This window comes from Synechococcus sp. 1G10, from assembly GCF_002252625.1.
In the GTDB taxonomy this organism is placed as follows: domain Bacteria; phylum Cyanobacteriota; class Cyanobacteriia; order PCC-6307; family Cyanobiaceae; genus Regnicoccus_A.
This window is the reverse complement of record NZ_NQKW01000020.1, coordinates 1-52,408: the sequence shown is the minus strand read 5'-3', so window position 1 is coordinate 52,408 and position 52,408 is coordinate 1. Positions and strand designations below refer to the sequence as shown.

The window sequence follows — 52,408 nt, the reverse complement described above, 5'->3', positions numbered from 1 at the left end:
AGGATAAAACAATCTAATCGCTCTACATCTAACCTCAGCGCTGCTGAGGCTAGATGTACTGAAAAGCCACCTCAGGGTGGCTTTTTTTGTGCGTAGCTTCCGGTCCTGCTGGGCTGCTGCTGCTCAAGATCGAGATCGAGCTGCTGCTGGTGTTGCTGTATCCGTTGGCGCTGGTGGTGGTGTAGTCGCGGGTGCTGAGGTTAAACTCTTAGGCGTTGGAGCAAGCGTCATTTCAATTGATGACTCTGCGATAAGGCCTTAGACTCATTAAGCGGTATTGTCTAACGCTGAGTTGAGCAAGTCGTTCGCTTCCGTAGTGATCAAGGGAATTGTGGCAAGCAGCAACGGCGACGCTTGGCTGCTGTCATGTTGCGTTCGTCTGCTCGGCTCATGACGCAGACAGGCAGGTTGAGTCCGCTTAAGCTCAAAATGGTGTCTACCTGCCCAGCCAGACTTGGATGCTTCTGAAGCCGATCAATGTGATGGTCGAGCTGGTAGGCGTATGAAGCTGTTCCTGCGTCGGATTTGGTGGTCATGTCGACTCTGGAACCATTTTGGCTGCGTTGATCTAAGTGCTGCTTTTGCTTATCACACTCTTCAATCCTTCTTCCCGGTCCTTCTGATTATTCTCTCGCTTGCAAGTTGGGTCTTGGGTCGGGACGATGGCCTCACTGGCCAGATTCTTGATTGGACATCCCAGCTCTTGCCGGATTCCGCTCAGCGGGTTGTCCAATCGACCTTGGTACAGCTTTACAGGCAACGTGGCGGGGCGGGCTTCCTGGGTGTGGCTGTGTTGTTGATCACCGCCAGCAATGCCTACCTCAGCCTGCAGCGCGGCACTGATCATCTCTGGTCCCTGAGATTTGAGAGGAATGCTCGTGCCGGGGCCACGGTGGCACCTATCCCCGTTGTTCAGAACGTTTTGGTCGTGGTCAGGCGCTTCCTGATGCTGAGGTTGAAGGCCACGATGTTCTTGCTGTCCGTCGGCACCTTGTTCGTGATGGATCAGTTGACCGTTAATCTTCGATTGATGGGCTTTGAAACCTGGCGTGGATTGACGGCAGCACCGCTTGCGTGGTTGTACCGCTACCTGTTCCCAGTGTCGGCGCTCGCTGATCTGCTGGTCTCTTTGCTGATAGCTTCTTTGGTGTCTCTTGGTCTCCTGCGGTTATTGCCTTCCCGGCGCATCAGTTGGCACTTGCTCCTGCCAGGCTCGATGCTTGTTGGATCTGCGTATACCTTGCTCAATATTGCCGTCGGGCGAAGTATCGTATCTCTAGGCACTCGGTTTCAGGCGTATGGATTGATTGGTGGGGTCTTGGTGCTGACTTTATGGGTGTGGCTGTTGGGGCTGATCTATTATTTTGGCGTGGCCTACAGCGTAGTGCTAGCAACCGAAGGGTCAATGACAGCTGAGAGCTTTGGCCTTCGCCTTGGTCTCATTCAGGAAATTCCTCCTGAGGAGAATCCCAAAGAGCTGACCACTTGATGCATCTACGGAGATCCGCACCCGCCGCTCGTTCAACAATGGGCGTGGATGAGCGACGATGATGGAGTGTGTTGGTTCTGCGGTGACCAAATCAAGCCTTGCCTTGCGTCCACTCCCCACGGCTCTCCTGCTTTTGTGCGCTGGTGTTGGTGCCTGTGTAGTGGGGACTTTTTTCACCTTGACTTTGGTTCCAGTGCTCATCGCGGCTGGTTTCATCGTCGCTTTACTAGTTGGTGCCCTTGCCTGTGCCTGGGCTGGAGTGGAGGCTCTTGCTGGTCTTGAGCGCTGGTTGGAACGTGATTCTCGCTTCCAGCGCTGATGAACCGGCAGTTGCCCTGGTTCTTGATTCTGATTGCTGGTCTGCTGCTGGTTGCTCCCACCCCGCTGGGTCGCCTATTGCTTGACCTGCTGGGCGGACTCACCCTGGCAGTCCTGCTTCTGCCGTTTCTGCTGGCTGGAGCTGGTGCCCTTGCCTTTCAGCTGCTGAGAAGAAGGGTGCGTACTTGTACGGTCTGTGGTCTCAGCAGCATGGCCACCACTACCTGCCCTGCCTGTGGTGCTCCACTTCCGAGTGCTGATGCCGATCCTCAAGCGGACAACTCCCAGCCTTCTCCGGTTGATCAACCCCTGCCAAAGGTCTTCGCGAATTGGTTACGGCAAGACGGTAGAGCACCCTTTGAAGGGGCATCCAGTGATGACAATCTCGATGTGAGCGATGTCACCATTGATGTTGAGTCGAAAGATGTAGACTCTCGCTGAGAGTTGGCAGGTGCCGCCGAAATCTGCCAACTTTAATTCGTTACACGCTGTTCTTCAGTCCGATTGACGTGTTGCTAGTGCCCTGTCGCTGACGACCTGTCGCTGAGGACCTGAAGCTCGGGCATTCGTAGATGTTGGTTTGATCAGCTCTTTGCAGAGATGCTCCGGCTGATCTCCAGAAGGCGCCGTTCCCTCAGAAACAAAAAGAATGGAGCCGCAAAGGCGAAGGCGATCGTTACACTGCTAAGCAGCACGAGCCAAAGTCCGCGCATTTTCAATCGGCGTGTTTCGCTGACGATCCAGATCGTTACGGCTGTCGCTCCAATCAGCAGATCTCGTGACAGGGATCGGGCTGCTGGGTTGGCATTGGCCAACTCGATGAACTGAGCAAGATTGAATGCCTCGCCGTAGTCGCGAATGAATTCGACGTTGGCCAGCCAGGGGAAGATGGCACCACACACTGCCAGGGCGAGGTAGATCCATTGCAACCAGGGTGAGGGCCTCGCGGACGTGTTGAGATCAGCAGTATCAGTGGTTTCGTCGCTGGACATGGAGCTGGCCTCATGGCTCGTTGGCGTCATGCTCAGGATTCCAGGGAATTCAGGTCTAGCTCCTCAACCTGCTGCTGCACTTGCTGCAGGACCTGTTCGCAGCGATCGGCGTAGGCCACGGCTTGTCTGTAGAGCCCGGCCATGGCTTCCACCTCCAGCTCTTCCGATTGCAGTGCCGCCAGGGTGAGATCAAGGGCCGTGCGGCTCTGGGCAAACGTCAACTGCTGTGTCTCCTTCAGCCAGTTGTCTTCGATCGGATCCTGGGACGGCGGCTGACGCTTGCGGTTGCTCATGGCTCTAGGTGCTCGTGACGACAGTCGGTGACGCGGGCGTCGGCGGTTCCATCCAACCACTGAACCCGCAGGCTCTGGCCTATTTCCACCTGCTCGATTGAGCGCAGCAGCTGGCCGGCTTCTCCGCGGACCAGACAGAATCCACGCTTGAGCAATTGTCTGGGTGAGAGAGCCTCCAGTAGCTGCAGGCGTTGCTGCAGATGTGCTTGCTGCAGCTGCACTACCGCCTGGGGGTGAAGTTGCTGCAGACGCAGGTTCTGTGCGGCCAGCTTTTGCTGTTCGCGCTCCACTCGCCAGCGCAGGGTCTGTCGCACCTGCTGCTGCCGTTGCCGCAGCTCCTGGCGCAGGGTGCGCTGGTCGGGGAGCAGTGCCACGATTGCCGCCGTGGGTGTAGCGGCCCGGTAATCGGCTACCAAATCGGCGATTGTGGTGTCGTCTTCGTGGCCAAGGCCGGTGACTATCGGCAGGTCCATGGCCGCCAGGGCCAGAGCCACCTCTTCGCTGTCGAATACGGCCAGGTCTTCGCGGCTGCCACCACCTCGAGCCAGTACTACCGCTTCGATACCGAGCCGCTTGGCGGCTTGGGCCACCAGCTCCAAGGCCGTGCAGATGCTGGCCTGAACGGCACCCTGTACGGGGATCGGTATCACCAGGACCTTCGTCGCTGGCCAGCGTTCGGCGGCGGTGCGCAGCATGTCGGCCAGGGCGGAGCTGGGGCTGCTTGTGAGAAGCGCGATCACCGCAGGGCAATCAGGCAGAGGCCGCTTGCGGGATGGATCAAAGAGGCCGCTGCTCTCAAGGCGCTCCCTGACACGCTCGAATTGCCGCAGGACGCTGCTCAGGCTGGGACGGATGTCGAGGGCCTGGACGCAGAGACTGGCGCGTGCTCCCCAGAAATTGAGCTTGCCGACGACGATCACCCCATCACCATCGGCTGGTGTGAAGGTCAGGCGAGGCAGCTGTGACGCCCAGACCACCGCCGAAATCGAGGCTGTCTCATCCAGCAGCGTCATCCAGAGATGGCCTTTCTTCAGCTGCGGGCGCGATACCGTCGCCTCCAGCAGAAAGCGGGGGGCGAAGCCGCGCTCCAGCAGGCTGCCGATCGAGCGGTTCAGGTCAGTGACGCTGTAACGAGGCAGGAGCTGGCCACTGGTGTCCGCCGCCAGCTCTGGGGCACCGGTGGAAGTCGAGCGGGTCAATGCTCCAGCCGTCCGTAGCAGTAGCCCCAGTAGAGGCTGATCGCCGAGGCCGTCAGAAAGAGCATGCGGCCGATCGGGTGGTCGAAACGAATCAACCCCGCCGTGGTGATCACCAGGGCCGTGCTTAAGAGGCGTGAGCCATCACGCCGGTTCTTGACGAAGAACGGAGCCAAAGGCACGAACCGTCGAGGGAATCGAGAAGTCTGGCTGACGGCTCAGACGATCCAAGGCATGGCGTCTGTGTCTTCAACAGCAACAGGAACGGAGATGGCCAGAGCCACTGAAAACCCCACCGCCTCCACTAGAAGGAGTCGATGGGGTTGTCGGAGTGAGTCTCGGCGACTGCCGAGTGGGACCTCGGGGGTCAACCCAGGCCGATCTGGGAGAGAATGCCTTGGCCGGTGAGCAGTTCGGTGGCCAGGCCGATCACGAAACCGAGCATGGCCAGGCGGCCATTCCAGGTTTCAGCGAAGTTGACAAAACCAAAACGGGGTTGGGTGGCGTCAGACATGCGTCGATGCTGTAGGCCTTCTTATCGTAACGAATCTTGGAGCTCTCTTGACGCCTGGTCGAAGTCAGTTGTCGTGTTCGGATTTCCCGCCTATCGATCGGCCTGCTCCCAGGCCGGCCCCTGTTCGTTCCTGAGCGCTTGCTTGGCGAAGGCCAGGCAGCGGCAGCCTTGTGAGAACGCTGATCCTGGTTGGCTGTGGAAACTCCAATGACCAGCGTTCCCGTCGGCACACGACGACGGCGCCTGCAACGGCAGTTGTCCGCTCCACTGCCCAGCAGCCCTGACCTGGTCCTTGTCACCGATCTCGATGGCACGCTGCTGGAGGGGTCCATTGCCGGTCGCCTGAAGCTCTACGGCTGGCTGCAATCGCGCCGGGAGCAGGTGCTGCATGTGTTCTGCACGGGCCGTGACCTTGGTTCGGTGGCGCGCTTGCTGAAGCAGGAACCGCGGCTGGGGCTTGGGGCTCCCCACCTGGTGATCAGTGATGTGGGCTGCACGGTGGCCTGCGGCGCCAGCCTCGAGCTCGTGCCACTGGCGGTCGATCCGATCGAGCGGCGCTGGCGGGGGCAGCAGCAGCGGCTCGAGCCCCTGCTGCGCGGGCAGCCAGGCCTGAGTCCCCAGCCCATCAGTGTCGATCGACGTCTCGCCTACGACTATGACCCTGAGAGTTTTGACCATGGTTTGGTGCCCCGTCTGGAGGCCGAGGGTGTCGACTGCCTGTTCTCCGGCGGTCGCTACTTCGATGTTCTGCCAGCCGGGGTCAACAAGGGCTCCACCCTGCTGGAGCTGCTGAACTGGCTGGAGCTTGACCCGCGGCGGGTGGTGACAGCCGGGGACAGCCTCAATGATCTGGCCATGTTCCAGACCGGCCTTGCGGGGATCATGGTGGGCAATGCCGAGCCAGCCCTGCGTCGCCATCTGCCCGCCTTGCCAGCCACCTTTGCCGCGGCTGGCCATGGCTGCGATGGCATCGTCGAGGGTCTCCACCACTTTGGTTTCGCCCATCTCTTCGACTGACTCATGACGCACCGACCGACCCCTGAGTGCCGCGGGCCTGGGCTCGGCTCGTGGCGGCGGTGGGCACGGCCTGAGCCGGATCTTCGGGCCAGGGATGTCTCGGGTAGCGCCCCCGCAGCTCCCGGCGCACCTGGGCGTAGCTTCCCCGCCAGAAACCGCCCAGATCCTTGGTGATCTGCACCGGCCGTCTGGCTGGGGAGAGCAGATGCAGGCTCACCGGCAGCTCACCCTCCAGAACCCTGGGCCCTTCGCTGAGACCGAACAGTTCCTGAAGTTTCACGGAGAGCACAGGCTCGCCACTGCCGTATTCCAGTCGGGCCCAGCGCCCGGTGGGAAGGATGATCTGACTTGGGAGCAGGCGCTCCAGCTCCTGGCGTTGTTCCCAGGCCAACCCGCTCCAGAGTCCCTCCTTCAGGTCGAGCTGGCGGAGCTCGTCCAGGGCACGCAGGCCGAGCAGTTGATCCCCCAGCCACTGCTCCAGATCTCCTTCCAGTGCGCGCTCGCTGCGATCGGGCCAGGGTTCACCCAGGCGAGCGTGGGCCAGGGTGAGCCGGTATTGCAGTTCACGGCTGTCCCTGCTCCAGGGGAGCACCTCCAGACCGAGCGAACGGATGCCTTCCAGCATTGCCGCCAGCACAGCCGCTTCGGGTGGGTCGTCCCAGGGGCGACGTTCCAGCACCAGGGCCCCAAGCCGCCGCTCGATCACGGCCCGCACCCGTCGCTCGGCCGGCTGCCAATTCACCAGCGGCAGCTGGCAGCCCTGCTCGGCCTGGAGTGCCTCCAGGATCCGGCGGTTCAGCGGCAAGGCCTGGAGGATGCGCACGTCGCTGCCGCTGTCGTCCACCGCGGCCACCGCCAGCACGCTCTGGCCCGCCAGGGGGTCGTGGGCCGGCAGTTGGGCGCCCCGGCCACTGCGCATGAGAAAGCGACCCTGTCCCTCCAGGCGTGCAAGAGCGATCCGCTCGGGGTAGGCGCAGCTCAACAGCAAGGCCGCCGTCTCAGCCTCTTCCTGACAGGAGACGATTGCGCTGGGCAGCGTGGTGGCTGACGCTTTTGCGCCGCCAGGTCCGCGATTGCTCTGCAACTGCTGCTGGAGCTGCCGGCAAAGCTGCCGGATCGTGCCGCGCCGGGGGTCTGGCCCGTCCTGGCGGAGCCAGTCGAGGCGGGCCATCAGATCGGTGCCCGCCCCCTTGCCCGCCAGCGGGTCGCGTTCATTCAGCAGCGTCGCCAGCTCACAAGCCAGCTGGGCCCTGCCCAGGCGCTGGCCCTCCAGCAGCATGTGAGCCAGGCGGGGATGGAGCCCCAGCTGGGCCATGGCCCGGCCATGAGCGGTGAGGATCCCCTGCCGGTCGACGGCACCCAGCTGCGTGAGCACCTCCAGACCCTGACGCAGGGCGGCCTGCGGTGGCGGGTCCAGCCACGGCAACGTTTCCCCGAGGCCGGCCCCCCAGCGGGCAAGCTGCAGCACCAGCGGCACGGGGTCGGCTTCCAGCAGCTCCGGCAGGTCGTAGGCCGGCCGCTGTCGCTGTTCCGCGGCTGACCAGAGCCTCACGCAGCGGCCGGGTCCCAGGCGACCGGCCCGACCCCGGCGCTGCTCGGCGCTGGCCAGGCTGGCGGGCAGGGTGACCAGCCCGTCCATGCCGGTGCGTGGATCGAAGCGGCTGCGCCGACTCAGGCCGCTGTCGACCACCAGGCGAACCCCCTCGATCGTGAGGGAGCTTTCGGCGATGGAGGTGGTGAGCACCACCTTGCCTCCCAGGCGCTGGCTGGCGCCGATGACGCGGCTCTGGGCCGCCAGGGACAGTCCACCGTGCAGGGCATGGAGCTCCGCCTGCTGGCCCCAACCGGTGGCTTGGATCGCCCGCAGCGCCTGCTGGATCTCCCGTTGACCCGGCAGAAACACCAGGGCCGTACCGGCATCGCCTTCGTCCTGCAGCCAGTGGCTCTCCAGGGCACGCACCACCTGGCGGTCCAGAGGCTCCCGCTCCCGCGGCGGTTGGTGGTGCAGCTCCACGGGATGGCTGCGACCCTCGCTGCTCAGCACCACCGCCTCCGGCAGCTGCTGACTGAGGGGTTCAAGGTTGAGCGTGGCCGACATCACCAGCAGGCGCAGCTGGGGATTCAGCAGGGCACGGGCCTCCCGCAGCAGGGCCAGGGCAAGGTCGGCGTCGGTGCGGCGCTCGTGGAACTCATCGAAGATCACCGCCACCACGCCGCTGAGGGCCGGGTCGTCCTGAAGGCGGCGCAGAAACAGTCCGTCTGTTAGGACCTCCAGGAGGGTGGTCCTGGAGCAGCGCTGCTCCAGCCGTACGCGATATCCCACCGTGGCGCCCACCGGCTCGTCGATGGCTTCAGCCAGGCGGGTTGCTGCAGCTTTGGCCGCAAGCCGACGCGGCTCGAGCATCAAAATGGTTTCAACCTCGCCGTTGTCTGAGGCCAGGTGCTGCAGCAGGGCCAGGGGGACGCGGGTGGTTTTGCCGGCCCCGGGCGGTACTTGAAGAAGAAGGGTGCCGCCGGGGGGAAGTTGGTGCAGGATCTCCGGCAGAAGCGGGTCGATCGGCAACGCTTCCCCGCGGCGACTGAAGGGGAAGCCCATGGAGTTCAGCGCGGTGGGATTGGTCCCGCCGGCGAAGGCATCTCAAGCTGATCCTGACGGCTCAACCGAGGAGCCGCAGAACGAGGGCCAGCAGGGCGGTGCTGAGCAATCCCAGGGAGGCCAGCAAGCGCACAAGCGGCCCGACGGACAGGCCCAGAGAGGACATGAAGAGAATCGGAAGAAGTGGATCCTGCAGTTTTAACGCCGCCCGGTGGGGTGGGTGGTGTTGATGGCCACGTTTCGTAGCCACACGTTGGAATGACCACAGATCTGAAGCGCCGTCGATCACCGCACGTGACGGGCCCCATCCACCGGGTGGTAGGCCTCTCCGGTGGTTTCTTCATAGACAATCGCCGGCAGACCCGTTTCGAACATGGTTTGCAGGGCCTCCTTGAGATATGGATTCCAGCCACCGGTGCTCACCTTGCCGTGTCGGACGGTCCAGTCCCAGGTGCCCTGCAGGTCGCGGGGAATTCGACCTTCCCGGTCGCGACGGGCCACCAGATCCTGCGACTCCACAAGCCCCACCAGGATCGGGTCTTTGCCGTAGGCAGGGGTCAGGCTGAGCTCCAGACGAATCGGATCGTCCTTGATCAGGTGTAGGCGGAAGCGGGGCGGCAGCTTCAGGCCGCGCAGCACAGCCGCCACGATGCGTGTTTTCTGATCCAATCCTCGGCCTCCGCCAGAACTCGGTTTCGCCTACCGGTTGTACCAGCCGGGCGGGTCGCTCCAAGATATTGATGGGGCTGGATCAGTCGGACTGGGCCGGAAGCCTGGTGGAGTCGTTGTCGCCACCGAAACGCACCGTGAGCAGATCCTCGGATGTGATCTGCCCATCGGCATCAAGCAGCTCGGGGTGGATGGTGAGCCTGCCGGTGCGGTCTCCCTTTGCTTCCTGATCGTCAGCCACACTTGTGCTCGTAGGCATGAATGAGGCTGTATCGCCCGGACGGGGCACGGCTGAGAAGCCCCTGGCCATCACCTTGAAGGCTTGCCAGAGCAGCAGCAGCACGCAGGCGCCGTAGAGGATCGGAAAGATCTGAGACAACAACTGTGCCATCGGCGGCTCGGCGGTGCTGGGGGATTCCCGTTCACTCCCTCATCATTGCCTGGATGTGGCTCCCTGGGCGACTCTCCAGGCCCAAAGGCTGCTGCAAGCGGCACCGAAGGCAAGAAAAATCAGCAAAAAAGTGCTGGTGTCCATGGTGATTTTGTGAATGTTTGTAAACTCTAGGTGGTTGCCGGGCGATTTGGGTGGCTTTGCCCGCCGTACTTCGTCACACCTTGGCGGCTGACCGGCCTTTCGTGCAGCCCGCTATTGCCGTTACGGTCCAAAAATCTGAGCTTTCCTGACGTGATGACGAAGAACGCCTTCTGGCATCGGTCCCTGCGTCCTGTTCTGCCCTTGGCCCTGCTGCTGGGAACCCCGCTGCTGCCGGTCGCTCCCCTCCTCGCTCAGGCCAGGCCTGCGGCGGCAGCGTCCCTCTCTCGCCAGTCGTTCGTGGCCGACGCCGTGCGCCGCTCAGGGCCCGCGGTGGTCACGATCGACACCGAGCGCACCGTGGTTCGCCCGGGCAGTGGTGGACTGCCGCCCGGAATGATGCTCGATCCCTTCTTCCGCCACTTCTTCCCCCAGGCCCAGCAGCCGAGTCAGCGCACGGAGCGGGGCCAGGGCAGCGGCGTGATCTTCCAGTCCGATGGGCTGATCCTCACCAACGCCCATGTGGTGGAGAAAACCGACAGGGTCTATGTGGGGCTCAAGGACGGACGGCGTACGGAGGGGAAGGTGATCGGGCTCGACAACGTCACCGATCTGGCCCTGGTGCGGTTGATGGAGCCAGGCCCGTGGCCGGTCGCCCCCCTGGGCAATTCCGATGCACTTCAGGTGGGTGACTGGGCGATTGCGGTGGGGAACCCCTTTGGCCTCGATAACACGGTGACGATGGGCATCATCAGCAACCTCAACCGCAACGTGGCCAAGCTGGGCATCACCGACAAGCGGCTGGATCTGATTCAGACGGATGCGGCGATCAATCCGGGCAATTCCGGTGGCCCCCTGCTGAATGCTGACGGCGAAGTGGTGGGGATCAACACGCTGGTGCGCTCGGGTCCCGGGGCTGGTCTGGGCTTTGCCATTCCGATCAACCGGGCTCGGGAAATCGCCACTCAGCTTCTGGCCACAGGCCGGGTCAGCCACCCGATGATCGGCGTGGGGCTCGACAACCTTCCCCCCGAATTGAAGCGCAGTCTCAATGGGGGCGCGCTGGTGCGTTCAGTGATGCCAGGAGGCCCGGCCTCAAGAGCCGGTCTGCGCAGTGGAGACGTGATCGTGGCGGCGGCAGGCAAGCCGGTGACCGGTCCGTCTCAGATGGTGGAGGCCGTGGAGGCCAATGGGGTGGGGCGGCCGATGGCGCTCAGAGTGATGCGTGGCGGGACCCCGGTTCAGCTGGAGGTGGTGCCTACGGGCATGCAGGGTGGAGGAGGCCCAGCCAGGTGAGCGTCAGGGTGAAGCTCACGCGCAAGAGGGGATGACCATGGCGAGCATGGACTCCCCTCATTGAACTGAAGCTGAACCAGAACCTGGATCCGGTTCAGAGGACATCCATGGAGCCGTTGACGTTCGTCTGGGAGGAACTGTCAATGGAGGGGCTGGCTGCAGATTTCGCCATGCCTCCGAAGTGGCCGGGAGTGCCCAGCTGCTGGCGCATGATCCATTCCGTTGCGGCTTTCTGTGTGTGCCAGGCCTGCAGTAACTGCTTGGCGAGACCCCGCAACGACTGAGGGTCCCCAGTGGAGTCGATCATGCGGGTCATGCGCTCCAACTCAAATTGTTGGCCCAGGCTGAGGGCGAGCGGTTCGGACATACGAGGCATCGCGACGGGGCGGTGAAGCCACGCCAATGCTACGAAGTGTTTCGGGTGCTCGCGTATCGACCGGCACAGAGTTACCGATTTCTTGTCAGGGTCTGCCCATGGGGCAGGCGCTGGCGCAAAGCCTCAGTGGTGCTCCCGAAGCAGCTCCACGCATTGGGTGATGCACTCGCCATCGTCAAGGGAGCAGGTGGTGATGCACTCGAAGTAGCTCTCCACCGAATCACCGGCTCCATCGTGGCCGAGGCTGGAGGTGGTGGCTGTCATCGCCAGGCCTGCAGCAGGTTGCAGGGAGCCTGCTCCGCCCTGGCTGGCAAAGGGATTGCCGAAGGAATGGGACATGCGCCGGACCTGGGTGTTGGGGATATGGTCAGGATATGGAGATCATTCCGGTGGGTCCAGACAATTGAGTCTTCTTACCTACTGAAGGATGAAGTTGTTTGTGCTTGCTTTAGAGATTCTGCTGATTCAGGGCTGAAGGGTGCTCCAGGCCATCCTTTCAGCTGCCGGTGCGGGCGCGGCGCCCCTGGCTCTTGGCTTTCTGCTTCTGCCGGTTGGCCTCCTGGCGGGCCTGTTTCACACGGTCCTGCTGGGCGAGGTTTTCGGCTTCGGCCTCTTCAGCTTTTTTCTCAAGGTAGTAGGCGTAATCGCCGCGGTACAGCACCAGTTCGCCGTCGCGCAATTCCACAATCCGGTTGGCCACCTGGGAGATGAAGTAGCGGTCGTGGGAGACGATCAGCGCGGCCCCTTCGAAGTCCTGCAGTGCTGACTCCAGCATCTGCTTGGCAGGAATATCGAGGTGGTTGGTGGGTTCATCCAGCACCAGCAGGTTGGAGGGGGTCAGCAGCATCAGCGCCAGGGCCAGACGGGCCTTTTCTCCACCGCTGAGCTGGCCCACGTCCTTGAACACGTCGTCGTTGCTGAAGCCAAAATTGCCCAGAAGCGAGCGCACCTGGGTCTGGGTCCAGTCGGGTACGGCCTCGAACAGGGTGTCGACGACACTGCGCTCAAGATTGAGGGCTTCGGCCTGGTTCTGCTCGAAGTACCCGGCCACCACGTTGTGCTCACCCAGGCCGGCCTGGCCCCCGTCAGGGGCTTCCAGCCCCATCACCAGGCGCAGAAGGGTGGATTTGCCCGCCCCGTTGGGACCGACGAAGGCGATGCGATCCCCCCGCTCCACTTCCAGATCGGCGCCCAGAAAGAGGATCTTCTCCCCGTAGCTGTGGGTGAGATCCTCGATCAGAGCTACCTGGCGCCCCGAGCGAGGTGCTGGCGGGAACTGAAAGCGGGGGCCTGAGAGTCCCTCGAGCGGAGCATCGATCCGCTCCACCTTCTCCAGCAGCTTCTCGCGGCTCTTGGCCTGGGTGCTGCGAGTGGCGCTGGCGCGGAAGCGGTCGATGTAGGCCTGCTGGCTGGCCAGTTCCTTCTGCTGGCGATCGAAGGCGGCCTGACTGGCTTCCCGCTCCAGGGCCTTCTGCTCCAGGTGCTGGCTGTAGTTGCCCAGGTAGGTGCGCGAGACGCCCCGCTCCGTTTCGACGATCAAATTGCAGACCCGATCGAGGAAGGCGCGGTCATGGCTGACCACCACCATGGGGACCTCCTGCTCGAGCAGATACCCTTCCAGCCACTGGATGGTCTCCACATCCAGGTGGTTGGTGGGCTCATCCAGCAGCAGCAGATCCGGATCCTGCAGCAGGATCTTGCCCAGGGCGATGCGCATCTGCCAGCCACCGGAATAAGCCCCCACCGCCTCTTCGGCCCCCTCGGGGGTGAATCCGAGGGTGGGCAGCAGTTTGTCGATGCGCGCATCGAGCTCATAGCCGTGCAGTGCTTCAAAGCGGCTGTGAAGCCGGCCCAGTTCATGGATCAACTCATCGAGGTGGTGAGGATCGGTCGCCGCCTGATCGCTTGCCATCTCGTGCTCCACCCGATGCTGGCGGATCAGCACGTCGGCGGCCTCGCCGAAAGCCTGGAACAGCTCCTCGCGAACACTGCGCCCTAGGTCCACGTCGAACTCCTGGCGGAGGTAAGCGATGCGGGGATTCCCCTGGCGCACCACCTGGCCTGTGGTGGGTTCCTCCAGGCCGGCGATCAGCCGCAGCTGGGTGGATTTACCGGCCCCATTGACCCCCACCAGACCGACCCGGTCCCCGGACTTGACCTCCCAGGTGACATCCCGCAGCACCTCGCCGTTGGGGTAGATCTTTGAGACACGTTCCAGACGGAGCACGGTTTGGGCGGATCAGCTGTGAAACGTCATCATCTCCGCTCGGCCCGATCGCGGTGGCTTGATCCATCCCCCATGGGCGGATCCGATCAGCTGCGGGGCAGACTGACCGATCCATCCCCCCACCTCACTTGATGGTGAAACGTCTGGAGCAGGTGGCGGCGCTTGTGGTGGCAGCTGGACTGGCGATCGTCAGCTACTGGCTGTTCTTCAGCTGGGCCCAGGGTGGCCGTGAGCTGCGCCAGACACCTCCTCAGAGGCCGGCCATCCAGACGGAGCCCGCCGCTCCCGGCGGCGGGCGGCTGCCCTGAGCAGAGCGAAAGACGACGCTCTTCGCTGCTTGGATCAGAGCCCGCCGCGGGCCTTGATCAGCCACTGTTTGCTCTCCAGATCGTCGAGGGAGGCCAGATGCTCCCGAACCGACGCCTCGGTGACGGGGAGATCGAAGTCGGCTCCCATGGCGATGATCCGCGCGATCGTGCCTTTGGGGTCCTGCAGCGCCTGGCGGAACAAGGACTGGGTGAGGGCTTCATCGGAGCGAATCCGCTCGTAGAGGGCGGCGGCATTGGCCGCGGCGGCCGGTTCGGGCGGGTGCTCGGTCATTGGTACGGGCCTGGCGGTGGCTGCCGGAGCTGTCTGATGGGCACCCTATGGCGGCTCTTCAGTGGTGGCCAGCATTTGTTGGCTGTTGTTGGATGTTGGATCTGTCACCACGACTGGCGCCGACTCAGGCTGCTGGCATAACCCCAGATGTGGCTGAGCAGGTTCAGGGGAATGTAGAAAAACGGTCTGAGACTCAACTCGATCAGTGCACCCGGCACAGAGACATCGCCACGGCCGAAAGCACGCCGGTAGAGCTGCAGCGAGAGCCCAGTGAGCAGCACTCCCACCAGGCCGGAAATCAGGGCCAGCAGACCAAGAGCTCGCAGTCGCGCAGGCGGTTCCCCCAGCAAGGCCAGACTGGCCAGAAACCAGGCCAGGGGGTAGAGAAAGCTGGCCACGGTGTAGGTGTTGTGGCTGAGGTAGAGCATCCCCAGCACGCCGTAGCGGCAATTCCCCACCATCGAGCGGTAGTGGATCAGGGTGTCCAAAAATCCACCGGCCCAGCGGCGCCGCTGGCGCAGGAACACTCCGATGCGGTCTGGGGCTTCGGTGCGTACAGCCAGGGCGGGCTCGACTCTCACCCTGCATCTATCGCCGTGGTCGCGGCGGTGGCGCTGCAGCCGGTAGATGATTTCGTAGTCCTCGACCCAGCTGGAGGGATCGAAGCCGCCGATATCCAGCAGGGTTTGGCGGCGGAAGGCTGAGCAGGCTCCGGAAATGATCAGGCTGGCGTCCAGCTGGCTCCAGGCCAGGCGCCAGAGATGGTTGCGCGCGTACTCATAGCGTTGGAAGCCCGCGAACAGGCGCCCCTGCGGGGTGGGGGGACAGCGGGGCAGCAGCGTGCCGCTCACCGCATCCAGGTCCGGCTCCCGGGCGAAGCTGTGTTCCAGGGCGGCGAGGGCGCCGGGCAGCAATTCTGTGTCGGCATCGATGATCAGCACCACCGCGGCCTCGCTGACGGCAACACCCTGGTTGATCGAATCCCCTTTGCCTCCGTGCTCCTTGGCCAGCAGCCGCAGGCTGGGATGGCTCCTGGATCGGCGCAACCGTCCCCCGTGCTCGAGACCGTAGGCCTCGGCCAGGCTCGCCAGGGTGTCGTCCCTGGAGCCGTCGTCGCAGATGATCACCTGCTGGGGCTGGGGAACCTGGGACAGCACACTCTCCAGGGTGGCAGGCAGGGAGGTGGCCTCGTTCCAGGCTGGAATGATCACATCGATCGTCGGTACCGCCCGTGGCCGCTGCTCCGCCACTGCCGCCGCCGAGGAGCTCAGCTGCCGTCGCCAGCCGTGGTGAGCTAGCAGGAGGATGCCAAGTGCCTGGAGGCTGTCGTAGATCACCACTATCAGCGACAACGCCAGGAACAGATCGACCCGATGGAACACGCCGGCAGCGATGATGCCCGCCGGGATCACCCAAGAAATGGTCAGCAGGAGCAGAAAGAATGCTGATGACCGCCCTGGTGGAATGCCCCCATGTCCTGGTCTTGGCATGCTGCCGCTGAACCGTGGGCCAGGAGGAAATTCAGATTAGAAGAGCGTTCAGGCAGCTTGCGGCGGCTTCACTGATTCGCTCGATTCGGGTCGGGCGGTGGGACTCTCCAGGCTGCGGGCCTCCAGGCAGAGCAGCTGGCGCAGCTGGGCGTAATTGGCGGCCAGGGGCTGACGGCCCTCCTGAAGAGCGTTGAACTCGGCGCGCTGCAGCACGTGATGCAGATGGGTGAGCAGGTAGGTGCTGATCACCGCCGAGACCTCGACGTTGCTGGAGCCGGCCGCGCGCGCGCTGGTGCTCCCTGGGGAGCCCTGACGCTCTTTTGTGCGACGCGGCTTCGGGGTCTGTCCCGCCGCCGACGTGAGCGCGCTGTTGGGCATGGCTCTGGCTCGGAGCGTCTCAATCTTAGTGCCGGATACTATCCGTTGAGATCTCTGTACACTGGTGTGTAACGCGTGGGATCTGTTCCGCTGTGGCCACTCGCCAGACCTCCACGAGCGGCCGCCCCAAGTCCCCGCGTATTCAGGTGGTGCTGCCTGAGGGGCTTTGCGAGCGCCTCACCGCAGCGGCCGAGGCGGAGTCGCGAACAGTGAGCAACATGGCCAAGGTGCTGATCCAGCGGGGGCTCGACAGCCTCGAGCAGGCAGTGGCTCCGCCCTCCCCGGGGATGGGCGAGCGCGCCAGCGCCGCCGGCCGGCCCACCGAACGGCCCACCGAACGCTTCCGCGAGGTGCTGGAGCGCCAGGAGAGCAGCCAGCCCCGCCGGCTGCGGGGGCTGCCGCGGCGCCTGCGGCTGCCCCGTTCCGGCTCCTGAATGGGCTGCTCCCGGCAGTTCAAAGGCTGGGATCGGCCCTGACCCCCATCACCACTGCTCGACTGGCCCCAGTCACCGAGGGCAGGGCCCCGGCATGTCGATGCTGGTGCCACCAGGCGAACAGGGCAAAGCCCAGTGCCTCACGGGCTGCCTCATCGAGGCCCAGCTCGGCTAGCGGGCGGACCCACAGTCCCCGGCAGCGCCGCCTCAGCTGATCCATCAGCATCCCGTTGCGGGCTCCGCCTCCGGCCACCACCAACTCCAGTGGCCGCGGCCCATGGCGCAGGTCGGCTGCCACCACCGCTGCGCTGAAGGCCGTAAGAGTGGCCAGGGCATCGGCGGGCTCAAGGGGAGCTCCAGCGGCCTCCGCCCGCAGCTCAAGCTCCAGGAGGCGCCGATCCAGATCCAGTACTCCGAAATCTTCCCGGCCGGTGGATTTCGGCGGCGCTAGCTGGAAGAAGGGTTCCCTCAACCACGACTGGATCAGTTCCTCCTGCACTGTGCCCCGACTGGCCCAGGATCCCCCCTTGTCGTAGCTGAGCTTGTCCTGGCTGAAGCGGCTCACCGCCAGATCAATCAGGCTGTTGGCCGGGCCACAGTCCCAGCCCCGTACCGGCTGGTGGCGCTCCGGTCCCTGGGCTGGCGGCAGCAGGGTGAGATTGGCGATCCCTCCGAGGTTGAGCACAGCGCGCCAACCTCCGATCGGTGGCAGCAGGGCGGCATCCGCCGCTGGCACCAGCGGGGCACCGTGCCCGCCCATGGCCAGGTCGGATGCGCGCAGATCGAACACCACCGGCCGCTCCAGCAGCTGGGCCAGCAGTGGCCCCTGCAGCAGCTGCCAGCTTGCGCCGCGCCGTCCCCCCTGGGGCGCCCGGTGCCAGATGGTCTGGCCATGGCAGCCCACCAGCGCGGCGCGGCCGTCTGGATCACAGCGGCGGGCACACTCGGCCTGCGCTTCGCTCACGGCTTCGGCCAGATCCAGCAGCGCGGACGCCGCAAATGGCTGACCCTGTCCCACTGCGATCAGCTGGGCCCGCAGATCGCTGGGGTAGGGATAGAAGCATTGGTGGAGCACACGCCAACGGGGGTGCGCCAGCGGGGGCTGGAAACTGGCCAGCACCGCGTCCACCCCATCGGCGCTGGTGCCGCTCATCAGCCCGAGCACCAGGCTGGGCCGCCCCGGGACCCTCACAGCTGGGGCAGCCCTTCGAGCGCCTGAACAGTTCCCATCACCACCAGCAGATCCCCTTTGCTGGCGCGCTGATCCCTGTTGATCGCCAGCACCTCGGCGCCGCAGTGCACCAGTTCCTTGCAGACGGCTGTGCCGAAACGCCCTACCCCGATCACCGCGAAACGGTCCGGTGCGGCCGTTACGGCTCCTTGCCAGCGCCACCAGTTGGTCATCAAGGCTCATCTGTGTGCGGCGCCATTCTGTGACCCGTGCCCACCGGCCGCCGCTCGGCCTGACATCCGCTGCGACTGGCCAAAAAAAATCCCGCCGCAGGCGGGAGAGAAGGGAGGGAAAGACAAGCCAGCTGGCAGGCCGCGGCCAACCAGGCTGGTTTGTTCTCACTTGTTCGGCTGGGGGGTCATGCGCAGGTAGGGCTTGATCTCGGTGACGCCCTTGGGGAACTTGACGCGGGCGTCCTCGGTGGCGATCGAGGGCACCACCACGCAGTCCTCGCCGTCTTTCCAATTCACCGGTGTGGCCACCTGGTGGTGGTCGGTGAGCTGCAGCGAATCGATCACCCGCAGAATTTCAGTGAAATTGCGGCCGGTGCTGGCCGGGTAGGTGATCTGCAGGCGCAGCTTCTTGTTGGGATCGATGATGAAAATCGAGCGCACCGTCAGATTGTTGAGGGCGTTCGGGTGGATCATGCCGTAGAGATCGCTGACCGTCTTGTCGGAATCGGCCAGGATCGGGTAATCAACGACGGTGCACTGGGTTTCGTTGATGTCGGCGATCCAGCCCTTGTGGCTTTCGGCCGAATCCACGCTCAGGGCGATCGTTTTGACATTGCGCTTCTCCCACTCGGGGCGCAGGCGTGACACCTCGCCAAGCTCGGTGGTGCACACCGGGGTGTAATCGGCCGGATGGGAGAAGAGCACGACCCAGCTGTCGCCGGCGAAGTCGTAGAGGTTGATCGGACCCAGTTGGGACTCCTGGGTGAAATCGGGAACTGTGTCGCCGAGTTGCAGCGTCATGGGGAAAAGCGTGTTGGGAGGGAGAGGGAAAGGATTGTGCGGGAAGGGGCGCGCTGCCGCGGCCGCATTCCAAGCCTGGTACAGGTTAGGCACCGGAGGGCCTAGATCCCGAACTGTCTGCAGACCAGCCAGGGGACCAGAAGGGTCATCACCACGGTGAGGGGGAATCCGTAGCGGGCCACATCGAGGAAGCGATAGCGGCCCGGTCCGAACACCATCAGGTTGGTCTGATAGCCCACCGGGCTGAGGAAGCTCTGGCTGGCGCCGAACAGCACCGTGAAGATGAAGGCCATCGGTGGCATGCCGAGGCCGACGGCAACCTGCGCCGCGATCGGAATCACCATCGCCACCGTGGCCGCATTGCTCATCACCTCGGTGAGCAGGGTGGTGAAGAGGAACACCGCGGCCAGGGCCCAGTAAATCGGCCAATGCTGCAGGCCATTGAGCAAGGATCTGGCCATCGCTTCGGCCAGCCCGGTTTTCTCCAGGGCGATGCTGAAACTTCCGAGCGATCCGAGCAGAAGAATCACATCCAGCCGGATCGAACGCAGTAGTTCACCGGTGCGAAGGCAACCGGTGGCCACCATCGCCACCGTGCCCAGCAGCACCGCTGCCACCAGCGGTAGCAACTTGAGGGTGGGCAGCAGTATCACCAGAACGGCGATGACCATGGCGATTCCCTTGCGGCTCACGGTGGGCAGATCGTCTTCGATCTGCTCGAGAACCACCAGGTCATTGTTGGCCTGGAGGCCGCGGATGGCGTCCTGGGGTCCTTGCAGCAGCAGCACGTCGCCCTCCCTGAGGGATGTCCTGCCAAGCCGCTCGCGCAGCACCGCATTGCCGCGGCGCAGGGCCAGAACGGTGACGTTGTAGCGCTGGCGGAAGCGCAGATCCCGCAGGCTCGCCCCGGCCAGGGTCGAGCCTGCCGGCAGCAGCACCTCCACCATCCGCAGGTTGGCAACCGTCTGGGAAGCCACTTCGGCGGCTCCTGATTCAGGGACTGGTGCAAGAACGATGGTGTGGTCCTGCTGCAGCCGGAGCAGGTCGTCACGGGTGCAACGCAGCACCAGGCGATCACCCTTCTGCAGGATGCGATCGGCCAGAGGTGGGGTGAAGCGCTCTTCGTCGCGGTGGAGTTCGAGCACGTCGACGTCGAAACGCCGTTGCAGGCGCGTGCCGTGCAGGGATTGGCCCACCAGCTCGGAGCCGGCCGGGATCATCACTTCGGTGAGGTATCCGCTGCTTTTGAAGCTGCGGGACAGGTCGCGGTCGTCGCTGCCGCGATCCGGCAGAAAGCGGTCGGAGAGCAGGATCATCACCAGGCTGCCCACCAGCCACACCCCGATTCCGATCGGCGTGAAGCTGAACAGGTCGAAGGCGCCGTAACCCAGCTTGCTGCTGACTTCACTGGCCAGCAGGTTCACCGAGCTGCCGATCAGCGTCAGCGTGCCGCCCAGAACCGTGGCGAACGACAACGGCAGCAGCACCTTCGAGGGCGAGATGCGGCGGCGGTGGCACCAGCCCTCGACCACGGGCAGCAAGGAGGCCACGATCGGGGTGTTCGGCACGAAGGCGGAGACCGGCGCCACCAGGGTGGTGAGCAGCACGATCATCCGCTTCGGGGATCGCACCGCGTCGGACCCGATCATCCCTCGCAGCCGATCGAGGCCACCGGAGCGAAACAGACCCGCCGAGAGCGCGAACAGGCCGAGCACGGTGATCAGAGCCGGACTTCCAAAGCCCTCCAGGGCTTCGGAGGGCTTGAGCACACCGGTGGCCATCAGTAGACCAGCCACCAGCAGGCCGGTGACTTCAGGGGCCAACCAACCTGTGATGAACAGAACGATCGAGCCAGCCAGCGTGACCAGGGTGATCAGGGCCTGGGGCTGGAGGGCGGCCTGGAGCAGATCGTCCATGGACGTAATCCCTACGTGGATTGCGGCCAATCTTGCAGCACGTCGCGCAAGTGCTGCAATCCCAATCCTTCCGTTGCGGAAATGAACACCACATCAGCGTCGAAAGATCGGGCCTGCTCCAGGGCGCCGGCAGGGCAGCGATCAATCTGGTTGGCCACCAGGCGGCGGGGGGCCTGGCTGCCGAGGGAATCGAGGATGGTGTGAACGGTCCTGAGCTGCACGGGCCAGGCCGGATCGGCCAGATCCACCACAATCAGCAACCCGTCGGCCTCAAGGGTTTCCTCCAGGGTGGAGCGGAAAGCCTCCACCAGGGGCGGCGGCAATTCGCGGATGAATCCCACCGTGTCTGTGAGCAGGAGGCGCCGCACCGCTCCACTCCCATCCGCCAGGTCCAGCCGGCGGGTGGTGGGATCCAGGGTGGCAAACAGCTTGTTCTCTGCCAGCACTTCCTCCCCTGCCGCTGGCTGGGTCAGGGCGTTGAGCAGCGAGCTCTTGCCCGCATTGGTGTACCCCACAAGCGCCAGCCGCTGCAGTCCACCCCGACCCTGGCGCAGGCGAGCACGGTGCTCCCCCAGCCGCTCCACGTCGCGTTGAAGACGCTCGATCCGGCGGGCAATGGTGCGGCGGTCCTTCTCCAGCTGGGTCTCACCCGGTCCGCGGGTGCCGATGCCGCCCCCCTGGCGCGAGAGGCTCAGGCCGCGTCCGCTCAGCCGGGGCAGCCGATAGCGCAGCTGGGCCAGCTCCACCTGCAGGCGCCCGGCGCTGCTGGCGGCCCGCTGGGCGAAAATGTCGAGGATCAGCTCACTGCGGTCACTGACGGGCAGGTCCAGCAGGCGCTCCAGGTTGCGGGCCTGCACCGGCGTCAGCTCCCGGTCAGTCACCACCAGGCTGGCCTCCAGCCGGCGAGCCTCCAGTGCCGCTTCCCTCAGCTTGCCTTCGCCCCAGAGTGTCTGGGGGGCAGCTTGCTGGCGCTTCTGACGCACCACCCCCACCGGCAGACCACCGGCGCTGCGCACCAGTCCTTCGAGCTCGGCGATGTCGCGCTGGCTCTCGCTCTCCTCGCCTTTCACCAGCGCCAGCAGCATCACCCGCTCCGGCCCCTGCTGCGTCTGCTTGATCGCCCCAGCCCCGTCCAGGTCGCTGGTTTCGGCGGGGTTGATGGCGGGATCACAGAGGTCGGGGAGCTCGCCTTCCAGCCGACAGCTCCAGGGCTGGGCTTCCTCGTGGCCGAGCCCGTAAACGGCAGCGGGCCAGCGTCCACCGGCGCGGGCACGGTCGCTGAAGCGCAACCAGAACAGGGGTTGCAGATCCATGCCCACCAGGGCTTCGCTGCCCAGTGGATCCAGCGACTGACCCCGGCCGATGCAGCTGAGCAGCCGTAGATCCTGGCCCTGACGCCGCTCGGAGCCTGGCAGGCGCTCGATCAGCCGGCCCGATTGCTCCAGGGGACCCACCCACAGCAAGCGGCAGAGGCCGCGGCCATCCACCACCAGGCTGAGGGGCAGCTCCAGCTCGCGGGCCTCGGCCGCCAGCCGCTGCAGTCCCAGCAGGTCGGCGCCCCCCTGCTCGGGGTGGCGGCGCTGGGCGAGGCGCTCCAATCGCCGTTTCTGGGCTGGCCGCAGCCCTGTGACGCGGCCGGCGAGGACGGACTGTTTCAATGACGCTGGATCCGCAGGCAGGTGATTCCAGCCGCCCGAGCACCGGCCACATCCTCGGGGCTGTCGCCCACATGCCAGGCCTGCTCGGGCTCAAGCCCCAGGCTGTCGAGGGCCAGCTGGAACGGCTGTGGACTTGGTTTGGCGGCACCGGCTGCACTCGAGACCACCACCAGCTCCAGCAGATCCGCCAGACCGAGGGCCTCGAGCAGACCATGAAGGCGCTGGTCGAAGTTGCTCACGACCGCCAGGCGCAGCCCGGCCCGGTGCCAGCGGCCCATGGGGCCGATCACATCGGGATACACCTGCCAGAGATCCGATTCGGCGAAGCGATCGAACAGCTCAAGAGACAGCCGCGGGGGCAATTCAAACTCGGCCAGGTTGCCACCGGTTGCGCGAAAGGTGTCCTCGATCCGCCTGGCCCACCATTGCCGCTCGGCCGCCAGCAGCTCCGAGCCCTCCAGGCCAGGAAAAGCCAGCGGGGAAGCCAGGCGCAACACGGCGGGCAAGGCCCGATCGATCGCTGTCGGATCCACGATGACGCCGTGCTGCCGGGCCACATCCGCGTAGGTGTGGCCCACCGAGCGGCGCAGGCCGATCAGCGTTCCCATCGCATCCAGCAGCAGTGCGGCGGGGGCGGCCTTGATCGGGGGTTGGCTCATCGAGATGCGATCAGGGGGCGGCCGAGATCGCTCAACCAGCCGGCCGCCACCCTGAGCTGATGCGGCAGGCCCGGCAGCCTCGAGAGGTAGGTGAGCTGACGGATCCTGTAGGCGGCAGGTCCGGCCAGCGTCAGGCCAAGGCCGGTGAGGCTGGCCTCGCCGATGCCCAGGCTGATCATCTCGCCCAGATCCTTCCAGCGGAACGGCTGCAACGGCTCACCTTCGAGTGAGCGCAGCAGATTCTCCGCCAGGCAGTCGGCCTGCTGGAAGGCCACCTGGGCCGTGGCCGCCAAGGGCGCTCCATCGACATCAGCGACGTGGGCCACATCCCCGATCGCAAAGACGCCTGGGTTGTTCTGCAGCTCCAGGGTGGGTTCACACAGCAGGCGACCCCGGTCATCGAGATTGGCGGCGGGCGCGATCGGGGGCGGGGCCACTGTCACCCCAGCGGTCCAGATCACGCCATCCACCGGCAGGGTTTCGCGGCTGTTGCCCCCCTCTGCCGCCGTGAGGCTCAGCTCCAGGCGGCCGGGTTCCAGGGCCATCACCCTGGTGTGGGTGCGCAGGCGGATGTCGCGGCGCAGCAGCGCCGATCGGGCTTGCTCTCGGTTGAAGGCCCTGGCCTGGGGCAGCAGATCGGCGCCCTGCTCGATCAGTTCGATCACGGTGCTGCCCCGGAGCAGATCGGCCAGCTTGCAGGCCAGCTCGACCCCGCTTGGTCCTGCCCCCACCAGCGCCAGCCGCTGCAGGGGCCTGGGGTGGCTGAGCAGATGTTGCACCAGATCCTGCAGGCGCTCCACGTCGGCCATGCTGCGGAAGGGGATGGCCAGCTCCTCCACCCCGGGTATGCCGTAACTGGTGCCGCGGCTGCCGGTGGCGATCACCAGACGGGAATAGGGCAGTGTTCGGCCTTGCTCGGTGGTCACACAGCTGGCGCTGGCATCAATCCGGCTGATCCCATCCCGCAGCCAGGCCACTCCGCGGCTGGCCAGCAGGGTGTCGTAGCGGGGGGCCACTTCCCAGCCGCGCAATTCCTCGGAGAGGAGTTCGTAAAGCAAGGGCAGGAACAGGAACCGCTCCTGGGGCTCGACCAGCAGGATCGGTGGGTGATGACGGTGGGACGCCAGAGCCAGGGCGGTGTAGAGCCCGCCGAAGCCGCCACCGGCAATCAGCACCGGCAGGGTGGAGCCAGGCGCCTGTTGGGAAGGGTTGGCCTGGCTCCTGCTGGGCTCTTCCATGGGCGAAAGGCCTTGCCGTCTCGGGTTGTTTGAACCCTAACCAGCGATGTTGCCCCGGAGGAGATGATGGGTGCCATGACCAGCCTCACCACGACCCCGTTGCCGACGGATCGGCTGGGCCGGACCATCGAGCCGGAACCGGCCCGGCGCCTTCTGGAGCCCCTCGATGCTGCTGGGCAGTTGGCCTGGGGGTATGAAACCTTCGGCGAAGGGTTTGCGCTCACCACCAGTTTCGGGATCCAGTCGGCCGTGCTGCTGCACATGGCCAGTCGCCTGAGTGAGCGGATTCCCGTGCTCTGGGTGGATACGGGCTACCTGCCGAGCGAAACCTATCTCTATGCCGACAGGCTCTGCACTGCCCTCAACCTGAATCTGAAGGTGGCTCAGGCTGATCTCTCGCCGGCCCGGATGGAGGCGCTCTACGGCCGCCTCTGGGAAACCGCTCGGGTGGAGGACCTGCAGACCTACCACCGGTTACGCAAGGTGGAACCCCTTGATCGACTCTTCCAGGAGCTGGGGGTTCAATGCTGGGCCAGTGGGGTGCGCGGTGGCCAGACCGATCACCGCGGTGCCATGGCCCCGCTTGGTGGGGTGCGTGGGCGCTGGTCGCTTCGACCCTTGCTCTCCTGGGGTCCGCGCGAAGTCTTCTATTATATGGAGAACCATGCCTTGCCCCAGCACCCGCTGTTTGAGCAGGGTTATTCCAGCGTGGGCGACTGGCATTCCAGTCGCCCTGACGATGGTGACGGCCGCTCCAGCCGCTTCGGAGGGCTGAAGCAGGAATGCGGCATTCATCTGCCGGGCGTGATGGGAGAGGGCATCTGAGCCGTGGGCGCCGGTGATCTCTGGTTGCTGATCGGCAACAGCCGTTGGCACTGGGCTGAGGCCCTGGCCGAGACCGCCGCCGAAGCTGGGACGGCCGCACTGCACTTCAGTCATGGCCTGCCCCCTCCTGATCCGGCCGTTGTGCCGTGGAACCGGTTGCGGGCCTGGGCAGCCGTAGGCCCGCTGCCCATTCAGGGGGAGGAAGGCAGCCGTTGGCTCGAGCGACTGGAGAGCCGGCGCCTGCCGCTCGAGCGGGTGCCCCTGCAGCAGCTGCCTCCCTGGGTAGGCATCGACCGCGCTCTGGTGGGCTGGCAGGCCTGGCGGTGCCAGGACCAGCGGGGGGGAGGGGCCGTACTGGTGGCCGATGCGGGCACGGCCCTCAGCCTCACCCGGGTCGGGGCGACGGGCAACTTCGCGGGAGGGCGGCTGCAGCCTGGACTGACCACCCAGATCAGCTCTCTGGGGCGAACGACGGCGCTGCTGCCGCTGCTGGTGCCGAGCCCTGAGGGGTTGGAGCCTCTCGTTGAGGTGATGAACCCCTGGCCGATCGAGACGGAGCAGGCGATGCGGGTGGGGTGCCTGCTGGGATTGGCGGCGGCTGTGGCCAAGGGCTGGCGCGACTTGCAGCGGCTGGAGCCCACCTCGCTCTGGCTCACCGGGGGGGACGCCCCGGGGCTCGCTGCGCTGCTGCGGCAGCAGCAGATTCCCTTCGAGCTGGCACCGGAGCTGGCGATGAAGGCACTGGTGGCCCTCAGCTCAGACCCAGATCCGAGAGGATCTGTTGAGCCATTTCCTCCGCCTTGACCTTCCAGTAGATGCGCTCCAGCTTCCCTTCAGGGTCGACCACGAAGGTGTGGCGCATCATCCCCATGAATTCGCGTCCCATGAACTTCTTGAGGCCATAGCTGTCGTAGGCCGCGGCCGTCTCACAGGGCTCGGGATCACTGAGCAGGGTGAAGGGAAGCTGGTACTTGGCGATGAACTTGGTGTGGCTGCCGGCTGCGTCCTTGCTGATGCCCAGCACCTTGATGCCGTGCTGCTCGAAGCTGGCCCATTGATCGCGAAACCCACAGGCTTCCTTGGTGCAGCCCGGTGTGTCGTCCTTGGGATAGAAGTAGAGAACCACCCGCTGTCCACGAAGGTCGGCCAGCGACACGGGTGTGCCGCTCTGGTCTGGAAGGGTGAAGGTGGGAGCCTGATCTCCGATCTGCAGCGTCATGGGTCGACGATTTCGAGAGTTGAACTTAGGTCGCCGGTAGGGTCGGACGATCTCCCGAAGCCAGATGGCCCTCGCTCTTCGCCTCGGCGTCTCCACCCTGCTGGCCCTGATTGGCGTCGCCGGTCTGGTCCAGCTGACCCTGCAGCCGCCCCTGGCCAGCCGCCCGGGGACTTCAGCATCTGTTGTGTTGGCCAATCTCGAGGCCCAGGAGGCCCTGCTGGATCAACGTCAGCAGGCGGCCCTGCTGTTGAACCGCTTCGTGGGAGCCCAGATCACCCGTTACTTCTGGGGGGGCTTCAGTGGCTATCTCGATGTGCTGGGCCTCGAAGTCCCCCAGGACATGAAGGCTGATCTGAAGGTGGAGGACCAGAGCGCCCAGCTGAGACTGACGCCCCGAACGGGTAAGGAGACCTATGTGGCGCGGGTGGAGGCCATCGAAAGCGTGCCGCGTGGGGTGGCCTGCCGCGGAGAGGGCAAGCCGGGAGCCTTTCCTCTTACTTCCGACCGTCTCGGTTGCCCGCCGGGATGGCGCCCGCTCGGCAGCCTCAGGCGCCTTCGCCCCATCCCTGAGGGGTAGGCAGGAGTGGGCCAGCCGAAGGTCTGTCTTCATTGGCACAGCAAGTTGTTGGCAAGTGCAACTCGGCTGTCTAAGTTAATGGAGATGTGTCTTCGCTATCCCGTGCTGAAGCGTCTTGCCGCTGGTCTCCTTGCTGGAGCCGCTTTATCTGTCACAGCTCTGCCCGCTTCGGCCGCTGTGGACAACGACCTGCCTGTGCGCTGGAACACCGGCGGTGCCGTGTGGTCCACCAACCTTGATGCGTTCAAAACGTTCATCGAAGATGGTGATGTGGTCGATCGCGGTCTCGCCGGCGGAATTTCCCGCTCTGGCTGGACGGCCAGCGAACTCCGCACCGGTCTGGCCAAGAGCTACAGCGTCGATGTGGTGGGTGTGACCCGCTTCCTGTATTCCGATGCTGGCGTCAAATTCCTCAAGAACCAGACCCGCAGCTACTTCCCCTACTGGTCGATGTCGACCTACGCCGTTCAGGGTCTGCGTGGCGCGATCATTGCCGACGCCGCCGATGGCTCCATCTCCTCGGCCGGCATCATGGCTGCCCTGCCCACCGACTTCCGTCTGGCTGACACCTGCGGCACCTACGACGGCAAGCAGAACATCTGTGCCGAAGGCAAGTGCCAGGGCGAGGCCCAGTGCACCTCCCTGCTGTCCTGGTATGTCTTCCTGCCTGCCTGCATCCAGGCCAATCAGTTGATGGATCCCGTGGCTCAGGTGCGCACCGCCCCACCACAGACCTTCACACCCGAGCCCATCCGCGGCCTCTGGTGACCATCACTTCCTGGTTCCGGCCAGGAATTGTTGATCTCAACCCCGGCATTGCCGGGGTTTTTTCATGGGCCGGCCTTGGCTGGTGGCTCCGTCGGCTGAGATTTCGAGCGGCGGGCGACCAGGCGCTGGTGGCGCAGCCGCTGGGGCAGCAACGCTCTGAGCTGACCACGGAACCCAGCTTCCACCCTGGTGATTTCCGCAGCGTGGATCACAGTCTCAAGCCGGCTTCGGTAGGCCGCACCCGGACCGAACCAACGCTGGCAGGTGGTCTCGCACAGCTCCAGGGTCAGCGACTCCTGCCAGCTCTCGAGCTCCACCTGCCAGTGCAGCGCCTCCAGGGCTGCCGTCAGCTCGGCTGAGCCTGGCGCTGGCGTCAGCCAGGCCTCCTCTTCGAGGCTGACTCGGTGCAGCAGTTCAGGCAGAGTCGTGTCCGCCAGGGGAGCACCTGAGCCTCCAGGTCTGGTCAGCAGCTCAGCGAGTGCCCCGGCGGGACCCAGCAATGGCCCACTCAGCAGCAGGCGCCACTGGGCCCTGGGGCTGGCCAGCCGATCCAGCTCCTCCAGCCACTGGTGCCAAAGCGCAGGCGCCAGTCCCTGGAAGGGAGCGCGGCTCACCAGCCACTCGAAGCGCTCGCCGGATTCCAACGCTTCGCTCAGATGATCGGGCCTTGTGGGCTCCAGCAGCAGCAGCCGGGGGCTGCGCAAGCTGTCGAGCAGCTGGCTCTGGGCCTGCAGGCGTTGTTGATCCGCTGCGGTATCCACGCTGATCAGTACGCCCCCCTCCGGAGCGCGCTCCAGGGGATCGAGGGCCCAGAGCAGGGAGCGAGCCCCCAGGATCAGGGTTCGGTCCTGCCGCTTCCAGTCGGCTCCCTGCCAGAAGCGCTGGCGCAGCTGATCGAGCCGCTCGCCCTCCGCTGCGGCCTGGCGTTGCAGCCAGCGCTCCAGCTCCGCGTCGCCTGGGCCGCTGCTGAGCAGAGGGCCGGAGTCGGCGCTGCTCTCGGCCGCGGCAGCGAGCTGGGCGGCACGGCGCCGCTGCAGCCGGCTCTGCAGGCCTCCCTCCCAACCAAGCTGACCCGGTAACCAGAACACCTCCCCCTGCAGGGCGGCCGGGAGGTAGGTCTGGGCAACCCAGTGCTCGGCGTAGGCATGGGGGTAGCGGTAGCCCACCCCATCACCGAAGGCCGTCCCATCGCGGTTGGCGTCGCGCAGGTGGGAGGGCACCTCCTGGCGGTTGGCGGCCCGCACGCTCTTCAGTGCGTCAAAGAATCCCAGCAGGCTGTTGCTCTTCTCGGCACCAGCCAGGTAGAGGGCTGCCTGGGCCAGGGGATAGAGCCCTTCCGGCAAGCCCACCCGCTCGAAGGCCGCCGCGCAGGCTTCCACCACCACGATCGCCTGGGGGTCGGCCAGACCGATGTCTTCCCCGGCGGAGATCAGCATGCGCCGGAAGATGAAGCGTGGGTTCTCTCCGGCCTCCACCATCCGCGCCAGCCAGAACAGGGCGGCGTCGGGGTCGGATCCCCGCAGCGACTTGATGAAGGCGCTGATCGTGTCGAAATGGGCATCCCCTTGCTTGTCGTAGAGCACGGCCCGCTGCTGGATGGATTGTTCGGCGATCTCCAGGTCGATCCGGACCACCCCGGTGTCATCGGCGGCGCTGCTCTCCACCGCCAGCTCCAGGGCGTTGAGCAGGCTGCGGGCGTCACCTCCCGCCACATCGAGCAGGTGATCGGCGGCCTCGGGGCTCAGCTCCACCGACCGGCCGCCATAGCCGCGCTCCCCGTCGGCGAGGGCCCGCTCCAGCAGCACCCGCAGATCACGGGGCTCAAGCGACTGCAGGCGGAACAGCCGCGAGCGGCTGACCAGGGCCTTGTTCACTTCGAAGTAGGGGTTCTCTGTGGTGGCTCCGATCAGAGTCACGGTGCCGTTCTCCACCCAGGGCAGCAGGGCGTCCTGCTGGGCGGTGTTGAAGCGATGCACTTCGTCGATGAACAGCAGGGTGCGCAGGCCGTGGCGCTCCAGTCGCTGGCGAGCCGTCTCCACCTCCACGCGCAGGTCCTTGATCCCGGCCAGCACCGCATTGAGGCTGGTGAAATGGGCACGGGTGCTGCTGGCGATGATCCGCGCCAGGGTGGTCTTGCCCACTCCCGGCGGGCCATGCAGGATCAGGTTGCCCACCCGATCGGCGCGGATGGCCCGCCGGAGCAGGCGCCCGGGGCCCAGGATCTCCTCCTGACCAACGAATTCCTCGAGGTTGCGTGGCCGCAGGCGGTCCGCCAGGGGGGCAAGCGCCTGGCGGTTGATCTCCCCCTGATGGCTGAACAGATCACTCAAGGGCGGTGTAGCGGGCTGGGGACAATCCTGGGATCAACTCTCAGAGACTGCAGGGGGTGGCACGGGCCTGCAGAATCGGTCGAGTCTTGTCACCCTGCGTGAAGCGTTCCTGTCTGGTGATACCGGCGGCATTTGGTCTGTTGGCGGCTGGCCTCAGCGGCTGCGGAGATCCTCCCAAGCCTCCCCCCAGGCAGGTTCAGGTCAGGACCGAACCCGTCGCCCAGGCCCGGTTCAGCGACGACGTGGACACGATCAGCACGCTTGAGGCCCTCAGCGTGGTGCAGCTGGCGGCGCAGGCTGGTGGCCGTATCGAGCGTTTGCTGGTTCGTCAGGGCGATGTGGTGCGTCAGGGGCAGCTGCTGATGGTGCTTGATCAGATTCAGGTGCGCGCCGATGTGGCCAGTCTGCGCGCCCAGGCGGAGAAGGACGAGCTCAACTACAAGCGTTTTGAATTCCTGGTGCGCCAGGGTGCCGCCAGCGCCCTGCAGCGCGACCAGTTCCGCGCCCAGTTCGTGCAGTCGAGGGAGGCCCTGAGGGCTCGGGAAGCCGATCTGGCCTTCCGCGACCTGCGCTCCCCCAGCGATGGGGTGATCAGTGATCTGCAGGTCAAGGTGGGCGATGTGATCAGTGCCGGGGATCCCTTCACCAAAGTGGTGCGCAACGATCGCCTCACCGCCCGCATCGACGTTCCCGGCGTGCTCACCGCCCGGGTGAGGCCCGGTTTGCCGGTGACGTTGCAGGAGCCCCAGTCGCCAAGGGAGCTGGCCCGTGGCGTGGTGAGCTCCGTGGATCCGGTCGTGAATGCCGGCAACCAGTCCCTGCTGGTGAAGGCCGAATTTGACAATCCCACCGGTGCTCTGCGCACCGGCCTGCGGCTGCGCACCCGGGTCCAGCTTGACGCGGCCGATCTGCCGTCGGTGCCCTTCGCCGCCGTCACCCAGACGGCTGGCCAGAGCTTCGTGTTTGCGCTCGGCACCCTGCAGGATCTGGAGAAGAACCCAGGCAAGGCCCCCCTGGACCAGTTGCGTCAGTTGCCACCGGGCAGCAGCTTCGCCCTGCAGCGCCCGGTGCAACTCGGACCCCTGCAGAACAACCGCTATGCGGTCCTGCGCGGTGTGACGCCCGGTGAACGGGTGATCACGACCAATCTGCTCACCCTGCGTCACGGCACCCCCGTGACGGCGAACTAGGGAATCGCCAGATGTCCGCTTCTGACAATTTCATCACCCGGCCGGTGCTCACCGTGGTGTGCAGCCTGCTGATCGTGTTCGCCGGTCTGATCGCCATCCCGCTGCTGCCTGTCGAGAACCTGCCGGACATCGCCCCGCCCACCGTGCGGGTCACGGCTCGCTACAATGGCGCCGATGCCCTCAGCGTCGAGCAGGGGGTCACCGCCGTGCTGGAGCAGCAGATCAACGGCGTTCAGAACATGGAGTTCATCAGCTCTAACAGTTCCGCCGACGGCACCAGCGCCATCACGGTCTCCTTCGCCAGCGGCACCGACGGTGACATCAACCAGGTGAACGTGCAGAACCGGGTGGCCCTGGCCCAGCCCCAGTTGCCCGAAGAAGTGCGTCAGTCGGGGGTGGTGGTCAACCAGGCCTCCACTTCGATCCTGCTGGTGGCCAACTTCGTCAGTGAAGACCCGGCCAACCCCTTCAGCATCGAGACGATCAGCGGCCTGCTCGATCAGGGACTCACCGATGCGCTGCGCCGGGTGCGGGGGGTCGGAGACATCGCCTATTTCGGCAACCGGCAACTGGCGATCCGTCTCTGGCTTGACCCCGACCGGCTGGCCGCCAACAAGCTCACCTCCGCCGACGTGGTGGCCGCCCTCAGTTCCCAGAACCGCCTGGTGCCGGCCGGCCGGGTGGGCGGGGCGCCCGCGCCCGATGGCCAGCTGTTCACCTTCACGGTGCAGTTGCAGGGAAGGTTGCGCACCAGCCAGGAATTCGAGCGGTTGATTCTGAGCACCACCCCGGATGGGGGGCTGATCCGTCTGAGCGACGTGGGCCGGGTGGAACTGGGGGGTGAAAGTTTTGATGTGGGGGCCACCGACCTGCGTGGCGTCCCTTCGGTGGGCCTGGCGGTTTATCAGCTCAGCGGCAGCAATGCCCTGGAGGTGTCTGACGGGGTCAAGGAGGTGATCGACACCTTCGTGGCCACCCTGCCGCCGGGGATTCGCAAGGAGATCATCTATGACAACACCGACTTCATCAATGCTTCGATCGAGGGGGTGACGGGTTCCTTGCGGGACGCCGTACTGCTGGTGGTGCTCATCCTCTTTCTGTTCCTGCAGGACTGGAAGGCCACCCTGGTTCCCGGTATCGCCATCCCCGTGGCCCTGGTGGGCACCTTCGCCTTCGTGAAGGCTTTCGGTTTCTCCCTCAACCAGCTCACCCTGTTCGGGCTGGTGCTGGCCACGGGCCTGGTGGTGGATGACGCCATCACCGTGATCGAGGACACCTCAACCAAAAAGAAGGAGGGGCTCTCGGCCGTGGCGGCCGCCACGGCCACCATGAACGAACTGTTCGGTGCCGTGATCGCCACTTCCCTGGTGCTGTTTGCGGTGTTTCTGCCGGTGCTGTTCTTCCCGGGTGCCACCGGCACGATCTACAAGCAGTTCGCCGCCACGATCATCTTTTCGGTGGCGATCTCCACCTTCAACGCCCTCACCTTCTCGCCGATGCTTTCAGCCCTGCTGCTGGCCCGCGAGAGTCCGCCGCCGACCCGCCGGATCTATGCCATCGGCGGTGTGGTGATCGGGGCCATCTATGGCCTGCTCAGGAGCGGAAGCCTCACCAGGCCCCTGCCGATGTTGCTGTTCGGCCTGTTGGGCCTGGCCCTGGGCTGGTTCACCCCCTCGATCTTCAGGGGGTTCAACCGTTTCTATGGCGGCTTTGAAGAGCGCTACAACGGTGCTCTGGCCTGGGTCCTGGGCCGTCGCAAGCTGGTGATGGCCCTGCTCTTGGGGGGGGTGGTGCTCACCGGTGTGGCGTTCAATGCCATCCCGTCGGGGTTCGTGCCGGTGGAGGATCAGGGTTATGCCATCGGCTTCGTGCAGGCCCCCGACGGCACCTCGGAGCAGAACACCCGCCGCATCAATGCCCGGGTGGCGGAGATCCTGCGCAGCGAGAGCGACATCAGTTCGGCGGCGATCTTCAGCGGCGCCAGCCTCGATGGCAATGCGCCCAACCGCGGCCTGTTTTTCTTCGGCACCAAAAATTGGGATGACCGCGGCGATGCGGACCAGTCGGTGAACGCGATCGTGGAGCGGCTGAACCGCAAGCTCTCGGTGATCGATGGGGCCCGGGTGTTCGTGGTGGAGCCCCCCTCGATTCCCGGCTATGGAGCCTCGGGCGGCTTCGAGTTCCAGCTGCTTGATCAGAGCGGTGGCGCCCTCAACCTGCCCCAGTTCGCCGGGGTGGCAGGCCAGCTGATTGGCGAGGCCAACCAGGCACGGCCGGATGGCCGGCCCCTGTTCAGCCGCGTGTTCACCCAGTTCAGTGCCGAGTCACCCCAGCTGGCCGTCACGGTCGACCGTGACCGGCTCGCCACCCTCGGCCTCGACTACGGCCAGGCGATGCGGGTGTTCAGCTTCTATTTCGGTGGCGCCTACGTCAACGACACCTTCCAGGAGGGAAGGGTGCGGCGGGTGTATGTCCAGGCGGATGGACCCTTCCGTGCAACCCCACAGCGGCTGAAGGCCATCTTTCTCACCAATGCCAAGGGTGAGTCGGTGCCGCTGGCCGAGGTGATCACGGTTGAGCCGGTCACCGGCCCCTCGATCATTCCCCGCTTCAACCTCTTCCGCGCCATCCGGGTGGAGGGCTCGGCGGGCCCGGGGCGCAGCTCGGGCCAGGCGATCAAGGGCATCCTGGGGCTGTTCAAGAGCCTTGATGTGCCTGGCATCGGCTACGACTGGACCGGCATCGCCCGGGAGGAGGTGAACGCCGGTGCCCTGGCGGTGGTGATCTTCGCCCTCGGGATTCTTGTGGTTTACCTGGTGCTGGCGGCCCAGTACGAGAGCTACAGCGATCCGCTGATCATCCTGATGACGGTGCCCACCGCCATGCTCGGAGCCCTGGCGTTCCTGGGCGCCCGCGGCTACGAGCTCAACATCTACGCCCAGGTGGGCCTGGTCATGCTGATCGGCCTGGCGGCCAAGAACGGGATCCTGATCGTCGATCTCGCCAACCAGCGCATGGCCGCCGGCGCCAGCGCCCTGGAGGCGGCCCGGGAGGCGGCCCGCTCCCGCCTGCGGCCAATCATCATGACGGCCATCTCCTCGCTGTTCGGCTTCCTGCCCCTGGTGCTGGCGGTTGGTGCCGGAGCCCGCAGCCAGGCCTCCCTCGGCACGGTGGTGTTCGGCGGCCTGCTGGTGGCCACGATCCTCTCGCTGCTGGTGGTGCCGGTGTTCTACGTGGTGATGAAGCAGTTGGTGCCGCCCCCTTCCGCTCCGCCGGAGGAGGGAGCTGAGGCTGTGGCGATCGAAGGAGCCTCCCCCTGATGGCCCCCCAGGCCCCGCTGCGGGGGAGCAGGATTCTGCTGGCCGGACTGATCGGAGCTGGGCTGGGGGCCTCCCTGGCCGTGATGCTGCATGCGGTGGTGACCCACACGCCGGTGGAGGTGAGCCCGCGCACCTTTGCCCTCTTCTTCGGAATCTTCTGTGCCTTTGGGGCCTTTGCCGGCCTCACCCTGGAGACGGTGCGCCAGCTGCAGGTCTCCAACCCCGATCCTGCCTACCACCAGAAGTGGTCGCGAGGCGGACGCAGCCGGGAGCGCCCCTGATCTTCTTCCTTGTCGGAACGTCTTCTTCCCAGCGCTTCGCTGGCAGACGTGGAGAGGTCAGCTTTGATGAGCCAGCCTGTATCGCACTAGTGACTGGCCCCCTGCGGCAACCCATCCCCGTTCAGGCGTCCTCCTCCCTGCTGGCTCTGATCTCGCTGGCTGGCTGCGCTCCGGCGCCACCGCCTCACCCGCCGCGGCGAGCCAGGCCAGGGCCAAGGCCAGAGCAAGGCTGTCAGGTGATCACCGTGGGCTGCTCCATGCCGGTGCGGCTGCGGATTTCGGCCAGTTGGTCGGCGGCGGTGATCAGATCCCCGAGTGCCTGCTGGGGATCCTGATCCAGGTTGCCGCCGGTGCCCACATAGCTCTCCAGGTAGAGGCGCAGGGTGGCCCCCTGGGTGCCGGTGCCGGAGAGGCGGAACACCACCCTGCTGCCGTCGTCGAGCAGCAGGCGCAGACCCTGGCCGCTGGTGAGGGAGCCGTCCACCGGGTCGACGTAGCTGAAGTCGTCGGCGGTGGTGATGCTGCGGCCGGCGAAGCTCGCCCCAACCAGGGAGGGCAGCATCCCCTTCAGGCGGTCGTAGAGGCCATGGGCCCGGTCGCTGGCGATGGCTTCGTAGTCGTGGCGGGAGTAGTAGTGGCGGCCGTAGCGGCTCCAGTGGCTGGTCATCACCTCGGCTACCGAGCAGCGCCGCACCGCCAGAATCTGCAGCCAGAACAGCACGGCCCAGAGACCATCTTTCTCGCGGATGTGGTCGCTGCCGGTGCCGAAGCTCTCCTCACCACAGAGAGTGATGCGGCCGGCATCGAGCAGGTTGCCGAAGAACTTCCAGCCCGTGGGCGTTTCGAAACAGGGAATGTCCAGATCCTTGGCCACCACATCCACAGCCGCGCTGGTGGGCATGGAGCGGGCCACTCCGGCGAGCCCGCCGACGTAGCCCGGAGCCAGGCCGGCATTGGCGGTGAGCACCGCCAGGCTGTCGCTGGGGTTCACGAAGCAGCGCTGGCCCAGAATCATGTTGCGGTCGCCGTCGCCGTCGCAGGCGGCCCCGAAGCGGTAGGCGTCAGAGCCCATCAGCAGCTCGGCCAGCTCATGGGCATAGGTGAGGTTGGGGTCGGGGTGGCCCCCGCCGAAATCCTCCAGGGGGATGCCGTTGCGCACCGTGCCGGCCGGTGCCCCCAGCAGCCCCTCCAGCAGGCGGCTGGCGTAGGGACCGGTGACGGCATGCATGGCATCAAAGGCGATCGGGAAGTCGCCCCGCAGCATCTGGCTGATCGCGTCGAAATCGAACAGGCCCTGCAGCAGAGACACGTAGTCGTCGACTCCGTCGATCACCTCGATGCTCAGCCCGCCCAGGGCGTAGGTCCCTGGCGCCTCCAGGGAGGGCGTCTCGCCGTCGACGATCCGGTAGCCCTCCAGCTGGGTGGTGGCGCTGTAGATGGCATCGGTGATCGATTCAGGGGCCGGCCCGCCATTGGCGCCATTCACCTTGACGCCGAAATCGCCCTCGGGGCCGCCGGGGTTGTGGCTGGCCGAAAGGATGATGCCGCCGATGGCCTGGTGCTTGCGGATCAGGTTCGAGGCGGCGGGGGTGGAGAGGATCCCGCCGGTGGTGGTGATCAGTCGGGCCACCCCATGGGCAGCGGCCATGCGCGTGATCACATCGATGGCGCGGCGATTGCCGTAGCGGCCGTCGCCGCCAAGGATCAGCGTGCCCCCCGCCACTCCGGGCACCACCTGGAACATCGCCTCCACGAAGCTCTCCAGGTAGTGGGGCTGCTCGAACTGTCGGCTGCTCTTGCGCAGGCCGGACGTGCCGGGTTTCTGGTCGCTGAAGGGGGCGCTCAGGAGCACCTGACGAACCGATGGCGATGGAGAAGAGGTGGCCATGGCAGCGGCCGGAGCATCGAAGGAGGCGCTGCTGGTCATGGGTGCCAACCTGTGGATGGTCAGGCTAGCCCTGGACCCAGTTGCCACCTGCCAGGTCGCTGCCCACTGGCTAGCTTGCGCTCATTGCCTGATCTCCACGCCGATGGTCTTCCCTTCCTCCCGCTCGAGCAGGATCCAGGGGCTACTGCTGTCCCTGGTGGCCCTCAGCCTTGCTCCCGTCCAGGCCGGAGTGGTAGGCGCTGCGCCGGCCAAGCCGATGGCCCAGGCCATCAGTGTGACCCGGGAAGCGGCTACGGCCGTTCTCGAGAAATCAGGCACCTCAAGCTGCCTCACCGGCAAGCTCACCAATGCCCTGCTCAGCCTCTCCTCCAGCTGTGAGGCCGTTGGCGATCGCTCACCCATCTGTCAGTTGGCCAATCAGGCGGCAGTGACCACCGGCTGGTCGATGGATTTCATGGAGCGCACCTCCCAGGAGTTGCTGAAGCTCTCGGATACGCCCCTGGCCACAACCCCCTGAGCACTGAGCGGCCACTTGGCTTGGACCGCCACTCAGCGGCCGCCTGATCCAAACCCGAAGCCAGAACCGGATGGTCGAGCGCCACCCGAGCCCCCTGGCGCACCACTGGCTGCGGATCCAGGCCCACCTGCGCCGCCGGCCCCGTCCTTGGCTACGGGCTTGCTCACCGGCCGGCAGCTGCTGACCACCCGGTCCGCAGCGGCATTTATGCCGTCCCGCCGATTGAGGCTGTTGCTGGGGTCTGTCACGGCGATCTGCACCACTCCCCAGAGGGCGTCCTTGCAGAAGCCTGAGAGAAGGGGGTGATCCATCAGTGGATCCGCCAGCTTGCGGGCCCGATCACAGGTGGCGGAACTGTTCTCCCTGCCGCAGTCGAGGGCGGCCAGTTGCACCCGGCGCAGGGTCTCACTACTCGGGTAGATGGCCAGGCTGTCGTTGGCCTCGGCAGGGCTCCAGCCGAGGCCGGGCGCAGCGAGCATCACGGCGCTCAACAGCGTGGCGGCAAGGCTTGATCGGGCCATCAATGCACGGCAGCAACTACGTCTCATCATGGCGGCGGCTCATACCGTGAGCTGAACCGTGGCCAGACCCTGCCGCAGGGGTATCTGGCGCTGCCGCCAGGAGTGTCCGATGTGCTCCCCCAGCCATGGAGCCAGCTGCACCAGAGCACGGCGCAGCAGGGGCGATCGACGCAGCAGCTGGGCCTGGCGTGCCTCCTGCTGCTGCAGGGTCTGGGCTCGCTGGATCTCCGGCAAGCGCTCGGCCTGGATCTGCTCCAGGCTGGCGTCGATGGCTGCGGTATTTCCTGCCATCAGGGGGGCGAGGAGCTGGTTGGCGGCCACGACCGCGTCGCGCAGGGCCATGTTGATCCCCTGGGCCCGGATCGGACTCATCGGGTGGGCGGCATCGCCCAGCAGCAGCAGGCCGGGGCGGTGCCAGCGGCGGCAGCAGCCCACCTGAACCGAGAGCTTCAGCGGTGCGCTGATCGCTGCGGCCACCTGGCGCAGGTGATCGGCCAGCCAGTCGGGGGCCATGGCCGCAAAAGCTTCGCCCCAGGCCTGGGGGCTGCGCTCGATCCGCTCGCCAGGGCTGAGCACCCAGCCCAGCTGCAGCTCCCCAGGCAGGGCGCCATGAAAAATGCTGCAGGCACTCCCGTCTTCACCCAGCAGCATGGTGAAGACGTTGTCGCTCTCAAAGCGCGGGTGGCTGGGAAGGCGGAACCAGAGCAGGTCGATGGGGCTGCTCTGGCGCTCGAGCTCCAGGCCCGAGCGCTGCCGTACCAGCGAGGAGCGGCCGTCGCTGGCTACCACCAGGGATGCCGCAAGCCGGCTTCCATCGCTGAGCACGACCCCGGCGATGCGGCCCTCGGCCTCGATCAGATCCACCACCGCCAGACCCTGCCTCCATTGGAAGCCGCTGGCGCGGCTGGCCCGCTCCAGCAGGCCCTCCAGCAGCGCCGGCTGAGAGATCAGCGTGCAGGGTCGCTGGCCCTCCAGCGGTTCCTCGACCCTGAACAGCTCCCGGCGGTGCAGCTGGAACGACCAGGCGCTCAGGGGCCGCTGGGGCAGGCGGGCCAGCAAGGGGCCGCAACCCATGGCCTCCAGAGCCGCCAGGCCCGATGGCATCAGCCCCTCGCCCCGGAACTGGCGTTGGAAATCCCGCGCTGCTTCCACCAGAGTCACCGTCACCCCCCGCTCAGCCAGCAGCATCGCCAGCGACGTTCCCGCGGGGCCAGCCCCCACGATCACGACGGGCTGGGAGTCTGGGGCTGTGGTCATGGCTGCTGCGCTGTGGCGGCCAGTGGCCGCGGTGTGCCTTGGCCGCAGGTCTGGCGGGTCCGCTCCAGCTTGCGCCGCAGCCGGGACGTGATTCCCAGCTCCGCTCCCTGCCACATCCGGTCTTGTTCACGGCTGAAGTGGGCTGCCAGCTGGGGCGACTCCACGATCATCAGGGTTTCATCGTTGCCGTGGGCGGCGGATGGGCTCCAGTTGAACGAACCGGTGATCACGGTCTTGCCATCCACCACGGCGAACTTGTGGTGCAGCTTGTCGCCGCGGGCCAGGCGGGGCGTGCCTACCCCGGTGATCGGTTGCTGCCAGGGGCTGTTGCCCTGCTCCAGTTTGCAGAAGCGATCCGGCATCGAGACCCCCAGCAGATCGAGCACCTCCGAAAAGCTGCGGCTGGCAAAGCCGGGATCGGCCAGCAGCCGGATCGCCACCCCCTGCTGCCGCAGCTCGGCGAGGCGGTCGGCCAGTCCCTGGGCTGAGAAGACGAACAGGCTGAGATCCAGCCGTTGCTGGGCCAGGGCCAGGCGCTGATCGAGCAGCAGAAGGCCATGGTTGGGATCCTTGCGGCGGTGGGGAGCGAAGAGCACCTCGACCCGGGTGGGCCCCACCATCACAGCCTGCACGGGCCCTTCCTGCTTGGCGATGCCGAAGCGGCTGTCGGCAAGGCCGCCGGGGCCATCCCCCCACATCCGGTTGAATTCCTTGCTGAACAGCGCAGCGAGGTCCTGGCTCTCGAAGCGCAGCAGGTGGTTGACGTTGCCCCGGGTGCGGCGGTCGTCGGGATCGCCGTGGACGCAGGAGGGGGTGAAATTGGTGGAGCCTGTCACGACCCAGCGCTGGTCCACCACCATGAATTTGTGGTGCATCAGACCGCTGCCCGCACTGCCGTCGGCGGTGTCGTCGATCAGGGGAATGCCACCCCGTTGCAGGATGCGGACGGCATCGCCCCGGTCGCGCTCGCTGGCGCTCAGGTGTCCGTCGCGGTTGGTGTCGGCCAGGGCCAGCAGCTGGCGGTGGCGCCCGAGCTGGTGAGAACTCAGCCCCGCTGGCAGCTGCTCACTGAAGGGAGTGCTGTAGGTGTTCTCGAGGATCACGAGGACGCGCACCCCCCGCCGCTTGCGCTCCACCAGGGCTTCGGCAACCCTGGGCAGGGAGAGTTCCTGCACGGCCACCAGGATGTCGCTCTCGGCCCGCTCGATCGTCTCGAGCAGGAACTGCTCAAGGTTGTCGCCGCTGCGGCGCTCGCCGCTGATCGGACTGCGGTAGTGGCGGTCGCCGCGATGATTGAAGGCCACCTCCACCCCTGCCGGCAGGGGCAGATCCGGCGGGGGGGAGCCCAGGATGCGGGCGGTGGCGGAGCAACCGCCAAGACCGAGCGCGGAAAGGCAGGAGATCAGGGCGACCGCCCGTGCCTGGTTGGCGGGTAGGACGTCTGACAGGGGGCTCACGGACGGCGCGTTGCGACTGCCCTGAGCATTCCCCGCTATGGGGAAGTTGGTCTGGCCTCAGTGGTGGCCTGGCATCTCAGCGGTGCGCAGCATCACAACGAACCAGAGGGTGCTCACAAGGACGGCCATGCCCACGGCCGTGCCGATGCCCACTTTGACCATCAGCACTGGCACCAGGAAAGGCAGGGCGAGCGTGCCGGCCAGGGGGGTGAGGGCGACGAAGGTGCGCATCAGAACCATTCCGCCACAGCTTGGCTGGCGGGATTGCTGTGGTCTTCAGGGGTGGTGCGCTCGAACTTGAGGGTGATGCTGCGCTTCTGCTCGCCATCGGCGGCCACTGCCTGGATGGGATAGAGCTGCTGGCCGTCGCGGAAGGGCACCTGCACGCGGAAGGTGCCGTCGGGAGAGAGGGGCACGGCTTCATCGCCGATCGTGAGTTTGGCGGTCGGATCGGTGGCGCCATAGACGATCAGCTCGGCATCGGCCACAAGCCAGAAGGAACGCTGGCGGGGCGCCACACCACCGATACCTGATTCGTTGCGGCCACTGGCCCAGAGGCCGATTCCTGAATCGTGGAGACTGCGCAGGCCTGCGGCGGAGTCAGAGTCTTCGAGCTCATGGAAGGCTTCGGAACCGCGGCCGAAATGCTTCCAGCGCACTGTGGCGGTCTGATAGAGGCGCTCATGCAGGCCACTGTCGACTCCTGGGGCCGCGTGGGGACCGCTCTGGGGATAGGAGGTGGCCAGGGTTGTGTCGCTGGGGGCCGCTTCAAGCGAGAAGGGGACGAACTGATCGAGGATCTGCTCGCTGGGATGCAGGGAAGGTACCCGGGCTATGGCTGAGAAACCCAGGGAGAGCCAGCCACCACCGTGCTTGCGGTACCCCAGCTCCACACGGTAATCGCGGTCGCTCAGGGGAACGGGCAGGTACCACTCGGTGGCATGGCTGTCGACGGGAACCTCCTGGAGCGTGTGTGGGTGAGCCGCGCCGGATGGCAATCCGGTCACATCGGCGACACGAAGGCAGAGCTGGCCAGCACCGTCCTCGATGGCCTTGATGCGATCGGCTTCGGCGATTTCCCAGAAGACATAAGCCCACTGGGGATCCCTTGGCAGGAACACAACCTTGGTTTCAGCCTCTGGCCGCGGCGCTGCAGTGAAGCCTGCCTCCAGGATCTCCAGGCTTGGCGCGGAGGCGCCAGTTGGCATCACTGGCTCGCTGAGAGATCGTTCCCCTTCGCCCTTGGAGCTCTGGATCTCGTTCAGCAGCTCCTCCTTGGTTTTGCGGCTGTAGAGGCTCACACCGAGGTCGCTGGCGATCTGGCGGAGCTGACGCAGGGTCATGCGAGCTAAGGACGAGAGAGCCTGAGTCACCGTTTCTCCGGATTTCGTTTGGGATCAGTTTGGGGTCAATCCTGCTGATCTCAGCCATCCAGCCGTCCTCCGTCAGCAACAGCTGACTGGACCTCCGCTGGATGGCCATGAAAAAACGGCGGGGTGAGCCGCCGTTACTGAGGGAGTTTTGGGTTGCAAACCGCTGAACTCAGCGGCCCACGCTGCGGTAAGGGACCTTGGAGAGGTAATCCATGCTGGTGTTGCCCGACGACGCGGCTCCGGTGCGCATGGCAGGCAGGGAACGTACCCAGGGCAGGTAGTCCTCGGGGAAGCCACCGCGACGCTGACGTGCTCTTGTGGGCAGGGATTTGACGGAGCCGGTGTAAACAATCTGGGGGAATCCCAGGATGCTTCGGTAGTAGGCCTCGTAGCGCGGCGAGGTGATGTTGAAGGGGGTTTCGCCCACTTCACGGGATCCCACCACGCGGTTGCGGTGGTAAGGCACGGTGTCGTAGCCAAAATTCTCGAGATACTCGTCGCTGTCGAGGATCTGATCCACGGCGCCGGCCACGCCCTTGGTCATGATCACAGCCGACCAAGCGATTTCTTCAGCTTTTCCGTACACCTGGCGACCCAGCAGTTTCTCCACCAGATGGCGGGCCACCCGGTAGTTGCTGTTCAGGTTGTAGAAGCTGCGCGTGAAGGTATCCGAGAGGCAGAGGGCCCGGATGAAATCACGCACAGTGATCTGGCCATCGCGCAGCTGCGATTCCAGAATCGTGTCGCGGTCGACCTTGAAGGCGTGGAAGAAAATCTGACGGTATGCCGATTCGATCACCACGTTCTGGGCGTTGCGATCAAAGGCCTTGTCAAGCGAGACGCCTTTCGGATCCTCGTCAGAGCCCACGCGGAAAGCCTTCACTCGAGAGTTCTGGCTGGTGGGTGCGTACTTCAGAAGCGGGATCGCCACGCGAACATCGTCATCCGTCGCTGTGGATCGTAGAAGTCAGCCCCGATCGAACCCCGCCCGGGGCGGCAGGGCTCACAGTCCGTAATGTTTGACAGGCCTGCAGGGGCACGCTCCTCACCAGCCGAAGGCTGAAACCAGTGGCCTGCGGGAGGCCTCCGATGCGACTGCGGCGCCATCGTCTGAGCCTTCGGTTTCGCTTTCGCCGTCGATGGTCAGGCAGCGGCTTTCCATGCAGAAGGAGGCGGTGTTGGAGAGCCCCTCCACCGTGCTGGTGCGCAGGCGCAGATTCGGGTTGGGAAACCAGAAGCGCTCCAGGCTGCTCATCGTTTCGTAGGCCGTGGTAAGCAGCAGGCCATCGCGCTCATCCATGCGGAAGTGCCCCGCCACCGGAGCGGTCTCCGCGTAGCCCCGGTCGCGCAACAGCAATCCCGCGCGCCCTGAGGCGTCGGTGGGGATCAGGCCGAACACCGACTCCCCCTGGTGCGCTTCACCGGCCTTGTCCCAGGCCATCGAGCCGTTCCAGCGCACCTGGCAGCCCCCCACCAGGCCCGCGGGGTCCTGGCCGTGCAGTTCGGCGATCGCCTGGAGGCGCGGGTCGCTGGCCTCCACCTCCGTGACGTCGATCAAAGACCCGCCGGCCTCGGCGCGCCTGTGCAACAGGTGGTGGCTGGTGCGCTGGGAGCGCCAGCGGCCGCAGCTGAGCCGGAAGAAACTGAGGGCATCGGAGATCGGAACGCTCACGGGGGCAGCACGGCTGTAGCGATGATCGCAACTCCCTCACCCCAGCCGTTGCCCGGTGGCCACAACGGGAGTCGTGGCGGCCCTGGCCGCAGCCCTCTGCTGGGCAATCTCCAGCAGCCTCTGGCGGCGGTTGCCCACCTCCTTGAGCGCCGTTCAGCTCAACCTGGTCAAGAACCTGATTGCGGTGGGCCTCCAGTTGCCGTTTCTGCTTCTGGGGGGCTGGCTGGTCTCCCCCCTGGCGCTGATGCTGCTCCTGGCCAGCGGCGTGGTCGGGATCGCGATGGGGGACAGCCTCTACTTTGCGGCCCTGCGCCGGCTGGGGACGCGCCGCACCCTCACCCTCGAGGCGGGTGGTCCGGCGCTGTCGCTGTTGGGCGGGGCCCTGTTTCTGGCCGAGTTGCCCAGCTGGCACCAGGGGCTTGGGGTGGCGCTGATCTGCCTTTCGGTGGCGCTGGTGGCCCGTCAGCCGTCCCCGGCCGGGGGGGCTGACGTCGTGCCCCTGGCCCCGGGGGGGCAGCGGCTGGGCCTGATGCTGGCCCTGGCCGCCCTGGTCTGCGGCAGTGCCGGTGCCCTGCTCTCAAGAGCGGCTCTGCGTGATTCGGATCTGCCGCCGCTGCAGTCGGCCACCCTGCGCCTGGCGGCGGCGGCCATCGTGATGTTGCCGTTGCTGCGGCATCTGCCTCCCCCGGGCATGCGCCCGCGGCCGCTGCGGCTGCGCTGGCCCCTGGTGCTGCTCGCCACTTTGCTGGGCACCAGTGCCGGCATCGTGCTGCAACAGACGGCCCTCCAGCACCTGCCGGCAGGCCTGGCCGTGGCCCTGCTGGCCACCGCTCCGGTGCTGGCCCTGCCCCTTGCGAGGCTGGAGGGGGACCGGCCAGGCCTGAGGGGGTTGCTGGCGGCGGTGCTGGCCCTGGCCGGGGTCAGCCTGGTGGTTGGACTGGGCTGGCGAGGCTGAGCCGGGTTCTGGCTGCAGCCTCCGCCCAGGCGATCAGGTCACCGATCTCGAGGGAGAGGGGTTCGCAGTCCAGGCTGATCGCCAGCTCCTGCAACTGCAGGGCGGCACATTCCAGCTGGCTGAGGAACACCTGCTGAAAGTCGGGATCGGCAGCCAGGGAGCCGTGCCGGGCGACCCAGGCGAGCAGGGCGGGGCGGGGAGGCAGGGGACCGCAACGGCTGTCGGCGGCCTCCTGCAGGGTGCGCAGGCAGTGGGCCAGCAGGCGCAGGTGGTGGCGCTCGAGGCTGGGGAGCAGGGACGCCTCAATGGCGGTCAGGTCGTCGCTGGCTAGGGGGCCGGCCTGGGGCTCAGCCATCCTGGGAGAACTGGGAAGATCCGCCGTTGTCAGGGGTGATGCGGAATCCGCACGAGTGGCCTGCTTCGAGACGCCAGTGCACCCGCTCCACGCTGCAGTCGGGGAAGGTGTGGCGCATCTGTTGCAGTTCCTGGTCGCACAGCACCGGGAACTGTTCAGCCAGGCGGGAAACGGAGCAGTGGAATTCGCTCATGCACCAGGAGAGCCCGTCGGGCTCGGGGTGGCAGTCGCTCACATAGCCCTCGCTGCAGCGCAGCTCCACCAGCCGCTCCAGCCGCTCAGGCAGGGAGCCTGTGCCGATCTGCCGCCGGTAGTCGAGCGCTTTGGCAATGGCCTGCTGGCGCAGGAGGGTCTGAACGGTGTCGGCCGGCAGGCTGTCGGCCAGAGAAGTGAGCAGACCCAGGGCGAAGTGCTCGCTGCCGTTGGGGAACTGGTCGTGGCCTGCAGGGGTTAGGTGCCAGTGATTGCTTGGGCGCCCGGGGCCTTCGCCGCTGGAGCTGCTGGCCACCAGGCCATCGTCTTCGAGGCTGCGCAGATGGCGGCGCATCACCTGCACCGACACTCCCAGAAGCTCGGCGAGCTGAGCAGCGGTGGCCTCTCCCTGGCGCAGAAGGAGGGCCAGGGCTGCTTCTCGGGTTGGTGCCTGGGTGGAGGCGCTCATCGGACACTCAGCCCGGTTCGTCTGGTCGCGAACCTTCTCCACACATTGCCACGCTCTTTCAGGTGTTGTGGCAAGGGGCAGTTCAGAATGGTGCCAGCCCCCATCGCCAGCTCGGCTGCCCTAGGGTTATGAGTAACGAAACGATTGAGTTTCGTAATTCAATCGCGCCTTCAACCCGGCTCGATGACCCTCCTGGGGAATCTCGCCAGCCTCCCGCAGCCGAGCTGCTGCCGGGTTCTGTTTCCACCCTCCCGCTGCCTGGGTGCTCCGCTCCGGCCTCGGTGACTCCCTCGTTGTTCTGAATTCATGTCCGACGCCCCCTCCGCCACGGCCGCCCCCAGCAGCGAGAGCCTGGAGTTGATCCGGCGTTTCGCCGAGGCTTACGCCAAGCGGACCGACACCTACTTCTGCAGTGATCCCGGGGTGACGGCGGTGGTGCTCGAAGGGCTGGCGCGCCACAAGGAGCAGCTGGGCGCGGCTCTCTGTCCCTGTCGCCACTACGAGGACAAGCAGGCCGAAGCGGAGCAGGCCTTCTGGAACTGCCCCTGCGTGCCGATGAGGGAGCGTAAAGAGTGCCACTGCATGCTTTTTCTCACCGAAGACAACCCCTTCCGTTGTGAGCAGCAGAGCATCAGTCTCGAGGAGATCAAAACCCATACCCAACCCCCTGCCGCCTGAATGCCATGAGCAGCTCCACCAGCGTCGGCGATCTTGTCAGCCAACCCTATAAATACGGGTTCGTCACCGACATCGAAACTGACAAGATCGATAAGGGTCTCAGCGAAGATGTCGTGCGGCTGATCTCCTCAAAGAAGGACGAACCGCAGTTTCTGCTTGATTTCCGTCTGCGGGCTTACCAGCAGTGGCTGCGCATGGAGGAGCCTGACTGGGCCGCCTTGAGGCATCCGCCGATCGATTATCAGGAGATGATCTATTACGCCGCACCCCGTCAGCAGGAGAAAAAGGCGAGTTTAGATGAGGTGGACCCAAAGCTGCTGGAAACCTTTGAAAAGCTCGGTATTCCCCTCAGCGAACAGAAGCGGCTGAGCAATGTGGCTGTCGATGCTGTTTTCGACAGCGTTTCGATCGCCACCACCTACCGCGAGAAGCTTGCCGAGCACGGCGTCATCTTCTGCTCGATCAGTGAGGCCGTCAAAGATCACCCCGAGCTGATCGAGCGTTACCTCGGCACTGTGGTGCCCAGCAACGACAACTTCTTCGCGGCCCTCAATTCCGCCGTTTTCAGTGACGGTTCCTTCGTGTTCATTCCGAAGGGTGTGAAGTGCCCGATGGAGCTCTCCACCTATTTCCGTATCAACTCCGGTGATACCGGTCAGTTCGAGCGCACCTTGATTGTGGCTGAGGAAGGCGCTTCCGTGAGCTATCTGGAAGGCTGTACCGCCCCGATGTTTGACACCAATCAGCTGCATGCTGCGGTGGTGGAGCTGGTGGCGCTCGACGATGCCTCGATCAAGTACTCCACCGTTCAGAACTGGTATGCAGGTGATGAGAATGGTGTAGGCGGCATCTACAACTTCGTGACCAAGCGCGGTCACTGTCGCGGTGACCGCAGCCACATCAGCTGGACCCAAGTGGAAACCGGTTCAGCGATCACCTGGAAATATCCCAGTTGTGTCCTCCAGGGGGCACATTCGGTGGGTGAGTTCTATTCCGTGGCCCTCACCAACAATCGCCAGCAAGCCGACACCGGCACCAAGATGGTGCATGTCGGCCCTCACACCCGCTCCACGATCGTGAGCAAGGGCATCAGCGCTGGCCATTCCTCCAACAGCTACCGCGGTCTGGTGCAGATCGGCCCCAAGGCTCGCGGTGCCCGTAATTACAGCCAGTGCGATTCAATGCTGATCGGTGATCAGGCGGCCGCTAACACCTACCCCTACATCCGCTCACAACAACCCGAAGCCAGCGTGGAGCATGAGGCGAGCACCTGCCGCATCTCCGCCGACCAGCTCTTCTATCTTCAGAGCCGGGGTATCGGCTTCGAGGAAGCCGTGTCGATGATGGTGAGCGGCTTCTGCCGGGATGTGTTCAACCAGCTGCCGATGGAATTCGCGGCTGAGGCCGACAAGCTCCTTGCTCTCAAGCTGGAGGGTTCGGTGGGCTGACCACCCCGGCCTTGTCCAACAGATTCTGCTCTCCTGGAGCGTCGCTCCTTCCCTTGTCTTTTCCCTTGTTTCGTCTGCTGTGATTCGCCCCGACGCCGATACCCTCCTCGAGATCGTTGACCTTCACGCCCGCGTCGAGGACAAGCCGATCCTCAAGGGCGTCAATCTCACGATCAAAGCCGGAGAGATCCATGCGGTGATGGGCCGTAACGGCAGCGGCAAGAGCACCCTCTCCAAGGTGCTGGCCGGCCACCCCGCTTACACCGTCACCGGCGGCAGCGTGCGCTATCGCGGCGCCGACCTGCTCAATCTCGAACCGGAGCAGCGGGCCCGGCTGGGGCTGTTCCTGGGGTTTCAGTACCCCGTTGAGATTCCAGGGGTGAGCAATCTCGAGTTCCTGCGGGTGTCCACCAATGCCCGCCGCATGGAGAAAGGCGAGGAGGAGCTCGACACTTTCGCCTTTGAGGACCTGGTGCGTGAGCGACTGCAGGTGGTGCAGATGGATCCTGCCTTTCTGGAACGCAGCGTCAACGAGGGCTTCTCTGGCGGCGAGAAGAAGCGCAACGAGATCCTGCAGATGGCTCTGCTCGATCCGCTGGTTGCGATCCTCGATGAAACCGATTCCGGCCTCGACATCGACGCCCTGCGGATCGTGGCTGGCGGTGTGAATCACCTGGCCAGTCCTGAAAACGCCACCTTGCTGATCACCCACTACCAGCGTCTGCTGGATGTGATCACCCCTGACTACGTCCATGTGATGGCGGGTGGCCGCATCCTGCGCACTGGCGGCAAGGAGCTGGCGCTGGAGCTGGAAGATCGTGGCTATGACTGGGTCGATCAGGAGCTGGCCGTGCTGGAGGTGGCTTGATGGTGGCTGCGATGTCCAACTCCGCGGCTGTGGCAGCTTCCACCTGGGTGACAAGTTTCCTGGAGCGTTTGCCTGCTCCTGCCGGTGAGCTCGAAGCGGTGCAATGGCGCGGCCGGGAAGCCCTATCCCGCCAGCCGCTGCCTTCCCGCCGCCAGGAAGACTGGCGCTTCACCGACCTCGCCCCGCTCACGGCACTGGCCCCGGCCCCCGCATCCTCCAGTGCCCAGGGCAGCTGGCCTGCGCCTGCGGCCGATGTGTTCCGCCTCTGGCTCGATGATTCAGATGATCTCCTGAACGGCCAGAGCCTGCCAGCCGGCCTTGGGCTTCTCAGCTCTGATGAGGTGCAGCAGGCGCTGGGTCACACCCTGGCCGCCTGCAACTGTGAGCAACACTGGCCCGTGGAGTTGAACCAGGCCAGCGCCACCCGGGTGCTGGCGCTGCGGGTGAGTGGTGCGGTGGCCCCAACCCTGGAGCTGGTGAGCCAGGCCGCTGAAGACAGTGTGATGCGCCCCGTGCGGGTGTTGTTGTTGCTGGAGGAGAAGGCCAGCCTGGAGGTGCTGCAGATCCAGCTCGGCTCAGCTTGCAGTCTCTCGAGCCTGGTGATGGAGGCCCATCTGGGCCGCGAATCCACGCTGCGTCATGGTCTCTTGGCGCTGGGTGAGGGTCAGGCCTGTTTCCTGGGCCACCTGGCGGTGGAGCAGGAGCCCCGCAGTCACCTTGAGTCGGTGTGGGCCAGCCATGGCTGGGCGCTCTCGCGCTTCGAGCCCCGTGTGGTGCAGGTGGATGGCGAAGCCACCACCACCCTCAAAGCCCTGCAGGTGGCTGGCGGCCAGCAGGTGGTGGATACCCACAGCCGGGTCGAATTCCGTGGCCCCGAAGGCCAGCTCGATCAGCTTCACAAAGCCATCGCCGATGACCGCGGCCGCAGCGTTTTCAACGGGGCAGTGAAGGTGCCCCGGGCCGCCCAGCGCACCAATGCCTCCCAGCTCAGCCGTAACTTGCTGCTCTCCAACCAGGCCCGGATCGACACCAAGCCGGAGCTGGAGATCGTGGCCGACGACGTGCGCTGCGCCCACGGCGCCACCGTGAGCCGGCTCCAGACCGACGAACTGTTCTATCTGCAGAGTCGGGGCCTCTCGGCGGCGGTGGCCGCTGGACTGCTCAAGCGCGGCTTCTGCGAGGAGGTGCTGCGGGCCCTGCCTGCCGCTGCGGCTGCCTGGAGGCCGCTGCAGCGAATGCTGGGGGAGGGCTGATCACGATGCCTTACACCACCTCCGCTCCTGTGTCCACGCCCGCCGAGCTGGTGGTCGACGGCCCTCTGACGCAATCTGGCCATCAGGCTGGCACCGAATCAGGCCCTGCAGCCGGTCCCGAGGATCTGGCCGCTCTCACCCGTTCTGATTTCCCGCTGCTGGCGGATCAGGCCTGCCTTGGGCAGCCCCTGATCTACCTCGATCACGCCGCCACCAGTCAGAAGCCCCGGGCGGTGCTCGATGCTCTGCAGCGCTACTACCGCCACGACAACGCCAACGTGCACCGGGGCGCCCACCAGCTCAGTGCACGAGCCACTGATGCCTTCGAGGGAGCCCGCGACAAGACCGCCCGCTTCATCGGCGCCGCCACGCCCCGGGAGATCGTCTTCACCCGCAATGCCACTGAGGCGATCAACCTGGTGGCTCGCAGCTGGGGAGACGCCTTCCTGCGCCCGGGCGATGAGATCGTGCTCACGGTGATGGAGCACCACAGCAACCTGGTGCCCTGGCAGCAACTGGCTGCGCGCACGGGGGCCCGTTTGCGCCACGCCGGCCTCACCGCCAGCGGTGAACTGGATCTGGAGGATCTGCGCGATCAGATCAATGAGCGCACCCGGCTGGTGAGCGTGGTGCAGATCAGCAACACGCTCGGCTGTCACAACCCGATCGGCGCGATCGCCGAGCTCACCCATGCCGCCGGAGCTCTGCTGCTGGTGGATGCCTGCCAGAGCCTGCCGCATCTGCCGGTGAACGTTCAGACCCTGGGCGCTGATTTTCTGGTGGGTTCGTCCCATAAGCTCTGCGGCCCCACGGGCATGGGCTTCCTCTGGGCGCGGGAGTCGCTGCTGGAGGCGATGCCGCCTTTCCTGGGCGGTGGCGAAATGATTCAGGACGTCTACCTGGATCACAGCACCTGGGCTGAGCTGCCCCACAAGTTCGAGGCGGGTACACCGGCGATCGGTGAGGCCGTGGGCATGGGTGCCGCCATCGATTATCTCAATGCACTCGGGCTTGATCGCATCCATGCCTGGGAGCAGCGGCTCACCGCCCATCTGTTCGAGCGGCTACAGGCGATCGAAGGCCTCAGAGTGCTGGGCCCCACCCCCCAGCAGCAGCCCGACCGTGGCGCCCTCGCCGCCTTCGTGGTGGAGGGATTGCACGCCAATGACATCTCAGCCTTGCTGGATGCCAGCGGCATCTGCATCCGCAGCGGCCATCACTGCACCCAGCCCCTGCATCGCCACTACGGAATCAGTGGTTCAGCCCGCGCCAGCCTCAGCTTCACCACCACCCTTGAGGAGATCGATCGCTTCGCTGAAGAGCTGGCCAGCACCGTGGCCTTCCTGCGGGAGCACAGCTGAGGCGCGTTTCCATTGATGCTGGAACTCGTGGCGGCGCTGCTGGTCGATCTCTCCGAGCAGAAGCTCTATGCCTACGACGACCAGCAACGGCTGCTCTATGCGGCCTTGGTCTCGACGGGGCTTCCTGGTATGTCAACCCCCACGGGACGCTTTCAGATCGGCAGCAAGTACAGCGAAACGCCGCTGGTGGGGGCCGATTACCGCATCCCCGCCGTGCCGAATGTGATGTGTCTCAGCGGTGGCGGCCTCGCTCCCGATCGCCTCTGCCTCCACCCGGCCCCCTGGCAGGAGAGGGCCGGGCAGTGCTTCGGTGTGGCCCGCAGCCACGGCTGCATCCGCACCACGGGTGCAACGGCCCGCTGGCTGTTTCAGCGCACGGCCTTGGGCACACCGGTTGAGATCCGGCCCTGAGCGGATTCAGCGCTGCGTAGGGCAGCGCTTCCGGACGAACGGCTTGTCCTGGTCTGGCCCCCGGCATGGGTGACGTCGGTGAGGGTGGACTGGTCGGGTGAGAGGAGCAACCGGCGCAGGTTCAGCCAGGTCTTGCCCTCCCCTCCCCGGCCAGTGCGGCGATCCATTCCCCGCGGAAGCCGGCGGCGGTCGCGTTGGCACTGGCTCTGGCCTATCCCTCAACGTATCGGGGTGAGCATGGCCAGGGCTTCAGCGTGGTGGGCTCCCTGCCAGAGCCAGTGCCACCGCCAGCCGCAGTCTTCGGCGCTGCGCTGGATGGCCTCACGATCGGCCGGGTCGTCGAACTGGCTTAGGTGGTCGATCACCTGCTGCTGCTGCTCGGGCTCCAGGGGGTTCCAGCCGCTGCGGATCCGATCCACGTAGCGCGCCACGTAGGCCGCGCGCGCTTCCCCCGGCTCGCGGAACACATCAGCCCAGAGCAGGAGTCCGCCCGGCGCCAGATGACGGCGACAGAGCTCCAGAAACTTCGACTTGTTTTCGTCGTTGAGGTGGTGAAGGGCGAAGGCGGAATGGAGCAGATCGACCGGTTCGGGTTCGGGCTCCGCTTCGGCCCAGGCCAGCAGATCCTGCTCCCGCCACTGGCAGGGGTAGGAGACGGGGCCAAGCGCTGCCGCCGCCCGCGGCAGCACCGGGGCGGAGAGATCCAGGCCCAGGTAGGAGCCCAGCGGCAGGTGGCGCAGCACTGGGGCCAGCAGGCCGAGGTCGCCGCAGCCGAGATCCACCATGCGTGCGCCCGGTGCCCCTGCCGGCCGTGCGGCCAGCCAGCCCTCGATCGCCGCCGTGGTGGCCGTCGATAGCGCCTGATGCTCCATCAGGTCGTGGTCGACAACCCGGCGGTAGGTGCTCCATTGACGGTCAAAGAAGTCCATGACTGAGGCTGGGGAGCCGATGGGGCCTGTCGCCGATCCTGCGGCGAGCGTAGGCGGATTGGCGTGGGAACCCTTCACGCAGGTTGCCCAACCCCTGTTCATGGCAGGGCTGACTGAAAGTACATTCATCCCGTCTCCGCCAGGCTGATGCCGACCCAGCCAAGCATTCGGCTGATGTCATGCGCCACGGCCATCAGGCCA

The 52,408-nt window shown here is 65.6% G+C and carries 55 protein-coding genes; 21 read left to right on the top strand and 34 right to left on the bottom strand.

Annotated elements, in window-relative coordinates:
- Positions 1 to 502: 502 nt before the first annotated feature.
- Entirely contained in the window at positions 503 to 1,489 is a 987-nt protein-coding gene (locus CJZ82_RS14130; protein ID WP_094556401.1) for a YihY/virulence factor BrkB family protein, read from the top strand.
- A gap of 318 nt (positions 1,490 to 1,807) precedes the next feature.
- Positions 1,808 to 2,248 carry a hypothetical protein gene (locus tag CJZ82_RS14120; protein ID WP_094556399.1) on the top strand — a complete coding sequence of 147 codons (441 nt, stop codon included), beginning with the start codon at positions 1,808 to 1,810 and terminating at the stop codon, positions 2,246 to 2,248.
- A 143-nt stretch (positions 2,249 to 2,391) separates the two neighbouring features.
- On the opposite strand, the gene CJZ82_RS14115 is transcribed toward CJZ82_RS14120, so the two are convergent.
- The 5 genes from CJZ82_RS14115 to CJZ82_RS14100 form a co-directional block, all read right to left on the bottom strand.
- Complete coding sequence (locus CJZ82_RS14115) at positions 2,392 to 2,799, bottom strand: DUF2834 domain-containing protein (protein WP_233130262.1); 408 nt, start codon at positions 2,797 to 2,799, stop codon at positions 2,392 to 2,394.
- A gap of 32 nt (positions 2,800 to 2,831) precedes the next feature.
- Positions 2,832 to 3,092 (bottom strand): exodeoxyribonuclease VII small subunit, encoded by a 261-nt coding sequence (gene xseB / locus CJZ82_RS14110; protein WP_094556397.1) that lies wholly within the window; start codon positions 3,090 to 3,092, stop codon positions 2,832 to 2,834.
- Positions 3,089 to 4,291 carry an exodeoxyribonuclease VII large subunit gene (gene xseA / locus CJZ82_RS14105; RefSeq protein WP_094556396.1) on the bottom strand — a complete coding sequence of 401 codons (1,203 nt, stop codon included), beginning with the start codon at positions 4,289 to 4,291 and terminating at the stop codon, positions 3,089 to 3,091. The genes xseB and xseA overlap by 4 nt, the downstream gene beginning before the upstream one ends.
- Entirely contained in the window at positions 4,288 to 4,470 is a 183-nt protein-coding gene (locus CJZ82_RS18725) for a hypothetical protein (RefSeq protein ID WP_369820076.1), read from the bottom strand. The genes xseA and CJZ82_RS18725 overlap by 4 nt, the downstream gene beginning before the upstream one ends.
- A gap of 185 nt (positions 4,471 to 4,655) precedes the next feature.
- On the bottom strand, positions 4,656 to 4,802 hold the full coding sequence (locus tag CJZ82_RS14100) for a chlorophyll a/b-binding protein (protein ID WP_006172180.1): 147 nt from the start codon (positions 4,800 to 4,802) through the stop codon (positions 4,656 to 4,658).
- A 207-nt stretch (positions 4,803 to 5,009) separates the two neighbouring features.
- Here CJZ82_RS14100 and CJZ82_RS14095 point away from each other — a divergent pair, with 207 nt between their 5' ends.
- Positions 5,010 to 5,819, top strand: coding sequence for an HAD family hydrolase (locus CJZ82_RS14095; protein ID WP_198949787.1), 810 nt, complete (start codon positions 5,010 to 5,012; stop codon positions 5,817 to 5,819).
- Position 5,820: 1 nt separating this feature from the next.
- On the opposite strand, the gene hrpB is transcribed toward CJZ82_RS14095, so the two are convergent.
- From hrpB to CJZ82_RS14075, 3 genes are all read right to left on the bottom strand, one after another.
- Complete coding sequence (gene hrpB, locus CJZ82_RS14090; protein ID WP_094556395.1) at positions 5,821 to 8,415, bottom strand: ATP-dependent helicase HrpB; 2,595 nt, start codon at positions 8,413 to 8,415, stop codon at positions 5,821 to 5,823.
- Positions 8,416 to 8,700: 285 nt separating this feature from the next.
- Positions 8,701 to 9,084, bottom strand: a complete 384-nt coding sequence (locus CJZ82_RS14080; RefSeq protein WP_037979909.1) for a hypothetical protein — start codon at positions 9,082 to 9,084, stop codon at positions 8,701 to 8,703.
- Positions 9,085 to 9,166: 82 nt separating this feature from the next.
- Positions 9,167 to 9,475 carry a DUF2973 domain-containing protein gene (locus CJZ82_RS14075; RefSeq protein ID WP_094556393.1) on the bottom strand — a complete coding sequence of 103 codons (309 nt, stop codon included), beginning with the start codon at positions 9,473 to 9,475 and terminating at the stop codon, positions 9,167 to 9,169.
- Between the two features lie 297 nt (positions 9,476 to 9,772).
- Between CJZ82_RS14075 and CJZ82_RS14070 the strand changes: the two genes are divergently transcribed.
- Positions 9,773 to 10,912: a trypsin-like peptidase domain-containing protein gene (locus CJZ82_RS14070; protein ID WP_233130261.1), complete on the top strand. Its 1,140-nt coding sequence runs from the start codon at positions 9,773 to 9,775 to the stop codon at positions 10,910 to 10,912.
- A gap of 94 nt (positions 10,913 to 11,006) precedes the next feature.
- Here the strand turns inward: CJZ82_RS14070 and CJZ82_RS14065 are convergent, their stop codons facing one another.
- The 3 genes from CJZ82_RS14065 to CJZ82_RS14055 form a co-directional block, all read right to left on the bottom strand.
- Complete coding sequence (locus CJZ82_RS14065; RefSeq protein ID WP_233130260.1) at positions 11,007 to 11,288, bottom strand: hypothetical protein; 282 nt, start codon at positions 11,286 to 11,288, stop codon at positions 11,007 to 11,009.
- 123 nt (positions 11,289 to 11,411) lie between these two features.
- Entirely contained in the window at positions 11,412 to 11,627 is a 216-nt protein-coding gene (locus CJZ82_RS14060; protein WP_094556391.1) for a hypothetical protein, read from the bottom strand.
- Between the two features lie 157 nt (positions 11,628 to 11,784).
- Complete coding sequence (locus tag CJZ82_RS14055; protein WP_094556390.1) at positions 11,785 to 13,515, bottom strand: ABC-F family ATP-binding cassette domain-containing protein; 1,731 nt, start codon at positions 13,513 to 13,515, stop codon at positions 11,785 to 11,787.
- 131 nt (positions 13,516 to 13,646) lie between these two features.
- On the opposite strand from CJZ82_RS14055, the gene CJZ82_RS18720 reads away from it, so the two are divergent.
- On the top strand, positions 13,647 to 13,823 hold the full coding sequence (locus CJZ82_RS18720; RefSeq protein WP_198949786.1) for a hypothetical protein: 177 nt from the start codon (positions 13,647 to 13,649) through the stop codon (positions 13,821 to 13,823).
- A gap of 34 nt (positions 13,824 to 13,857) precedes the next feature.
- On the opposite strand, the gene CJZ82_RS14050 is transcribed toward CJZ82_RS18720, so the two are convergent.
- The 3 genes from CJZ82_RS14050 to CJZ82_RS14040 form a co-directional block, all read right to left on the bottom strand.
- Positions 13,858 to 14,115 (bottom strand): hypothetical protein, encoded by a 258-nt coding sequence (locus tag CJZ82_RS14050; protein ID WP_094556389.1) that lies wholly within the window; start codon positions 14,113 to 14,115, stop codon positions 13,858 to 13,860.
- A gap of 104 nt (positions 14,116 to 14,219) precedes the next feature.
- A complete protein-coding gene (locus CJZ82_RS14045; RefSeq protein WP_158218582.1) occupies positions 14,220 to 15,527 on the bottom strand; it encodes a glycosyltransferase in 1,308 nt (435 codons plus the stop codon).
- Positions 15,528 to 15,653: 126 nt separating this feature from the next.
- Positions 15,654 to 15,983, bottom strand: coding sequence for a hypothetical protein (locus CJZ82_RS14040; RefSeq protein WP_094556387.1), 330 nt, complete (start codon positions 15,981 to 15,983; stop codon positions 15,654 to 15,656).
- 92 nt (positions 15,984 to 16,075) lie between these two features.
- On the opposite strand from CJZ82_RS14040, the gene CJZ82_RS14035 reads away from it, so the two are divergent.
- The gene (locus CJZ82_RS14035; RefSeq protein ID WP_094556386.1) at positions 16,076 to 16,417 is read left to right on the top strand and encodes a hypothetical protein; all 342 of its coding nucleotides are present in this window, start codon (positions 16,076 to 16,078) and stop codon (positions 16,415 to 16,417) included.
- A gap of 19 nt (positions 16,418 to 16,436) precedes the next feature.
- On the opposite strand, the gene CJZ82_RS14030 is transcribed toward CJZ82_RS14035, so the two are convergent.
- The 7 genes from CJZ82_RS14030 to CJZ82_RS14000 all read right to left on the bottom strand — a co-directional run bounded on the left by CJZ82_RS14030 (position 16,437) and on the right by CJZ82_RS14000 (position 24,093).
- The gene (locus tag CJZ82_RS14030) at positions 16,437 to 17,609 is read right to left on the bottom strand and encodes an anhydro-N-acetylmuramic acid kinase (RefSeq protein WP_369820074.1); all 1,173 of its coding nucleotides are present in this window, start codon (positions 17,607 to 17,609) and stop codon (positions 16,437 to 16,439) included.
- Positions 17,606 to 17,821 (bottom strand): NAD-binding protein, encoded by a 216-nt coding sequence (locus CJZ82_RS14025; RefSeq protein WP_233130259.1) that lies wholly within the window; start codon positions 17,819 to 17,821, stop codon positions 17,606 to 17,608. Before CJZ82_RS14025 ends, CJZ82_RS14030 begins: the two co-directional genes overlap by 4 nt.
- A 165-nt stretch (positions 17,822 to 17,986) precedes the next feature.
- Positions 17,987 to 18,622, bottom strand: coding sequence for a peroxiredoxin (locus tag CJZ82_RS14020; RefSeq protein ID WP_094556385.1), 636 nt, complete (start codon positions 18,620 to 18,622; stop codon positions 17,987 to 17,989).
- Positions 18,623 to 18,723: 101 nt separating this feature from the next.
- Positions 18,724 to 20,538, bottom strand: a complete 1,815-nt coding sequence (locus tag CJZ82_RS14015; RefSeq protein ID WP_094556384.1) for an SLC13 family permease — start codon at positions 20,536 to 20,538, stop codon at positions 18,724 to 18,726.
- An 11-nt stretch (positions 20,539 to 20,549) separates the two neighbouring features.
- A complete protein-coding gene (gene hflX, locus CJZ82_RS14010) occupies positions 20,550 to 22,196 on the bottom strand; it encodes a GTPase HflX (RefSeq protein ID WP_094556383.1) in 1,647 nt (548 codons plus the stop codon).
- The gene (locus CJZ82_RS14005; protein WP_094556382.1) at positions 22,193 to 22,855 is read right to left on the bottom strand and encodes an HAD-IA family hydrolase; all 663 of its coding nucleotides are present in this window, start codon (positions 22,853 to 22,855) and stop codon (positions 22,193 to 22,195) included. Before CJZ82_RS14005 ends, hflX begins: the two co-directional genes overlap by 4 nt.
- Positions 22,852 to 24,093, bottom strand: a complete 1,242-nt coding sequence (locus tag CJZ82_RS14000; protein WP_094556381.1) for an NAD(P)/FAD-dependent oxidoreductase — start codon at positions 24,091 to 24,093, stop codon at positions 22,852 to 22,854. Before CJZ82_RS14000 ends, CJZ82_RS14005 begins: the two co-directional genes overlap by 4 nt.
- 75 nt (positions 24,094 to 24,168) lie before the next feature.
- On the opposite strand from CJZ82_RS14000, the gene CJZ82_RS13995 reads away from it, so the two are divergent.
- Positions 24,169 to 24,918: a phosphoadenylyl-sulfate reductase gene (locus tag CJZ82_RS13995; protein WP_233130258.1), complete on the top strand. Its 750-nt coding sequence runs from the start codon at positions 24,169 to 24,171 to the stop codon at positions 24,916 to 24,918.
- Between the two features lie 3 nt (positions 24,919 to 24,921).
- Positions 24,922 to 25,722, top strand: coding sequence for a type III pantothenate kinase (locus CJZ82_RS13990; protein ID WP_094556379.1), 801 nt, complete (start codon positions 24,922 to 24,924; stop codon positions 25,720 to 25,722).
- Here the strand turns inward: CJZ82_RS13990 and bcp are convergent.
- A complete protein-coding gene (gene bcp / locus CJZ82_RS13985) occupies positions 25,670 to 26,137 on the bottom strand; it encodes a thioredoxin-dependent thiol peroxidase (protein ID WP_094556378.1) in 468 nt (155 codons plus the stop codon). The two genes, CJZ82_RS13990 and bcp, sit on opposite strands and share 53 nt — an antisense overlap.
- Before the next feature lie 64 nt (positions 26,138 to 26,201).
- Between bcp and CJZ82_RS13980 the strand changes: the two genes are divergently transcribed.
- Together CJZ82_RS13980 and CJZ82_RS13975 are read left to right on the top strand one after the other, a co-directional pair.
- The gene (locus tag CJZ82_RS13980) at positions 26,202 to 26,714 is read left to right on the top strand and encodes a hypothetical protein (RefSeq protein WP_094556377.1); all 513 of its coding nucleotides are present in this window, start codon (positions 26,202 to 26,204) and stop codon (positions 26,712 to 26,714) included.
- Between the two features lie 78 nt (positions 26,715 to 26,792).
- Positions 26,793 to 27,482 (top strand): protein phosphatase, encoded by a 690-nt coding sequence (locus CJZ82_RS13975; RefSeq protein ID WP_369820071.1) that lies wholly within the window; start codon positions 26,793 to 26,795, stop codon positions 27,480 to 27,482.
- A 62-nt stretch (positions 27,483 to 27,544) separates the two neighbouring features.
- Here CJZ82_RS13975 and CJZ82_RS13970 read toward each other — a convergent pair whose 3' ends face one another.
- Positions 27,545 to 29,812, bottom strand: coding sequence for an AAA family ATPase (locus tag CJZ82_RS13970; RefSeq protein ID WP_094556376.1), 2,268 nt, complete (start codon positions 29,810 to 29,812; stop codon positions 27,545 to 27,547).
- Between the two features lie 98 nt (positions 29,813 to 29,910).
- Between CJZ82_RS13970 and CJZ82_RS13965 the strand changes: the two genes are divergently transcribed.
- Genes CJZ82_RS13965 through CJZ82_RS13955 form a run of 3 tightly spaced genes read left to right on the top strand, consistent with a single transcriptional unit; the run spans position 29,911 to position 34,603 of the window.
- Complete coding sequence (locus CJZ82_RS13965) at positions 29,911 to 31,002, top strand: efflux RND transporter periplasmic adaptor subunit (protein ID WP_094556375.1); 1,092 nt, start codon at positions 29,911 to 29,913, stop codon at positions 31,000 to 31,002.
- 11 nt (positions 31,003 to 31,013) lie between these two features.
- Positions 31,014 to 34,322 carry an efflux RND transporter permease subunit gene (locus CJZ82_RS13960; protein WP_094556374.1) on the top strand — a complete coding sequence of 1,103 codons (3,309 nt, stop codon included), beginning with the start codon at positions 31,014 to 31,016 and terminating at the stop codon, positions 34,320 to 34,322.
- A complete protein-coding gene (locus CJZ82_RS13955) occupies positions 34,322 to 34,603 on the top strand; it encodes a hypothetical protein (RefSeq protein ID WP_094556373.1) in 282 nt (93 codons plus the stop codon). Before CJZ82_RS13960 ends, CJZ82_RS13955 begins: the two co-directional genes overlap by 1 nt.
- Positions 34,604 to 34,835: 232 nt before the next feature.
- On the opposite strand, the gene CJZ82_RS13950 is transcribed toward CJZ82_RS13955, so the two are convergent.
- The gene (locus CJZ82_RS13950) at positions 34,836 to 36,491 is read right to left on the bottom strand and encodes an alpha-D-glucose phosphate-specific phosphoglucomutase (RefSeq protein WP_094556406.1); all 1,656 of its coding nucleotides are present in this window, start codon (positions 36,489 to 36,491) and stop codon (positions 34,836 to 34,838) included.
- A gap of 142 nt (positions 36,492 to 36,633) precedes the next feature.
- Between CJZ82_RS13950 and CJZ82_RS13945 the strand changes: the two genes are divergently transcribed.
- Positions 36,634 to 37,008, top strand: coding sequence for a hypothetical protein (locus CJZ82_RS13945; protein ID WP_094556405.1), 375 nt, complete (start codon positions 36,634 to 36,636; stop codon positions 37,006 to 37,008).
- 32 nt (positions 37,009 to 37,040) lie between these two features.
- On the opposite strand, the gene CJZ82_RS13940 is transcribed toward CJZ82_RS13945, so the two are convergent.
- The 7 genes from CJZ82_RS13940 to CJZ82_RS13910 all read right to left on the bottom strand — a co-directional run bounded on the left by CJZ82_RS13940 (position 37,041) and on the right by CJZ82_RS13910 (position 43,288).
- Positions 37,041 to 37,529 (bottom strand): hypothetical protein, encoded by a 489-nt coding sequence (locus CJZ82_RS13940; RefSeq protein WP_143593677.1) that lies wholly within the window; start codon positions 37,527 to 37,529, stop codon positions 37,041 to 37,043.
- Between the two features lie 39 nt (positions 37,530 to 37,568).
- Positions 37,569 to 38,786: an FAD-dependent oxidoreductase gene (locus CJZ82_RS13935; protein ID WP_094556371.1), complete on the bottom strand. Its 1,218-nt coding sequence runs from the start codon at positions 38,784 to 38,786 to the stop codon at positions 37,569 to 37,571.
- Positions 38,783 to 40,234: a phosphatidylserine/phosphatidylglycerophosphate/cardiolipin synthase family protein gene (locus CJZ82_RS13930; RefSeq protein WP_233130263.1), complete on the bottom strand. Its 1,452-nt coding sequence runs from the start codon at positions 40,232 to 40,234 to the stop codon at positions 38,783 to 38,785. Before CJZ82_RS13930 ends, CJZ82_RS13935 begins: the two co-directional genes overlap by 4 nt.
- A 66-nt stretch (positions 40,235 to 40,300) precedes the next feature.
- Positions 40,301 to 40,474 (bottom strand): hypothetical protein, encoded by a 174-nt coding sequence (locus CJZ82_RS18715; RefSeq protein WP_094556404.1) that lies wholly within the window; start codon positions 40,472 to 40,474, stop codon positions 40,301 to 40,303.
- Positions 40,474 to 41,586 carry a DUF4912 domain-containing protein gene (locus CJZ82_RS13920; RefSeq protein ID WP_198949785.1) on the bottom strand — a complete coding sequence of 371 codons (1,113 nt, stop codon included), beginning with the start codon at positions 41,584 to 41,586 and terminating at the stop codon, positions 40,474 to 40,476. The genes CJZ82_RS18715 and CJZ82_RS13920 overlap by 1 nt, the downstream gene beginning before the upstream one ends.
- A 199-nt stretch (positions 41,587 to 41,785) precedes the next feature.
- Entirely contained in the window at positions 41,786 to 42,547 is a 762-nt protein-coding gene (locus CJZ82_RS13915; protein WP_094556368.1) for a phycobilisome rod-core linker polypeptide, read from the bottom strand.
- Positions 42,548 to 42,661: 114 nt separating this feature from the next.
- Entirely contained in the window at positions 42,662 to 43,288 is a 627-nt protein-coding gene (locus tag CJZ82_RS13910) for a phycobiliprotein lyase (protein ID WP_094556367.1), read from the bottom strand.
- Between the two features lie 55 nt (positions 43,289 to 43,343).
- Here CJZ82_RS13910 and CJZ82_RS13905 point away from each other — a divergent pair, with 55 nt between their 5' ends.
- The gene (locus CJZ82_RS13905; protein WP_233130257.1) at positions 43,344 to 44,243 is read left to right on the top strand and encodes a DMT family transporter; all 900 of its coding nucleotides are present in this window, start codon (positions 43,344 to 43,346) and stop codon (positions 44,241 to 44,243) included.
- Here the strand turns inward: CJZ82_RS13905 and CJZ82_RS13900 are convergent.
- Both CJZ82_RS13900 and sufR read right to left on the bottom strand, forming a co-directional pair.
- The gene (locus tag CJZ82_RS13900) at positions 44,209 to 44,598 is read right to left on the bottom strand and encodes a hypothetical protein (protein WP_094556365.1); all 390 of its coding nucleotides are present in this window, start codon (positions 44,596 to 44,598) and stop codon (positions 44,209 to 44,211) included. The genes CJZ82_RS13905 and CJZ82_RS13900 overlap by 35 nt on opposite strands.
- Positions 44,591 to 45,259, bottom strand: coding sequence for an iron-sulfur cluster biosynthesis transcriptional regulator SufR (gene sufR / locus CJZ82_RS13895; protein WP_094556364.1), 669 nt, complete (start codon positions 45,257 to 45,259; stop codon positions 44,591 to 44,593). Before sufR ends, CJZ82_RS13900 begins: the two co-directional genes overlap by 8 nt.
- A 306-nt stretch (positions 45,260 to 45,565) precedes the next feature.
- Here sufR and CJZ82_RS13890 point away from each other — a divergent pair, with 306 nt between their 5' ends.
- From CJZ82_RS13890 to CJZ82_RS13865, 6 genes are all read left to right on the top strand, one after another.
- On the top strand, positions 45,566 to 45,937 hold the full coding sequence (locus CJZ82_RS13890; protein WP_094556363.1) for a ferredoxin-thioredoxin reductase catalytic domain-containing protein: 372 nt from the start codon (positions 45,566 to 45,568) through the stop codon (positions 45,935 to 45,937).
- Positions 45,938 to 45,942: 5 nt separating this feature from the next.
- Entirely contained in the window at positions 45,943 to 47,385 is a 1,443-nt protein-coding gene (gene sufB / locus CJZ82_RS13885; RefSeq protein ID WP_094556362.1) for a Fe-S cluster assembly protein SufB, read from the top strand.
- 79 nt (positions 47,386 to 47,464) lie between these two features.
- Positions 47,465 to 48,253, top strand: a complete 789-nt coding sequence (gene sufC / locus CJZ82_RS13880) for a Fe-S cluster assembly ATPase SufC (RefSeq protein WP_094556361.1) — start codon at positions 47,465 to 47,467, stop codon at positions 48,251 to 48,253.
- 11 nt (positions 48,254 to 48,264) lie between these two features.
- A complete protein-coding gene (locus CJZ82_RS13875) occupies positions 48,265 to 49,506 on the top strand; it encodes a SufD family Fe-S cluster assembly protein (RefSeq protein ID WP_233130256.1) in 1,242 nt (413 codons plus the stop codon).
- A 5-nt stretch (positions 49,507 to 49,511) separates the two neighbouring features.
- Complete coding sequence (locus CJZ82_RS13870; protein WP_233130255.1) at positions 49,512 to 50,867, top strand: SufS family cysteine desulfurase; 1,356 nt, start codon at positions 49,512 to 49,514, stop codon at positions 50,865 to 50,867.
- A 15-nt stretch (positions 50,868 to 50,882) separates the two neighbouring features.
- Positions 50,883 to 51,278 carry a L,D-transpeptidase gene (locus CJZ82_RS13865; protein ID WP_094556360.1) on the top strand — a complete coding sequence of 132 codons (396 nt, stop codon included), beginning with the start codon at positions 50,883 to 50,885 and terminating at the stop codon, positions 51,276 to 51,278.
- 218 nt (positions 51,279 to 51,496) lie between these two features.
- Here the strand turns inward: CJZ82_RS13865 and CJZ82_RS13860 are convergent, their stop codons facing one another.
- Positions 51,497 to 52,207 (bottom strand): class I SAM-dependent methyltransferase, encoded by a 711-nt coding sequence (locus CJZ82_RS13860; protein WP_094556359.1) that lies wholly within the window; start codon positions 52,205 to 52,207, stop codon positions 51,497 to 51,499.
- Positions 52,208 to 52,408 lie beyond the last annotated feature (201 nt).

Coding starts and splice junctions, on each gene's coding strand:
- CJZ82_RS14130 (WP_094556401.1), top strand. CDS start 503: ATGAAGCTGTTCCTGCGTCGGATTTGGTGGTCATGTCGACTCTGGAAC.
- CJZ82_RS14120 (WP_094556399.1), top strand. CDS start 1,808: ATGAACCGGCAGTTGCCCTGGTTCTTGATTCTGATTGCTGGTCTGCTG.
- CJZ82_RS14115 (WP_233130262.1), bottom strand. CDS start 2,799: ATGTCCAGCGACGAAACCACTGATACTGCTGATCTCAACACGTCCGCG.
- xseB (WP_094556397.1), bottom strand. CDS start 3,092: ATGAGCAACCGCAAGCGTCAGCCGCCGTCCCAGGATCCGATCGAAGAC.
- CJZ82_RS14100 (WP_006172180.1), bottom strand. CDS start 4,802: ATGTCTGACGCCACCCAACCCCGTTTTGGTTTTGTCAACTTCGCTGAA.
- CJZ82_RS14095 (WP_198949787.1), top strand. CDS start 5,010: ATGACCAGCGTTCCCGTCGGCACACGACGACGGCGCCTGCAACGGCAG.
- hrpB (WP_094556395.1), bottom strand. CDS start 8,415: ATGGGCTTCCCCTTCAGTCGCCGCGGGGAAGCGTTGCCGATCGACCCG.
- CJZ82_RS14075 (WP_094556393.1), bottom strand. CDS start 9,475: ATGGCACAGTTGTTGTCTCAGATCTTTCCGATCCTCTACGGCGCCTGC.
- CJZ82_RS14070 (WP_233130261.1), top strand. CDS start 9,773: ATGACGAAGAACGCCTTCTGGCATCGGTCCCTGCGTCCTGTTCTGCCC.
- CJZ82_RS14065 (WP_233130260.1), bottom strand. CDS start 11,288: ATGCCTCGTATGTCCGAACCGCTCGCCCTCAGCCTGGGCCAACAATTT.
- CJZ82_RS14060 (WP_094556391.1), bottom strand. CDS start 11,627: ATGTCCCATTCCTTCGGCAATCCCTTTGCCAGCCAGGGCGGAGCAGGC.
- CJZ82_RS18720 (WP_198949786.1), top strand. CDS start 13,647: ATGGTGAAACGTCTGGAGCAGGTGGCGGCGCTTGTGGTGGCAGCTGGA.
- CJZ82_RS14050 (WP_094556389.1), bottom strand. CDS start 14,115: ATGACCGAGCACCCGCCCGAACCGGCCGCCGCGGCCAATGCCGCCGCC.
- CJZ82_RS14040 (WP_094556387.1), bottom strand. CDS start 15,983: ATGCCCAACAGCGCGCTCACGTCGGCGGCGGGACAGACCCCGAAGCCG.
- CJZ82_RS14025 (WP_233130259.1), bottom strand. CDS start 17,821: ATGACCAACTGGTGGCGCTGGCAAGGAGCCGTAACGGCCGCACCGGAC.
- CJZ82_RS14020 (WP_094556385.1), bottom strand. CDS start 18,622: ATGACGCTGCAACTCGGCGACACAGTTCCCGATTTCACCCAGGAGTCC.
- CJZ82_RS14015 (WP_094556384.1), bottom strand. CDS start 20,538: ATGGACGATCTGCTCCAGGCCGCCCTCCAGCCCCAGGCCCTGATCACC.
- CJZ82_RS14005 (WP_094556382.1), bottom strand. CDS start 22,855: ATGAGCCAACCCCCGATCAAGGCCGCCCCCGCCGCACTGCTGCTGGAT.
- CJZ82_RS14000 (WP_094556381.1), bottom strand. CDS start 24,093: ATGGAAGAGCCCAGCAGGAGCCAGGCCAACCCTTCCCAACAGGCGCCT.
- CJZ82_RS13995 (WP_233130258.1), top strand. CDS start 24,169: ATGACCAGCCTCACCACGACCCCGTTGCCGACGGATCGGCTGGGCCGG.
- bcp (WP_094556378.1), bottom strand. CDS start 26,137: ATGACGCTGCAGATCGGAGATCAGGCTCCCACCTTCACCCTTCCAGAC.
- CJZ82_RS13980 (WP_094556377.1), top strand. CDS start 26,202: ATGGCCCTCGCTCTTCGCCTCGGCGTCTCCACCCTGCTGGCCCTGATT.
- CJZ82_RS13975 (WP_369820071.1), top strand. CDS start 26,793: ATGGAGATGTGTCTTCGCTATCCCGTGCTGAAGCGTCTTGCCGCTGGT.
- CJZ82_RS13960 (WP_094556374.1), top strand. CDS start 31,014: ATGTCCGCTTCTGACAATTTCATCACCCGGCCGGTGCTCACCGTGGTG.
- CJZ82_RS13955 (WP_094556373.1), top strand. CDS start 34,322: ATGGCCCCCCAGGCCCCGCTGCGGGGGAGCAGGATTCTGCTGGCCGGA.
- CJZ82_RS13950 (WP_094556406.1), bottom strand. CDS start 36,491: ATGGCCACCTCTTCTCCATCGCCATCGGTTCGTCAGGTGCTCCTGAGC.
- CJZ82_RS13945 (WP_094556405.1), top strand. CDS start 36,634: ATGGTCTTCCCTTCCTCCCGCTCGAGCAGGATCCAGGGGCTACTGCTG.
- CJZ82_RS13940 (WP_143593677.1), bottom strand. CDS start 37,529: ATGGCCCGATCAAGCCTTGCCGCCACGCTGTTGAGCGCCGTGATGCTC.
- CJZ82_RS13935 (WP_094556371.1), bottom strand. CDS start 38,786: ATGACCACAGCCCCAGACTCCCAGCCCGTCGTGATCGTGGGGGCTGGC.
- CJZ82_RS18715 (WP_094556404.1), bottom strand. CDS start 40,474: ATGCGCACCTTCGTCGCCCTCACCCCCCTGGCCGGCACGCTCGCCCTG.
- CJZ82_RS13920 (WP_198949785.1), bottom strand. CDS start 41,586: ATGACCCTGCGTCAGCTCCGCCAGATCGCCAGCGACCTCGGTGTGAGC.
- CJZ82_RS13900 (WP_094556365.1), bottom strand. CDS start 44,598: ATGGCTGAGCCCCAGGCCGGCCCCCTAGCCAGCGACGACCTGACCGCC.
- sufR (WP_094556364.1), bottom strand. CDS start 45,259: ATGAGCGCCTCCACCCAGGCACCAACCCGAGAAGCAGCCCTGGCCCTC.
- CJZ82_RS13890 (WP_094556363.1), top strand. CDS start 45,566: ATGTCCGACGCCCCCTCCGCCACGGCCGCCCCCAGCAGCGAGAGCCTG.
- sufB (WP_094556362.1), top strand. CDS start 45,943: ATGAGCAGCTCCACCAGCGTCGGCGATCTTGTCAGCCAACCCTATAAA.
- CJZ82_RS13875 (WP_233130256.1), top strand. CDS start 48,265: ATGTCCAACTCCGCGGCTGTGGCAGCTTCCACCTGGGTGACAAGTTTC.
- CJZ82_RS13870 (WP_233130255.1), top strand. CDS start 49,512: ATGCCTTACACCACCTCCGCTCCTGTGTCCACGCCCGCCGAGCTGGTG.
- CJZ82_RS13865 (WP_094556360.1), top strand. CDS start 50,883: ATGCTGGAACTCGTGGCGGCGCTGCTGGTCGATCTCTCCGAGCAGAAG.
- CJZ82_RS13860 (WP_094556359.1), bottom strand. CDS start 52,207: ATGGACTTCTTTGACCGTCAATGGAGCACCTACCGCCGGGTTGTCGAC.